Origin of the sequence: Streptomyces sp. NBC_01450 (genome assembly GCF_036227505.1) — a bacterium.
GTDB lineage: Bacteria > Actinomycetota > Actinomycetes > Streptomycetales > Streptomycetaceae > Streptomyces.
Genome location: NZ_CP109482.1, coordinates 1 through 57,671 on the forward strand (window position 1 = coordinate 1; position 57,671 = coordinate 57,671).

At 66.7% G+C, this 57,671-nt stretch carries 36 protein-coding genes and 11 pseudogenes (1 of these 47 running past the window's edge); 24 read left to right on the forward strand and 23 right to left on the reverse strand.

The features are described 5' to 3' along the window. The 4 genes from OG568_RS59420 to OG568_RS59435 all read left to right on the forward strand — a co-directional run. The coding region (locus OG568_RS59420) for an ISAs1 family transposase (RefSeq protein ID WP_443077997.1) at positions 1 to 988 on the forward strand (988 nt) is incomplete at its 5' end. 235 nt (positions 989 to 1,223) lie between these two features. After that, positions 1,224 to 2,443, forward strand: a protein-coding gene (locus OG568_RS59425) for an IS3 family transposase (protein WP_329530430.1) whose coding sequence is annotated in 2 segments (ribosomal slippage) — positions 1,224 to 1,479 and positions 1,479 to 2,443 — 1,221 coding nt in all. Because the reading frame shifts where the segments join, the coding sequence is not laid out codon by codon here. Positions 2,444 to 2,538: 95 nt separating this feature from the next. Further along, entirely contained in the window at positions 2,539 to 3,009 is a 471-nt protein-coding gene (locus OG568_RS59430; RefSeq protein WP_266420290.1) for a helix-turn-helix domain-containing protein, read from the forward strand. Further along, a complete protein-coding gene (locus OG568_RS59435; protein WP_266420292.1) occupies positions 2,898 to 3,680 on the forward strand; it encodes an IS630 family transposase in 783 nt (260 codons plus the stop codon). Before OG568_RS59430 ends, OG568_RS59435 begins: the two co-directional genes overlap by 112 nt. 100 nt (positions 3,681 to 3,780) lie before the next feature. Here OG568_RS59435 and OG568_RS62040 read toward each other — a convergent pair whose 3' ends face one another. After that, positions 3,781 to 4,425 carry a peptidase inhibitor family I36 protein gene (locus tag OG568_RS62040; RefSeq protein ID WP_443078017.1) on the reverse strand — a complete coding sequence of 215 codons (645 nt, stop codon included), beginning with the start codon at positions 4,423 to 4,425 and terminating at the stop codon, positions 3,781 to 3,783. Positions 4,426 to 4,676: 251 nt separating this feature from the next. Here OG568_RS62040 and OG568_RS59440 point away from each other — a divergent pair, with 251 nt between their 5' ends. Together OG568_RS59440 and OG568_RS59445 are read left to right on the forward strand one after the other, a co-directional pair. Beyond that, the gene (locus OG568_RS59440) at positions 4,677 to 5,942 is read left to right on the forward strand and encodes an IS701 family transposase (RefSeq protein WP_443077998.1); all 1,266 of its coding nucleotides are present in this window, start codon (positions 4,677 to 4,679) and stop codon (positions 5,940 to 5,942) included. 434 nt (positions 5,943 to 6,376) lie between these two features. Next, entirely contained in the window at positions 6,377 to 6,574 is a 198-nt protein-coding gene (locus OG568_RS59445) for a hypothetical protein (protein ID WP_329538347.1), read from the forward strand. Positions 6,575 to 6,845: 271 nt separating this feature from the next. Here OG568_RS59445 and OG568_RS59450 read toward each other — a convergent pair whose 3' ends face one another. Further along, positions 6,846 to 8,309, reverse strand: coding sequence for a ketol-acid reductoisomerase (locus tag OG568_RS59450; protein ID WP_329538554.1), 1,464 nt, complete (start codon positions 8,307 to 8,309; stop codon positions 6,846 to 6,848). 130 nt (positions 8,310 to 8,439) lie between these two features. Further along, positions 8,440 to 9,666 (reverse strand): MFS transporter, encoded by a 1,227-nt coding sequence (locus OG568_RS59455; RefSeq protein ID WP_329538348.1) that lies wholly within the window; start codon positions 9,664 to 9,666, stop codon positions 8,440 to 8,442. 1,215 nt (positions 9,667 to 10,881) lie between these two features. Here OG568_RS59455 and OG568_RS59460 point away from each other — a divergent pair. After that, positions 10,882 to 13,224: an IS1380 family transposase gene (locus OG568_RS59460; RefSeq protein WP_329538349.1), complete on the forward strand. Its 2,343-nt coding sequence runs from the start codon at positions 10,882 to 10,884 to the stop codon at positions 13,222 to 13,224. Positions 13,225 to 13,541: 317 nt separating this feature from the next. Here the strand turns inward: OG568_RS59460 and OG568_RS59465 are convergent. Then, positions 13,542 to 13,832: pseudogene (locus OG568_RS59465) on the reverse strand (transposase); the annotation flags it as partial. 147 nt (positions 13,833 to 13,979) lie between these two features. Between OG568_RS59465 and OG568_RS59470 the strand changes: the two are divergent. Then, positions 13,980 to 14,447, forward strand: a pseudogene (locus tag OG568_RS59470) (transposase); the annotation flags it as partial. A gap of 265 nt (positions 14,448 to 14,712) precedes the next feature. On the opposite strand, the gene OG568_RS59475 reads toward OG568_RS59470, so the two are convergent. The 5 genes and pseudogenes from OG568_RS59475 to OG568_RS59495 form a co-directional block, all read right to left on the reverse strand. Then, a complete protein-coding gene (locus tag OG568_RS59475; RefSeq protein ID WP_329538350.1) occupies positions 14,713 to 16,476 on the reverse strand; it encodes a reverse transcriptase/maturase family protein in 1,764 nt (587 codons plus the stop codon). A gap of 454 nt (positions 16,477 to 16,930) precedes the next feature. Further along, positions 16,931 to 18,715 (reverse strand): reverse transcriptase/maturase family protein, encoded by a 1,785-nt coding sequence (locus tag OG568_RS59480; RefSeq protein WP_329536215.1) that lies wholly within the window; start codon positions 18,713 to 18,715, stop codon positions 16,931 to 16,933. Positions 18,716 to 19,475: 760 nt separating this feature from the next. Continuing rightward, positions 19,476 to 19,763, reverse strand: a pseudogene (locus OG568_RS59485) (group II intron maturase-specific domain-containing protein); the annotation flags it as partial. 18 nt (positions 19,764 to 19,781) lie between these two features. Continuing rightward, on the reverse strand, positions 19,782 to 21,101 hold the full coding sequence (locus OG568_RS59490; protein WP_329538351.1) for an ISL3 family transposase: 1,320 nt from the start codon (positions 21,099 to 21,101) through the stop codon (positions 19,782 to 19,784). 116 nt (positions 21,102 to 21,217) lie between these two features. Then, positions 21,218 to 21,646, reverse strand: a complete 429-nt coding sequence (locus OG568_RS59495) for a transposase family protein (RefSeq protein ID WP_329538352.1) — start codon at positions 21,644 to 21,646, stop codon at positions 21,218 to 21,220. A gap of 661 nt (positions 21,647 to 22,307) precedes the next feature. Between OG568_RS59495 and OG568_RS59500 the strand changes: the two are divergent. Further along, positions 22,308 to 23,027: pseudogene (locus OG568_RS59500) on the forward strand (ISAs1 family transposase); the annotation flags it as partial. 87 nt (positions 23,028 to 23,114) lie between these two features. Continuing rightward, positions 23,115 to 23,357, forward strand: a complete 243-nt coding sequence (locus OG568_RS62045) for an integrase core domain-containing protein (RefSeq protein ID WP_443078018.1) — start codon at positions 23,115 to 23,117, stop codon at positions 23,355 to 23,357. Between the two features lie 559 nt (positions 23,358 to 23,916). Here OG568_RS62045 and OG568_RS59505 read toward each other — a convergent pair. Genes OG568_RS59505 through OG568_RS59520 form a run of 4 tightly spaced genes read right to left on the reverse strand, consistent with a single transcriptional unit; the run spans position 23,917 to position 32,303 of the window. Further along, positions 23,917 to 25,221: a TIGR02679 family protein gene (locus OG568_RS59505; protein WP_329538354.1), complete on the reverse strand. Its 1,305-nt coding sequence runs from the start codon at positions 25,219 to 25,221 to the stop codon at positions 23,917 to 23,919. Next, complete coding sequence (locus OG568_RS59510; protein WP_329538355.1) at positions 25,211 to 29,317, reverse strand: TIGR02680 family protein; 4,107 nt, start codon at positions 29,315 to 29,317, stop codon at positions 25,211 to 25,213. Before OG568_RS59510 ends, OG568_RS59505 begins: the two co-directional genes overlap by 11 nt. After that, the gene (locus tag OG568_RS59515) at positions 29,314 to 30,738 is read right to left on the reverse strand and encodes a TIGR02678 family protein (protein ID WP_329538356.1); all 1,425 of its coding nucleotides are present in this window, start codon (positions 30,736 to 30,738) and stop codon (positions 29,314 to 29,316) included. The genes OG568_RS59510 and OG568_RS59515 overlap by 4 nt, the downstream gene beginning before the upstream one ends. Beyond that, positions 30,735 to 32,303, reverse strand: a complete 1,569-nt coding sequence (locus OG568_RS59520) for a TIGR02677 family protein (RefSeq protein WP_329538357.1) — start codon at positions 32,301 to 32,303, stop codon at positions 30,735 to 30,737. Before OG568_RS59520 ends, OG568_RS59515 begins: the two co-directional genes overlap by 4 nt. 723 nt (positions 32,304 to 33,026) lie before the next feature. Between OG568_RS59520 and OG568_RS59525 the strand changes: the two genes are divergently transcribed. The 3 genes from OG568_RS59525 (at position 33,027) to OG568_RS59535 (ending at position 36,879) form a co-directional block, all read left to right on the forward strand. Next, the gene (locus tag OG568_RS59525; RefSeq protein WP_329538358.1) at positions 33,027 to 33,878 is read left to right on the forward strand and encodes an IS5 family transposase; all 852 of its coding nucleotides are present in this window, start codon (positions 33,027 to 33,029) and stop codon (positions 33,876 to 33,878) included. A 283-nt stretch (positions 33,879 to 34,161) separates the two neighbouring features. Continuing rightward, entirely contained in the window at positions 34,162 to 35,217 is a 1,056-nt protein-coding gene (locus OG568_RS59530) for an IS4 family transposase (protein WP_329538359.1), read from the forward strand. Between the two features lie 93 nt (positions 35,218 to 35,310). Continuing rightward, positions 35,311 to 36,879: an ISL3 family transposase gene (locus OG568_RS59535; RefSeq protein WP_329538360.1), complete on the forward strand. Its 1,569-nt coding sequence runs from the start codon at positions 35,311 to 35,313 to the stop codon at positions 36,877 to 36,879. A gap of 49 nt (positions 36,880 to 36,928) precedes the next feature. Here OG568_RS59535 and OG568_RS59540 read toward each other — a convergent pair whose 3' ends face one another. Next, positions 36,929 to 37,273, reverse strand: a complete 345-nt coding sequence (locus tag OG568_RS59540; RefSeq protein WP_443078000.1) for a sigma factor — start codon at positions 37,271 to 37,273, stop codon at positions 36,929 to 36,931. A 499-nt stretch (positions 37,274 to 37,772) separates the two neighbouring features. On the opposite strand from OG568_RS59540, the gene OG568_RS59545 reads away from it, so the two are divergent. Next, entirely contained in the window at positions 37,773 to 39,161 is a 1,389-nt protein-coding gene (locus tag OG568_RS59545) for an IS1380 family transposase (protein ID WP_329538361.1), read from the forward strand. Between the two features lie 230 nt (positions 39,162 to 39,391). Here OG568_RS59545 and OG568_RS59550 read toward each other — a convergent pair whose 3' ends face one another. After that, entirely contained in the window at positions 39,392 to 40,243 is an 852-nt protein-coding gene (locus tag OG568_RS59550; protein WP_329538358.1) for an IS5 family transposase, read from the reverse strand. Positions 40,244 to 40,406: 163 nt separating this feature from the next. On the opposite strand from OG568_RS59550, the pseudogene OG568_RS59555 reads away from it, so the two are divergent. Beyond that, positions 40,407 to 41,372: pseudogene (locus OG568_RS59555) on the forward strand (ISAzo13 family transposase); the annotation flags it as partial. A gap of 86 nt (positions 41,373 to 41,458) precedes the next feature. Here OG568_RS59555 and ltrA read toward each other — a convergent pair. Next, positions 41,459 to 42,721, reverse strand: coding sequence for a group II intron reverse transcriptase/maturase (ltrA, locus tag OG568_RS59560; protein ID WP_329537798.1), 1,263 nt, complete (start codon positions 42,719 to 42,721; stop codon positions 41,459 to 41,461). A 584-nt stretch (positions 42,722 to 43,305) separates the two neighbouring features. Here ltrA and OG568_RS59565 point away from each other — a divergent pair. From OG568_RS59565 to OG568_RS59580, 4 genes and pseudogenes are all read left to right on the forward strand, one after another. Next, a pseudogene (locus OG568_RS59565) lies at positions 43,306 to 44,021 on the forward strand (ISAzo13-like element transposase-related protein); the annotation flags it as partial. Positions 44,022 to 44,322: 301 nt separating this feature from the next. Continuing rightward, positions 44,323 to 45,542 (forward strand): IS3 family transposase gene (locus OG568_RS59570; RefSeq protein ID WP_329530430.1). Its coding sequence is split into 2 segments (ribosomal slippage): positions 44,323 to 44,578 and positions 44,578 to 45,542, totalling 1,221 coding nucleotides; the frame shifts between segments, so codons are not numbered across the junction. A gap of 32 nt (positions 45,543 to 45,574) precedes the next feature. Next, positions 45,575 to 46,417, forward strand: a pseudogene (locus tag OG568_RS59575) (IS1380 family transposase); the annotation flags it as partial. Between the two features lie 281 nt (positions 46,418 to 46,698). Beyond that, positions 46,699 to 47,646 (forward strand): hypothetical protein, encoded by a 948-nt coding sequence (locus tag OG568_RS59580; RefSeq protein WP_329538362.1) that lies wholly within the window; start codon positions 46,699 to 46,701, stop codon positions 47,644 to 47,646. Positions 47,647 to 47,885: 239 nt separating this feature from the next. On the opposite strand, the pseudogene OG568_RS59585 reads toward OG568_RS59580, so the two are convergent. Then, positions 47,886 to 48,176 (reverse strand): annotated as a pseudogene (locus tag OG568_RS59585) (transposase family protein); the annotation flags it as partial. Positions 48,177 to 48,269: 93 nt separating this feature from the next. Here OG568_RS59585 and OG568_RS59590 point away from each other — a divergent pair. Beyond that, positions 48,270 to 49,599, forward strand: a pseudogene (locus tag OG568_RS59590) (IS1380 family transposase); the annotation flags it as partial. Between the two features lie 158 nt (positions 49,600 to 49,757). On the opposite strand, the gene OG568_RS59595 reads toward OG568_RS59590, so the two are convergent. From OG568_RS59595 to OG568_RS59610, 4 genes are all read right to left on the reverse strand, one after another. Beyond that, positions 49,758 to 50,657, reverse strand: a complete 900-nt coding sequence (locus OG568_RS59595) for a D-alanyl-D-alanine carboxypeptidase family protein (RefSeq protein WP_443078001.1) — start codon at positions 50,655 to 50,657, stop codon at positions 49,758 to 49,760. 199 nt (positions 50,658 to 50,856) lie between these two features. Further along, a protein-coding gene (locus tag OG568_RS59600) for an IS3 family transposase (protein WP_329530430.1) occupies positions 50,857 to 52,076 on the reverse strand; the annotation gives its coding sequence in 2 pieces (ribosomal slippage) (positions 50,857 to 51,821 and positions 51,821 to 52,076; 1,221 coding nt in all). Between the two features lie 180 nt (positions 52,077 to 52,256). After that, on the reverse strand, positions 52,257 to 52,967 hold the full coding sequence (locus OG568_RS59605) for an anti-sigma factor (protein WP_329538363.1): 711 nt from the start codon (positions 52,965 to 52,967) through the stop codon (positions 52,257 to 52,259). Then, a complete protein-coding gene (locus OG568_RS59610) occupies positions 52,964 to 53,524 on the reverse strand; it encodes a sigma-70 family RNA polymerase sigma factor (protein ID WP_329538364.1) in 561 nt (186 codons plus the stop codon). The genes OG568_RS59605 and OG568_RS59610 overlap by 4 nt, the downstream gene beginning before the upstream one ends. Positions 53,525 to 54,190: 666 nt before the next feature. On the opposite strand from OG568_RS59610, the gene OG568_RS59615 reads away from it, so the two are divergent. Next, positions 54,191 to 55,042 carry an IS5 family transposase gene (locus OG568_RS59615; protein WP_329538358.1) on the forward strand — a complete coding sequence of 284 codons (852 nt, stop codon included), beginning with the start codon at positions 54,191 to 54,193 and terminating at the stop codon, positions 55,040 to 55,042. Positions 55,043 to 55,147: 105 nt separating this feature from the next. Beyond that, positions 55,148 to 55,956 (forward strand): IS5 family transposase gene (locus tag OG568_RS59620; RefSeq protein WP_329538556.1). Its coding sequence is split into 2 segments (ribosomal slippage): positions 55,148 to 55,481 and positions 55,481 to 55,956, totalling 810 coding nucleotides; the frame shifts between segments, so codons are not numbered across the junction. 8 nt (positions 55,957 to 55,964) lie between these two features. Here the strand turns inward: OG568_RS59620 and OG568_RS59625 are convergent. Continuing rightward, positions 55,965 to 56,126: pseudogene (locus OG568_RS59625) on the reverse strand (IS5/IS1182 family transposase); the annotation flags it as partial. A gap of 348 nt (positions 56,127 to 56,474) precedes the next feature. After that, a pseudogene (locus OG568_RS59630) lies at positions 56,475 to 56,756 on the reverse strand (transposase); the annotation flags it as partial. 69 nt (positions 56,757 to 56,825) lie between these two features. On the opposite strand from OG568_RS59630, the gene OG568_RS59635 reads away from it, so the two are divergent. Both OG568_RS59635 and OG568_RS59640 read left to right on the forward strand, forming a co-directional pair. Further along, positions 56,826 to 57,134: a transposase gene (locus OG568_RS59635; protein WP_329538365.1), complete on the forward strand. Its 309-nt coding sequence runs from the start codon at positions 56,826 to 56,828 to the stop codon at positions 57,132 to 57,134. Further along, positions 57,131 to 57,671, forward strand: the 5' portion of a protein-coding gene (locus OG568_RS59640; protein ID WP_060898472.1) for an IS3 family transposase. It continues 377 nt past the right edge of the window; the window shows 541 of its 918 coding nt (coding positions 1-541); it begins with the start codon at positions 57,131 to 57,133; its stop codon lies off the right edge, out of view. The genes OG568_RS59635 and OG568_RS59640 overlap by 4 nt, the downstream gene beginning before the upstream one ends.

Sequence of the window (57,671 nt, forward strand, 5' to 3'; positions counted from 1 at the left end):
GATCCGCCACCTGCTCAGATGGCGGCGCACTCCGTCACCGGCCACGATCGGCCGTGTGCTGGGGGCTGTTGACGGTGACGCCCTGGACCGGGCGGTCGGCGCCTACCTGGCCGACCGGCACCGCGCCGCCACCGAGCCCACCCAGGCACCGTCGCCCTCCGCGTCCGGGCGGCCGCGCGTGATCGCTGTCGACGGCAAAGCACTCAAGGGATCAGCCCGTCTCACTGCGACGCGCCGGCATCTGCTCTCAGCGGTCACGCACGGCACCGTCGTGACCCTCGCTCAGGTGGAGGTCGGCGCGAAGACGAACGAAACCACGCACTTCCAACCGCTCCTGGCACCGCTGGACCTGGCCGGCGCCGTTGTCACCTTCGACGCCCTGCATTCGGTCAAGGCGAACATCTCCTGGCTGGTCGAGACCAAGAAGGCCCACTACATCGCCGTGATCAAGACCAACCAGCCGACCGCCCACAGCCAGCTCGCGGCCCTGCCGTGGCGGGACATCGCCGTCCAGCACACCGCCTCCGGGGCTGGACACGGACGCCGCGAGTCCCGCTCAATCAAGACCTGCTCGATCGCCGACAAACTCGGCGGAATCGCCTTTCCCCACGCCCGCCTGGCCATCCGCATCCACCGCCGCCGCAAGCAGACCGGCCGGCGTGAGACCCGTGAGAGTGTCTACGCCGTCACAAATCTCGACGCCCACCAAGCCGGTCCCGCCGATCTGGCCGCCGCGATTCGCGGGCACTGGGGCGTGGAGAACTCCTCGCACCACATCAGGGATGTCACCTTCGCCGAGGACGCCTCCACCGTCCACGCCGGAACCGCACCACGGGCCATGGCGACCCTCCGCAACCTCGCCATCGGCGTGCTGAAAACCCTCGGAGCCGACAACATCGCCAAGACCACCCGGGCGATCCGCGACGAACCCCAACGAGCAATCCCCATCCTGGGCATCACCAACGATCCGGACGCCTACGGAACTTGATCAAGCCCTGGGTCAGTGATCGGTGGGATCGGTCGATGGTGGGCCCAGGCTTGTAGGTGGCGCGGGAGGGGGTCGCCGCGGCGGCGGTAGTGGCTGACCATGGCCCGGGTCTGGTGCAGGCGGCGCCAGAACTCGCAGGTCAGGATGGTCTCTACGGGGTGGTGGGGGTTGAGGCGACCCCTGTGGTGTGGACACTCTGACAATGGATCTTGCAGATCCGAGGGAAGGTGTCCTGGTGGGACGTAGGTCTCCGTATCCGGTGGAGTTCAGGAACGATGCCGTCGCGCTGTACCGCGCGGCGGGCGGGAAGCGCACGTACGCGGCGGTCGCGGCGGATGTCGGGGTGACCGGCGAGACCCTGCGGAGCTGGGTGCGCCAGGCCGACGAGCACGCGGGCCGTGATCACAGCAGCGGCGAGCAGAGCGCGGAGAGCCGGAACGAGGAACTGGCCCGGCTGCGCGCGGAGAACGGCCGGCTCCGCAAGGCAGAGAAGGAATGGGAACTCGAGCGGGAGATCCTGCGCCGGGCAGCCGCCTATTTCGCGAAGGAGATGAAGTGAAGACCCACCGCTGGGACTTCGTCTCCGCCCACGCGGAAGTCTTCGGCGTTCAGCGGATATGCCGGGTCCTGCAGGTCTCGCGCTCGGGCTACTACCGGTGGCTCGCCGGTGCGAAGGTCCGTCGAGAGCGGCAGGCCGCCGACGACGCCCTGCTCGTGGAGATCCGGGAGATCCATACCGAGCACAAGGGCACCTACGGAGTCCGGCGCATCCATGCCGAGCTGCGTGGCTTCGGGCACACCATCAACCGCAAGCGCGTCGAGCGCCTGATGCGCCGGCACGGTATCGAGGGCCGGCACCTGCGGCGCCGCAAGCGCACCACGGTCCCCGACCGGCTTGCACCACCGGCCCCGGATCTCGTCCAACGCAACTTCTCCGCCAGACAGTTGAACGAGAAGTGGTGCGGCGACATCACATACGTCCAGGTCGGCGGGACGTGGCTGTATCTCGCCTGCGTCATCGACATCTGTTCACGCCGGGTGCTCGGCTGGTCGATGGCCACGCACATGCGCACGGAACTGGTCATCGACGCCCTGGAGATGGCCGTGGCGACCCGCGGCGGCCACGTGGGCGGGGTGATCTTCCATGCGGACAGGGGCTCGCAGTACACGTCGGCCGCGTTCGCGCAGGTCTGCAACGGTTTCGGGATCCACAGGAGCATGGGCCGGGTCGGCTCGAGCTACGACAACGCCCTCGCCGAGTCGTTCTGGCAGGGACTCAAGAGGGAGACGATGTACCAGAGGCTGTTCTCCACGATGCCTCAGGCGAGGCTGGAGATCTTCCAGTGGCTCACCTACTACAACGCCCGCAGGCGCCACAGCGCCCTCAACTACCTCTCGCCAGTCGAATTCGAACAACAACAGCAGAGAGCACGTAAACTCACACTCGCAGCATGAACCCCCGTGTCCACACTCCGGGGGACACCTCAGTTTGATTGGGAGGCTTGCGTCTGGCAGATTCCTCTCCCGCTCTGCCGGACAGGACTGGTGCGATGGGTTCGCAGAAGAAGAGGCCGGTGGTGCTGACCGCGCAGGACCGCGAGGAGTTGGTCCGGGTGACCACGACGGGGGTTCGTCCGGCCTCGGTAATCAGGCGGGCGAGGGTGCTCCTCGCACTCGACACCTCTGCAGGCGGGATCGGCTCGCAGGAGGTGATCGCGGCCCGGCTCGGCGTCTCCGGTGAGACGTTGCGGCTGGTCGCCAAGCGTTTCACCGAAACCGGTGGCGATGTTCACGCCACCATCGCGCGGAAGAAGCGCGACCTCCCGCCGGTGCCCTCGCCGGTGACCGGTGAGGTCGAAGCCCGGCTGATCGCGATGGCGTGCTCACAGCCACCCCAGGGCTATACCCGGTGGTCGCTGCGGCTGCTGGAGAAGCACGTCGCACTGGTCGAGGACATCCCCGATCTGGACCATTCCACCATCGGCCGGGTCTTAAAAAAACGGAACTGCGTCCTCACCTGAAGAAGTGCTGGACCATCCCACCACGAGCGAACGCGGAGTTCGCGGCCCGGATGGAAGACGTACTGGCCGTCTATGCCCGGCCCTATGACCCGGCATGTCCGGTCGTGTGCATGGACGAGAAGCCCTACCAGCTCCTCGGCCATGTCCGCGACCCGCTCCCGGCCCGCCCCGGTCACGACGCCTGCCAGGACAGCGAGTACATCCGCTGCGGCACGTGCTCGATCTTCGTATGGGTCGAACCCCTGCGCGGGTGGCGTCGAGTTCAGGCACTGTCCCAGAGGACCCGGATCGACTGGGCCGGCCAGGTCAGGCAGCTGCTGAGCGTGGACTACCCCGATGCCGAGACGGTTGTGCTGGTGATGGACAACCTCAACACCCACGGCATCGCCTCACTGTACGAGGCATTCGAACCAGAAGAGGCCTTCGCCCTGGCTCAGCGCCTCGAGATCCACCACACGCCCAAGCACGGGTCATGGCTCAACATCGCCGAGATCGAACTCTCCGCGCTGACCAGGCAATGTCTCGACCGCCGGATCGGCGACCTCGACACCCTCAACACCGAACTCTCGGCCTGGCAGAACGCCACCAACACCGACCAACGTCAGGTGGACTGGCAGTTCACCACCCACGACGCACGCATCAAACTGCGCCACCTCTATCCCAGGAATTAGCTGCGACAGTCTACTAGGGCTCACATGATCACCAAACGGTCATCGGCAGACTTCGCCGAAGCCCTGGCACCGATGGTCCGTCGTAAAATCTGAGCCACCGTCACCCTGCTCTAAATGAAGAAATCACGTCATCAAACTTTATGTCGGACAATTTTGAGTTCCAATGGTGCGGCAGAAGTGAATAGGCTCGACTGGAGTATCCGGCATCGCTAAATAGATCCAGCCGTAGGTCGCTATTGTTGATTACTGACGATGTGCGATCATCGAAAGTGGCGCCGCCGATATGCACACTTCGGAGATCTGATTGCCTCGCTGGGGATTCAATTTTGTACACCCTGCCTGCAAAATTGAAGTTTTCGTACAAACAGACCGAACCTACTGGACATCTCTCTATCTCGGGGGATGGGCTTGGTGAAGGTTTGCTCGGGTTATCTGATGCAGGTTGCGATGCTTCCTTGCTCTTTGGTGGTCTAGCTGCAGGACTCTTCATCTTCTCGCGACCGGGGAGCGCGATCAGCGACCTTTCCGCGGACGCTTCCGCATTACTTCCGAAATCCCGAGAATTCTCCGGGAATATTTGAACTAGCGATGACCGACCGGGCGGCATGCCCGATGATGCAGGGTTTAGTATGCTTCCCGTTCCCGGAGGCATGCTAACGCCAATCCCTGGTTGCGCATAGCGCACACCGGAGGTTACCTGTTCGACGTGAGGCTTTTCACGCTGTGTACCGCAAGATGTGGCCATACAGCAACTAATCGTGGCGGCTGTAAATGCGAGAAGTCTTTGGGTGTTATGAATTGGGTACTCCAAGAGCCGAAAATTAAACCGTGGCCTCTTGTTCTGCGCCACATACTCTTCATCACGAAGCCACCCCCCGGAGAGGTCACCCAAGTAGCTATCGTTATCGCACCGTTACTGACCCTCGTTCATTCTGGGTTGCTTGTACTACAGCCGGAGATCTTGTGACGGGGTCCGTGGGCCGTCGTTGACCGGGCATGATGCTGGATGTGACGGCTGAGCTGATAGCCGAGTGGCATGACGAACTGGCCAGGCTGACCGGCTCGTTGGGGAACCTGTTCAACCGGCCGGAGCCGCGGGTGGTGTTCGCGCAGTTCATCGAGGGCCTGCTGGCGGAGCTGCCGAAGAAGAACGGCTGGACGCTCTCGGAGCGGGCCGGGCATGCGACCGCGGACCGGATGCAGTGGCTGCTGAACGGGTCGGTATGGGACGCCGACCAGCTGCGCGACGAGGTCCGCGACTACGTCGTGGAGCATCTGGGCGACGCGGACGCCTCGCTGGTGATCGATGACACCCAGGCCCAGAAGAAGGGCACCAAATCGGTCGGGGTGGCCTTCCAGCACTGCGGGCTGACCGGGGACGTGCGCAACTGCCAGACGATGGTGATGCTCACCTACGCCACCGCCGCCGGACACGCCTTTATCGATCGCCGCCTGTACCTGCCCGAGGAATGGACGTCCGACCGGGAGCGGCGCCGGGCTGCCGGTATCCCCGACGAGACTGCCTTCGCCACCAAGCCCGGGCTGGCCATCGCCATGCTCGACCGCGCCCTCGCCGCCCAAGTCCCCTTCACCTGGGTCCTGGCCGATTCCGGCTACGGACGCGATCCGCAGTTGCGCGCCTGGTGCCACACCCGGGCGGTGCCCTACGTACTGGGCGTCCCGGTCGATCTCCCGCTGGACGGCCCGCCCGGCAAACCCCGCCATCCCGCCGTCAAACGCGCCGACGACCTGCTCCACTACGCCCACGTCCGTGACCAGTGGGAACGCCGCTCGTGCGGCCACGGCGCCAAGGGCGAACGGCTCTACGACTGGACCGCCTTCGCCGTCGAGGTCAAGGACGAGAGGCCGGCCAGGGACTTCTCGCACTGGATGGTCCTGCGTAGATCGCTGCACCCCAACCGGCGCGGCAAGGACGGACAACTCCACCGGGAGATCGCCTACTTCCTGGTCCACGCGCCCGCCCGCGCCACCGTCGCCGAGATCATTTCCCGAGCGGGCGGCCGCTGGCAGATCGAGGAGGACAACGAGATCAACAAGCAGCTCGTCGGCCTCGCCCAGTACCAGGTCCGCAGGTGGACCCCCTGGCACCGGCACGTCACCGCCTGCATGCCCGCCACCGCCTTCCTCGCCGTCCAACGCGCCGCCGTCCCCGAACCAGAACCAGAACCAGAGAGCGACGTCGTACAGGAGCCCGATCCGGGAAAAGCCCGGACCACGGCCGAGAGCGAGGCCACCGGCTGATCCCCGGACCGCTGCTGCGGCCCTCCGCCCACACCATCCGGCACTGCCTGGCCGCCACCCGACTCAACCCCCACCACCCCGTAGAGACCATCCTGACCTGCGAGTTCTGGCGCCGCCTGCACCAGACCCGGGCCATGGTCAGCCACTACCGCCGCCGCGGCGACCCCCTCCCGCGCCACCTACAAGCCTGGGCCCACCATCGACCGATCCCACCGATCACTGACCCGCAAGATCTCCGGCTGAAGTACCTGAGTCCCATCAAGCTCGAGAACACGCACTACGCCGACCGGACAACGCCCGAACCAACGAACGAACCTGAAACCCCGTCAACCCTCCCTGACCAGCTAATCAGCACCTCCCGCACACCGGGAAACCGCACCAAGGAACTCCCCGCATTTGCCGAGGAGCATGAGGACTGGCTGCGGATCTTCCAGATGCCCTCGTACGCACCCGAGTTGAACCTCGCCGAAGGCGTGTGGTCACTCCTCAAACGCGCCATCGCCAACTTCGTCGCCAGCGACCTCAGGGGACTCGTCCGCATCGTCAAGCGCAAGCTCAAGAAGATCCAGTTCAGACCCCACCTGATCGACGGGTACCTCGCCGGGACCGGGCTGATCATCGAACCCTGGTGATCACAAGCCCAGACTTCACGAGTTCAACCTGAGTACTTGGGGATACGGGCGGAGAGTCTCGCCGGTTGCCGTACTCCTTCGAACCCGATCCCCCGTGAGGGCCGACGACGGACTCGGGACCGTTACGCCGACGGCGGCCGGGGGTGGACAGACCGGCCGCCGATGCCGTCTCGGGGGACGTCGAAATCTCCGGTCCGGGCCGTACGAGCCGAGCCGACCATGATCCTCAGCACAGCCCTGCTGGCCGCAAGACTCCCGGGAGCCCTCTGACCTACTCGACAAAGATGTCGACCGACGGACGCATCCGCGAACAGACCTCCAGCACCTGGTGGAGGACGTGCCCCTCGAACACCTCGAAGGGGGAGCGGTCCACGGTCTTGTCATCGACCGCCGGGTACGCCCGTTGAGTGAGGAGGTAGTCGAAGCGGGGAGCCCACTTCCGGGCTCCGAGTCGTGCCGTGGTTGAGCAGTTGTCCACCATGTAGGCCACGCCGCGGGCGTGCATGTACGGGTTGAGGGAGTCGACCGCCTCGATGACGGACTCGTTGGCGATCTCGGAGTAGGGGTGGCCGCGCTCCAGGAGCAGGTCCGCCTGGGCCATCATGACGCCGCAGAACACGCCGGCGGTGAAGGGGTCGAGCGGAACCTCGGCGTCTGTCTCGCGTGCCGCCCGGACGCTCCGACCAACACGCCACATGTCCGCCTGGTCGACGCGGCCCATCGGGAAACGGTCGAGACGCTTGCCGGCCAGGATCACACTACGGATCTCGTTGCCGGAACTCACCTCGTCGTAGATCTCCGCCGTCAGTTCGAGCCCGACGGGATACGCGGCGGAATACGCCTCCGCGAATGTTTCCTTGTCCTCATCCGCGAGACGCTCGTATACGCCTATGAGGCCGTCCTTCGAGATGATCCGCGAGAGGGGGCCGGTGACGGACTCCACCGAGTGACGAAAGGCGTCGTCCTCGCTCATCTCCTCGTCACGGTAGCGCCGGTAGAGGCTTTCCACGATTCCGTGCACACCGCCGAGCAGCATGGCGCGCTCACCGGTCAGGTCCGACAGGTACTCGGAGCGCAGCGTGGTCTGGAAGGTGAACGGTGCCCCGAGCGCCACCGACCACCCGAGAGCCCGCTCGACGGCGCGGCCGGTGACGTCCTGTTCGACGGCGAAACTGGCGTTGATGCCGGCGCCGTTCACGGTGGAACCCTGGACGTAGAGGGCGCGCACCGAGGGTCCCATGCCCTTGGGGCAGACGGCGATCACATCGACGTCCTGCGGGAACCGCTCACCGGTGTCCGTGAGATGCCCCAGCAGGAATCCGTGCGACAGGCCCAGCGTCGTGCCCGGACGCAGAGCGGTGAAGATGTCCGCGTAGTTCTCGGCCAGCGCGGCGTCGGATATGAGCAGCAGGACCATGTCGGAGGCCGCGACGACCTCGAGCATCTCCCCGAGAGAGCCTTCGTCCTCGCTGAAGCCCGCAGCACGGGCGGAGTCCCGCGACCGGGATCCTTCCCGGAGACCGACCACCACCTTGACGGCGTCGCCCAGGGAGTCGCGCAGATTCTGGGCCTGGGCAGGCCCCTGCGACCCCCAGCCGATCACTCCGATCTGCCGTACCCCCTCGAACGCGGCCGGAAGCCGGTCGAACAGATGCCGGCCGCCGCGTACGACCGCCTCGCGTCCGTCTCCGAGGTTGACGTACTCCTTGTCGAAGACGGAGGTGTCGAAGTCCAGTGCTTCCAAGGTTCTCAACCTGTTCTTTCTCACGACGACGGCTTCCGTCGTCCATGGACGGGTGCTGACTGGTACGAGGTCGGGTGCCGGACAGTGGACGCCCTGGGGCGTCACACCTGGCGAGGGTTGCTCACGTCCAGCTCACATCCTGCTTCGCAGGGGCGGACGCTGCCGGCCGTGTGCTCCTGAGCCACAGCAGAGCAGGCCCCAGCCCGGCCGGCGCGGACAGGGCCCCCATGAGGGACACGGCGACGACCGGGCCCTGCCACTCCGCGAGAAGTCCGGCAGCCGCGGTACCGATTCCCTGGGCGGTGAGATTCATGGCCGACGCCGTTCCCATGCCCTGAGCGCGGACATCGTCCGGCAGCAGCTCGATCAGGGTGGAGACGGAGACGACGACCTGGACGCACCACAGGGCGTTGCTGACGGCGAAGGCCACCATGGCCAGGTAGATGCTGACGCTCCGGACCGAGACGATCACAAGCGGAAGACCCGCCGTGATACACAGCAGAGGCAGGTGGGCGGCATGACGACGGACCGGCACGAACCGATGGAACGCCCACAGTCCGAGGACCGCGCCCACGCCCGTGCAGGCCATCAGGCCACCGGTCCAGGAGGGTCCGAGGCCGAGTCCGCTGACGTATGGCATCGCCAGGGCTTCGGGGGCGATGTAGAAGAATCCGAGAGCGGTACTCAGAAAGATCGCCCGCCGACGCGGCTCACCCCAGAGCAGACTCAGGCTGCCGACCGCGGGCCTGGATCTCATCGGTTCCCTGGACCGCGGTCTGACGAAGGCATGATAGAGCGCGTAGGCCGCCACGAATGTCATGGCGTCAAAAGCGAGACACACCTCAGGGGCGAGGAGCCAGGACAGTGCCCCGCCGAAGGCGAATCCGAAGATCTGCGCCGCCTGCGTGGTGACCTGGCGGACAGACATGCCGACCGGATACTGCTCGGCGCTGAGGATGTCCCGCAGCAAGGCGAGCTGCGCGGCCTTGTACGGCCCTCCGAGAAAGGACATGACAGACACGAGAAGGCAGAGAACAGCGAGCGGAACACCTGGAATCGCCATGGCTCCCACGACCGCGGCCCTTGAGATGTCCACGGCCATCATGACACTTCGGCGCGGGTGGCGATCCGCGACAGGGGAGAGAGCAAGCGCGCCGACGACACTCGGCACGTAGGTGAGAGCGTAGGTGAGCCCGGTCAGTGCCGCCGAGTTCGTGCGGTCGAAGACCAGGACGGCCAGCGCGATCCGAGCGAGCTGATCCCCGAAGTACGAGATCAGCTCGGCCGACCAGGCAGCCCGGAACTCGGTCGAGGAGAAGAGGGAACGGGGGGTGTGTTCGCTGTGCATGACGGCTACGGACAGCCTTTCGGCGTGCGTTCGCGCGAAGTCCGGCGAGAGGTCTTCGTAAGGCGGGAGGCTCTCGTACGGCGCGGATCCTGGACGGAGCTTCGGCGTGGCACGAAGGGTCAGGCTTCCCGGTGCATGTTCACGCCCGCGAGCATGCACCGGGTGCTGATACAACGCGACTTACCAGTCGGGCTGGGCCATGGCGAGCTTCCTTTCTGGATCCGGAACAGCGGTGTTCGTGGCCCGCAGCCATGCGGCTGAAGGCACGGACAATCATGCTTGCGGCGGTGTGACCCGAGCTCTTGGCGGATATCGGGCCACGCCGCCGCTCGGCCCCGTCCATGGGCGATGAGGCCGACGAGATGCCGCGTGAGCTACGTCCATCGACGGGGGGTCAGATGTCGGCCGCTCACGCTGTATCTGTTCCTAGCTACGTGGGGCCGCCCCGGATGGTTCTCACCTTTTCGAGATTCGGGGAGGATTTTTCTTCCGGGCCGGGCCGATAGCCACCACCCGGAGCCGGCTTGGCGACCCCGAACCCGTGTCGCGGCCTCGAACCCGCGGTGGCGCAGGGAGACGATCGACCGGACGGCGGTGCCCTGTTCCCCGCGCGCAGCTCCGGCCGGGAAGGGGCAGCTCGACAAGCATGGCAGCGACGGCCCGTTGCGGGCTTCAGAGCTGCGCGGGGACGCCATCCGGGTCTTCCGCGGGCCGTGACCCAGACTGCATGGGTGCCTGGGCCACGGCGTGCCGGCCTCGACCATGCATGATGAGGTCAGCGTGGATGCCGGGTGAGCTGCTGCCCTCCGTGACGAGGTGGCCCGGCAGGCAACGAGCGACTCAGGTGCGGCATCCACTGGGAGCTACGTGGTGATCCTGGCGCAGGGTTCGATCTTTGCTGAGGCTGGCTGAAAAGAGCAGCCCTGACCCTGGGTATTCAGCGGAATTGGGTGATCTGACGCCACGATAGCAGAAAGGCGCCGTTGACCTGCGAGGATGCGAGTGTCTAGGTCGTATCCGCTGCAGAGAGCAAGGCACCTTTCTGGTGGTCGAGAGTCAGGGCGGTTGCAAGTTCCGGGGGCGTGCGGCTGGTCGGGTTGTGACCGGTTGGGGTGCATAACAGGGCAGGCACGGGCTTCGTGATCATTGTGGTGTCTAAGCCCGATGATCATGAGGTGGCCCGTGCCTGCCGCTGTATCTTCTCCCATTCCCGCCGTGCTGGTGAAGCTGGGGCCGCTGGATGCCGGTCGGATCGCTGACCTGCGCCTCTACTTCGACTCGGTGCCCGACCCGCGCTCCCGGCGGGGCCGGTGGTACTCGCTGACCGCGATCCTGCTGGTGTGTGCCTGCGCGGTCGTCTCGGGAGCCAGGAGCATCGACGAACTCGCCGAGTGGGGCCAGCGTGCCCCGAACACACTCCTGGCAGTGATCGGGATCCGGCGCCACCTGCTCAGATGGCGGCGCACTCCGTCACCGGCCACGATCGGCCGTGTGCTGGGGGCTGTTGACGGTGACGCCCTGGACCGGGCGGTCGGCGCCTACCTGGCCGACCGGCACCGCGCCGCCACCGAGCCCACCCAGGCACCGTCGCCCTCCGCGTCCGGGCGGCCGCGCGTGATCGCTGTCGACGGCAAAGCACTCAAGGGATCAGCCCGTCTCACTGCGACGCGCCGGCATCTGCTCTCAGCGGTCACGCACGGCACCGTCGTGACCCTCGCTCAGGTGGAGGTCGGCGCGAAGACGAACGAAACCACGCACTTCCAACCGCTCCTGGCACCGCTGGACCTGGCCGGCGCCGTTGTCACCTTCGACGCCCTGCATTCGGTCAAGGCGAACATCTCCTGGCTGGTCGAGACCAAGAAGGCCCACTACATCGCCGTGATCAAGACCAACCAGCCGACCGCCCACAGCCAGCTCGCGGCCCTGCCGTGGCGGGACATCGCCGTCCAGCACACCGCCTCCGGGGCTGGACACGGACGCCGCGAGTCCCGCTCAATCAAGACCTGCTCGATCGCCGACAAACTCGGCGGAATCGCCTTTCCCCACGCCCGCCTGGCCATCCGCATCCACCGCCGCCGCAAGCAGACCGGCCGGCGTGAGATCCGGACGCCTACGGAACTTGATCAAGCCCTGGTCGAGAGTACAGGGTGGGACCGGCGGCTGTCCGTGGCCGCCGACGGCAAGGGGCTGATCGGACACGCCGGGGCGGTGCTGCTGCGCCGGCTGGCCGACCGTACGGGGTTGACGAGTACGCTGGCGGCTGTGCTGCCCGTCGGGACCGGAACCGGCTGGCGAGACCGTGCGGCCGTGGTCGTGCAGCTCGCCGTGGGGATCGTGCTGGGGGCGGTGAATCTCTCGGACGCCGAGCAGTTGCAGGCCCACCACCAGGGCCTGTTCGGGCCGGCGGTGTCCGACTCGACGACCCGCCGGACACTTCAGCTGATGGACGCCGAGGTCCTGGCGAAGATCGCCAAGGTGCGGGCGCGGGTACGCCGGCACGTGTGGTCGCTGCTGCATCTGCGGCCGAGCGGTTTCCCCTGGCTGACGGTCGCCGGGAAGCGGCTGCACGGCTGGATAGTGATCGACATGGATGCGACGATCATCACGGCGGCGTCGAAGAAGCAGGGTGCTGCGGCGACCTGGAAGAAATCGTTCGGGTTTCATCCGCTGGCCGCGTGGTGCGCGAACCCCTGTGAGTGTCTGGCGATGCTGCTGCGCGCAGGCAACGCCGGGAGTAACACGGTGGCCGACCACATCCGGGTGCTGCGCGAGGCGCTGGCCCAGGTGCCCGGCTCCTCGACGGCGAAGATCCTGGTGCGCGTGGACGGCGCGGGCGCCACCCATGGCCTGCACGAGCACCTGCGGGATCTGAACACGATGCGGCGCACGGTCCGCTTCACCACCGGCTGGACCATCACCGACGAGGACGAGAAGGCCATCGCCCGCCTGCCCGAGAGGGCCTGGGAGACCTCGCTCAAACAGGACGGCAGCCTCCAGGAGGGCTACTTCGTGACCGAGTTGACCGGCCTGAACCGCCGGGAGGGCTGGATCAAGGGGATGCGGCTCATCGTCCGCCGGGTCAAGCCGTCCGGCCGGCACACGAAGGACCTCACCGCCTTCGAGAAGAAGACCGGCTGGAAGTACTCGATCACCGCCACCAACATCAACAGGATGGCCCGGATCCCCGGCTCCCATCAGATCCAGTGGCTGGACGCCCTGGACCGCCACCACGCGGTGGTCGAGGACCATGTGCGCACGAACAAGGCGATGGGCCTGCACAACCTGCCCTCCAAGTCCTGGCAGATCAACGAGGCATGGATGCTGAGCGCGAACCTCGCCGCCGACCTGCACGCCTGGCTCCGCCTGCTCACCCTCCACGATCACCCCGACCTGACCGACGCCGAGCCGGACACCATGCGCTTCCGGCTCTACCACCTCCCGGCCCGCCTCGCGAAACACGCCCGCCGCCGATGGCTACGGATCGAACACACCTGGCCCTGGGCCGACGCGTTCACCACCGCCTGGCGGCGACTGACCGCCCTCCCAGCCATCACCTGACCACCGACACCCGCCCCAACGAGAACCGAAGAAGAGAGGACCGCACCACTCCGGGAGACGTGGAACCCCGGCGCACCCCGCAGCGTCACGCGACGGCCCACCCTCGAACGGCAGAGGACATTGCGGGCGAACCGCCGAGCCGATCAACGACCGGCCCCAGCTGACGGATCGAGGCTGACGCCAAAGAAGGCCGCCCGTCACGAAAGTCCCTATGAGGCAGGGTAATTGCATGATCGGAATCTGTCGAGGTTCGTCACGTGAGGCCGAGGGTTTGCAGAGGGGTGCCCCTATGGGTTTGGTCAAGCTGATCGGGCGGGTTAGGGCTCGTAGAAGGTGCCGTCGCGGAGCATGGCGAAGAGGACGTCGGTTCGTCGTCTCGCGAGGCAGAGGAGGGCTTGGGTGTGGTGCTTTCCCTGGACGATTTTCTTGTCGTAGTAGGCCCGGGATGCCGGGTCGCCGAGGACGGCGAACGTGGAGAGGAAGAAGACCCGTTTGAGCTGCTTGTTTCCTCGCCTGGAGGGCTGTTCGCCTCTGATCGAGGAGACCGAGTTGCGGGTCGCCGGGGCGAGTCCGTCCATGGCGGCGACGTGGGCTGCGGTCGGGAAGCTGAGGGAGTGTAAATCTAACGGCGGATCCGACGATCATGGGAGAGACGTCAAGTGACTGACTCCGCCGTGGAGCTGGAGACCGTGGAGCCTATCGAGAGTGCCCATTTGGGACAGCCTGCGCCCGTGTCCGACGAGCAACTGGTCGCGATGCTGGTGGAGCGGGCCCGGTCGGAGGGGCTGCAGCTGACCGGGCGGGGTGGGCTGCTGCAGCAGCTGACCAAGCGGGTCCTGGAATCGGCCCTGGAACGTGAGATCACCGATCACCTCGGCTATGAGAAGCATGACGCGGCCGGCCGTGGCAGCGGCAACTCCCACAACGGGGGCCGGGCCAAGACCGTACTGACCGATGTCGGGCCAGTGGAAGTGAAGGTGCCTCGCGACACCGCCGGCCGCTTCGAACCGCAGATCGTCAAGAAGCGGCAGCGGCGCCTGACCGGCGTCGACGAGATGGTGCTGTCGCTGTCCGCGAAGGGCCTCACCCACGGTGAGATATCGGCCCATCTCGCCGAGGTGTATGGCGCCGAGGTGTCCGAGCAGACCGTCTCCACCATCACCGATACAACTCAAGGCGTGTATCCGGTCCTGTTCGTGGACGCCATCAACGTCAAGATCAGGGTTCTGTCGACGATCTTGTGATCCGGACGGTTGAGCGGTTCGTGCCGACCGTTCGCAATCATTCATCGCGTGCTCTCGTGATGTGCTTTTGGAGCTGTTTCCTTAGTAGGGTCGGGGACTGGCGCGGTGCCTTCCGCTCCGTTTCCAGTCCCCGCCGCTTCAAGTGAAGTAGGCCGCCGACGAGGTGCCCGTGGTTCGGGTCCTTTTCCGACGGCCCCTTCCCGAACGGGACGGGCCAGTTTCCCGGCATCCCGCTCTCCAGTGATCACTTCCGTGGTGGCGCGGTGCCCCGCCCGGCATGGATGTCCTCGTGGCAGCGACGGCAGATCACCAGGGTCTTGCGCCGTCGTTTGGCCATGAGGTGCACCCAGTCGGGCTTGTCCCGACGTCCGGGCCGGTTGAGATCGGCGAGCTTGCGGACGTGATGGACCTCAAGATTCGTCCGGGCTTCGCAGATCTCGCAGCACTCGGCGATGAGCCGGTGGATCAGCTCGTTTCGCTTCGCACTGGCCATGACCGGCCGCCTGTCGGTGAGGACGGCCTTGCGCTGTCGTTTGAGCGGTATCCCGCCGAAGCGGGCTACCAGCGGTTTCCTCTCCCGGTCGCGTGGAACGGTGACGGTCAGACAGGTTCGCGGTCCCTCAGGTGTCTCGACGGTGCTCTTGTACTTCCGAGCCATCTTCGTGACCGTCGACCGGTGCTTCCCTGCCAGCGTCTTCAGTAGCGAGGTCTCCATGACCCACTGGAGCCTGCCCAGGCGGAACACATCCTGGGCAAGAAGGTAGTACTGGACCAAACCCCGGTACTCGGCCTGGTACTTCGCGACGATCGTGAAGTCCTCGTCGTGAAGCAGCATGCCGCGTTGCGCCGGTTGCCCGTTGCTCATGTAGAGCGCGCACTTCTGCCTGATCACCTGCCGTGGCACGAACAGGCCGATCGCTCCATTGACCGCCCGACGGTTCCGGGTGATCTTCGTGTCGGAGTGCTGGGCCCGGATCTCATAGCCGAGGAAGTGCGCCGTCTTGGACTCGGAAAGTTCCAGCCTGAGCTCGTCACGCAGGAACGCACCGATCTTCGACTTGATCTCCTCGGCTTCGTGCTTGAGGCCGGCGAACCCCAGAAGCCAGTCGTCGGCATAGCGGACATATCTCAGCCGGCGGTAGTCCGGATCGTTCGGGTCCTGGCTCGGCAGGGTGCGACGCTGGAGCCCAAGCGCCCGCACCGCCTCCCGGTCGCCACGCCGTCTGGCTCTCGCGATCGCGAACTCGACCGTCCTGTATGCCCGGTTGGGCCGCCGACGCAGACCCCGGTTGTACTCAGGCAGCAGAGACTGTTCGACGAACTGGTCCAGCCGGTCAAGGTAGATGTTCGAGAGGATCGGGGAGGCAACTCCGCCCTGCGGGGCGCCGCTGAGCGTGTCGTGCCACCTCCAGTCCTCCAGGTAACCGGCCTTGAGCATGTGGCTGATCAGCCGCAGGAACCGGCCATCGTGGATCTTCTCCGCCAGCGTCGACAGCATGACCTCGTGATCGAGGCTGCCGAAGCAGTCGGAGATGTCCCCCTCGATGAACCAGTGCGTCCCCTTCCAAAGGTCCACCACCTCGCTCAGTGCGGTGTGGCAGCCCCGTTGGGGGCGGAAACCGTGAGACCGGTCGGAGAACTGGACGTCGTAGTACGCCTCAAGCAGCAGACGCACCACCTCGGCGACCAGCTTGTCCGACCAGGTCGGCAGGCCCAGCGGGCGCTTCTTCGTCGATCCCTTCTTCTCGATGTAGACCCGCTTGACCGGAGACCACCGGTAGCGCTCGGCGCGCAAGGCGTCGATGATGCTGCCGATCTTCTCCAGCGACATGCCGTCCGCGGTCTCCCCGGTGACCCCGGGCGTCATCGCACCCGCGTTGGCGTAGATGCGCCCGTAAGCCACCAAATACAGCTGAGGGTTGAACAGTTGCCGGTACAGCCTCTCGACCGGCAGTCCTCTCTCACCGCGCTTTCGGATGACGTCCAGCACCGCTTTGGCGCTCTGCATTACGCATGCCTCCCTTCGCTGGACATCTCGGTCACCTGTGCCCCTTTGCCCTGTGAACGGCTTTCCCGTCCTCCCTGGCAGGTCGTCACTCCTGCGACTACTACGGGCACTCCGTCGCCGTAGGGCTCGCGCCCCGTAGGCGATCCCGTGGTACGTCTTCGTTGTACGTATCGAGCACGACGTAGGCCGCCCACTCATCTCCTTGACCGCTCTCGCTGGGCGATGCTCCACGTCACGGAGGTTGTCCGGTCTCACGGTTCATGCCCGGACATGACGTGGCGTCGGTTTCAGGTGTCGTTCCGACGGGTGCGCACTCTCACCGCTGGAGATTGGGCTTCAAGCAATCCAGCGCAGGGTAGGCCGCGCGGCGAGGTATCTGGAGTTCAGACCCTTTTCCACGCGACCCCCCACCGAACCGGACGTGCCCCGTTAAAGGCATCCGGCTCTCCAGTGACTACTCCGTGGGTTTCGCGACTTGCGAGTCAGTATGGATATCGTCGTGACAGTTCTGGCAGACCACAAGGGACTTGCGGCGCCGCTTCGCCATGATTGATGCCCACGCCGGCCTGTCCGGCTGACCGAGCTTGTCGAGATCCGAGAGTTTTCGGATGTGGTGAACTTGAACCTTCCCCGACCGCTCACAGATCTCGCACCTCCCCGCAAGGAGTCTGGTGACCAATTCCTTGGGACCAACTGCTCGATCTGGTTTACGGTCTTCGAGGACCGCTGTCTTCTGCCACCGAAGTGGTATGCCACCGTACCGTGCTACCAGTGGTTTCCTGCCACCACTGCGTTCAACGGTCGCTTCGAAGCACGTGCGCAACCCGTATGGAGTTTCGACCTTGGCCTTATACTTGGCCGCCGTCTTCGATACGGTCGAGCGGTGCTTGCCCGCAAGCGTCTTTAGCAGCGATGTCTCCATGACCCAGTTCAGCCGATTCAGCCGATAGACGTCACTGGCCAACAGGTAGTACTGTGCCAACCCGCGATATTCGGCCCCGAAGATAGAGACGATGGTGTAATCGTCCATGTTCATCAAAGGGGTCCTGCGTGCGGGTTTCCCGCGTTTCATATAGGAGGCACATTTAGCCTTGATCACCGCGACTGGCACCCGCAACTTGACGGTCGCGTTGCTTGACCGTTGGCCATTGCTGATCGCCTTGTCGTTCTGCTGAACGGTGATCTCGTAACCGAGGAATCTTGCCGCGCCGGTTCTGGCGTGAGTGATCAATGTTTTCTCCTCGGACAGCTCCAGTTTGAGTTCGTCACGCAGGAACTGCCCGAGGCGTTGCTTGATCTCCTCGGCTTCGGCTTTCGGTCCGGTGAAACCGAGCAAGGTGTCGTCGGCGTACCGCACATAGCGCAACCGCCGGTAGCGAGGATCGTTGAGATCCTTGCTCGGCATACTGCGTAGCTCTTTACGTAGCGATCGCGCCTCGGCACGGTCACCACGCACCCGAGCTAGCGTGAGTGCTTTCTGAACCTTACGATAGGCGGGATTCTTAACTCGTTCCGCCCCTCGGTCATATTCGGGTATCAGAACCTTTTCGACAAAGTTGTCCAACCGGTGCAGATAAATGTTGGAGAGCGTGGGAGAGAGAACACCGCCTTGTGGTGCCCCGGAGAGCGTGGCGTTCCATACCCAGTCCTCCAAGTATCCGGCCTGAAGCATGTTGCGCAATAGCCGCAGAAACCGGCGATCGTGGACTTTCTCAGATAACGTCGAGAGCATGACCTCATGGTCAAGCGACCCGAAGCAGTCGGAGATATCGCCCTCAATCAGCCAGGTCGTACCCGTCCAGGTATTAGCCACCTCGCGCAGCGCGGTGTGGCAGCCCCGACGGGCACGGAACCCATGGGACCGATCGGAAAACTGGGGGTCATAATATGCCTCCAATAGGAGACGCATCACCTCTCCAACCAGCTTATCCGTCCAGCCAGGCAATCCGAGGGGTCTGAGTTTCCCGTTTTTCTTCGGGATCATGACTCTCTTGACCGGACTGAATCGATAGCGCTCGTGGCGCATCGCATCGATAATGCGCTCGATCTTGTCCAGCGACATGCCGTCCACGGTATCTGCCGAGACTCCAGGCGTCATCGCTCCCTTGTTGGAGTAGATACGCCCGTAAGCCATGAGATACAGCTGCGGATTGAACATCTGTCGGTACAGTTCATTACATGGCAGGCCGTGCCTGCCGCGTTCACGGAGGACACCCAGCACTGTTTCGGCGCTCTGCAATTTCGCATACCTCCCAGGTCTTCGAGTGTCCGATCACCTGACCCCCTTCGCCCTCATTCCGGCTTTCCCGGACTTCATGACCGGTCGTTACTCCGGCGACTACTATGGGGTCTCCGTCACCATAGGATTCGCATCCCTTAGGTGATCCCGCGTTCATCTCTGTCGTACGTACTAACGCAACTTAGGTGCCCCACTCATCTCCTTGAATGCCCTCACTGGGCATCGCTCCACGTTCCGGAGGTTGCAACGGCCGCGAAAGAAATGCCGATGCAGGACGTGGCGCCGGTTCCAGACGTCTTTCCGGCGGATGGATATTTGCATCTCCTGGAGATTGGGATTCAGGCAGTCTAGCTTTCACCGTATTGCGTGAATCGCTCGGCGCACTGCTCCTAACGTCTGGACACAGTCGCCGATTTCCTGGCATGCTCTTGTCCCTCTCACCCTTTCAGGCTGAGGTAAGCCATTCGATTCAAGAACGTTCCTCCGAGTCCTTCCCGGCTGAGCCGGGGATACAACAGAGCGCCTCGCGGCGCAACTTCGGCCATATCGTGCGGGTCTCGCGGCACCCCGTCCCGGACACCTCCGGACGGCCACCGCTTCCCTGACATGCTCTTGTCCCCTCGCGCTTTCGCGTCCAGGTAAGTCAGGCGACCCAAGAACCTCCCTCCGAGTTCCTCCCGACTGCGTCGGGGATACAACGAAGCGCCTCACGGCGCACACCGTGCATGCAGTTCTCCCGCACACGGCTTTCCGACATCATTCACCGGCTGGCATGCGCCGTCGCTCTGTGCACGTTTCCGGTAAGACGGTAGACACCGAGCCGGGTGATCCACCCATAAGTAAAACGGGTGGTCCAGTTCCTGCCCGCAAGCCCGTGTTTCGCGCTGGCGAAGATCGCCAGCCGCTCGTGGACATAGCCGTCAACCACGTTGAACTTCCGTCCGGAGTTCCCGTTACGGAAGTACGCAGCCCAACCCCGCAGGACCGGGTTGAGCTCGGCTACCACGGCGGATACCGGCCGCTCAGTCTTCGAACGAGCGGTCGCCGCACGGACTTTGTCGGGTCTTCAATGTTGAGCGGTGCGGAGGTGCCCGCGGGCTCGACGAGTCGTGACGCAGCGTGTACGTAGCCGCTGGTTCGTAGCGTTGCGGAACCCGAAGGCGGCGCGGGCGACGAGCTTGATCACGCGTTGATGCCCTCGTTTTTGGCGTTTGCTGTGCCCGGTGGCGATGAACGCGGCGATCTCGGGCCACCAGCGGTCCACGGTGGTGGCGAGGGTACGCACTTCCGGGATGTCGGCGTCCGCGCACCAGGTGAGGAACTTGTAGCGGGCCTGGCCGGTGCGGTGGCGGTCGGCGCCGGTGCGGGCCAGAGCGAGGAGGGTGCGCAGGCTTTCCTTGGCGATCCAGGCGGTCAGCAGTGTCTGTCCGATCTTCCCCTCGTCCAGGAGCGGGTTCCACATGGTCGCGAATTGCTCGTCGGTGAGGTCCTCGCGGTTGCGCAGCAGGCGCCTGCGAGCCTTCCGTTCCGGGTCGGTGGCGCGTCCGCGTCGTCCGCGGATTTCGGTGGTGGTGCGGCGCCGGACCAGGGACAGCATCTTGTTCGCGAGCTGCACGATGTGGAAGTGGTCGACCACGGCGACGGCGTTCGGCAGGCCGGTGCGGATCGCGGCCCGGTAGGTGGCTGACATGTCGATGGCCACGTGCCGGATACTGTTGCGCCAGGTCAGGGGGGTGGTGGCGAGCCAGGCCAGCACGTCGGCGACGGTGCGGCCCTCGACCTGGCCGAGCAGGCCACCGACACCGAGCGCGTCGACGAACCCGGTGTGCCACCGGTCCCTGGTCAGCTGCCACTTGCCGCTGTCGGGATCCTGTTCCCAGCGGGGCCGTCCGCGCCGGGTCTCGTCAATGCCGAGCACCTCGACCTCGGGCAGCGGTGCTTCGACGACCTCGCGGGCAACGACCTTGAAGGCGTCCATCACGGTCGGCCAGGACAGATGCAGATCGCGGGCGGCCTGGATGACCGTGGAGCCTGCATCCCATATCCGGCGCCCGGCCGCACTGCGCAGCCTCCCGGTCAGCCGGGCGCCGGCCGGGATCTGCGGGATCTGCTCGGTGAACGACTTGCGGGGACAGGCCGGCTCGCGGCACCACCAGCGCCGTTTGTGCCACAAGAACTCCAGCCCGCGCTCGCCGTAAGGGAGATCCCGAGGACGGGTGGTCGCGGAGCCTTTCGCCCGGGACGAGAAGACCCCGCAGGCCGGGCAGGCCCGGGCCGAGGCATCCGCCGTGGCCAGGTGGACCCGGCGCCCACCGTCCTCGCACCGCTCGACCCGTATGACGGACACCCCGTCGAGGTCGAGCAGCAACGTCATATCGTTGACCAAGCCCGTGGCTCCCCAGCGATCCTTCTGCGTAGAGAACAGAAATGATCACCAGAACCACGGGCGTCCTACATCCAGGGCCGACAACCACCCCACCCATCACAGACCGTGACAGGCAGTCAGTGGCCGCCAACCCTGCACCGCTCAACTTTGAAGACCCCGTCGCTGGTCATGGCGGCGAGCAGGTGCGCGGCCGGGCTCTGCCCGTGGCGGGAACCGCGGGCGCTCTTGCCGTCCGCGGCCACCGACTCCGCCCCGACCGGAACCTCGCCGGTCAGGTCCGCCAGGCCGCCCGGGCAGACGGTGGAGACGATCCGTCGGATCGTCGATCTACTCGGCGCGATCCGCACGTTCAGCGAGGTCAGCAGGCGTGCGCCGAGCCGGGCCAACGTCTGCTGCGGGGCACTGCGGGCCCACTGCCCGATCGCCGCGTATGACCGCGCGCCCGCCACCACGGCGGACGCAGCGATCAGCAGCACCGCCACGAACGGGTGACGTACGCCCCGGCGATGGCGCGGGTCCGGGAGCCTGACCAGCCGCTCCGCCAACGACAGCTCCGAACACCCGCCAACGACGGCGACCTGACGAGACAGACGGTGGCAGACTGACGGCACATCGAGGCTCCGGTTCGAGACGGTGACTGGCAAGGTCATCCGTCCACAACAGGAGCCTCGATCTGTTCGTAGCGGCCCTCGCCGACATCGTCACCACGCCGTGACCAGCACCTTCACCCACCCGGCAGGACTTTGGAACAGCCCTGTCGCTGCACCGCCGACACCGGACCGAAGAGTTCAAGAAGTTCGTCCAGTGCGGCTAAACTATTGAACCTTTGCGATCGGCCTTCCGTAGGAAGAACGAAAGGTAAGCAGCAAACCGCCTGGGACAGAATTCGTGAATTTAATTCGGTATAGCCGTGAAGAAAAGATCCGCCACCTACTACAGTGGGCCGCCGAATGGAACAGTGATTCAAAAGGTGAAAGCGCATGGTCGTACTCGCTTAGATTAGGAGGCTCGCACGCCCTGCTTAATGGGTGGATGAATAACTCTAAACTAATCTACTCCCTCACTCGGAAAGAGCAAAATCTAATTAACAAGGCTCGCGAAAAATCAAAGCACAATAGAAATAGTAGAAATCAAACCTGATGCTGCTGTGCGGGGTGCACCACGACCTGATCGACAGCAGAGTCACCGGTCCCGGCCCCGCACCCGCACACCGTGCGGCGCTTGCTGTCCCACCTCGACGGCGACGCACTCGACACCGCGATCGGTGCCTTCCTCACCGCCCGCGCCGCCGAAGACGGGGGCACCGAAGGCCGATTGCGGGCGATCGCCGTGGACGGCAAGGTCCTGCGCGGATCCCGGGCCGGCGGCAAGAGCACCGTCACCCTGCCGGCCGCGATGGACCACAACGGAAGCGTCCTGGACCAGCGCCAGGTCGCAGACAAGAGCAACGAGATTCCCGCCTTCGCTCCGCTGCTGGACACCCTCGACCTGAACCACACGGTGATCACCGCCGACGCTCTGCACACCCAGCACGACCACGGCCGCTACCTCCGCCGGCACGGCGCCCATCACCTCGCCGTCGTCAAAGCCAACCACCCCGGACTGTTCGACCAGGTCAGGAAGCTTCCCTGGCGGGACATCGTGCTCGACCACCAGACCCGCGACCGAGCCCATCACCGCCTGGAGATACACCGGTTGAAGACCGTCGCCTTCGCCCACATCGACTACCCCGACGCGGCCCAGGTCCTCCAGATCGTGCGCTGGCGCCGCGATCAGCACACCGGGAAGCTGACCATCGAGCGTGTCCACCTCATCACCAGCCTGCCATTCGGAGCCGCCCCCGGCGCACAGCTCGCCGCATGGATCAAAGGCCACTGGCGCATCGAGAACCTCCTCCACCACGTCCGCGACCGGACCTTCCGCGAAGACGACTTGCAACGACTGATTGAACTCGCCCAATACACGAGCAGAGCCTTCACTGAAATCTGCAGGTCAGCAGGGGTCCGGCAGAGCATGGGCGCGGTCGGTTCCAGCGCCGACAACGCCGTCGCCGAGTCGTTCAACGCGGCCTTCAAGAGGGAGACGCTCAAGGGCCGCAAAGGCTGGTCGAACGAGCGCGAGGCGCGACTCGACGCCTTCCGCTGGCTGACCCGATACAACACCCGACGCCGGCACTCCCACCTCGGCCATCGATCTCCGATCGCCTACGAGAACGACCACCAAGCAGCAACAACTAGCCTGGCCAAAGCCGCATAGACGTGTTCAAACTCCGGGGTCAAGGCCCAGGCGCAACTCACCCCCGATCCCACTCCGGTGAAGGCCCAGTCCGCCCGGTCTCCGTCTCCCTCCACGAAGGCACCATCGCCGCTCTCCAGGCACGTACCGGCAAGCGCGGCATGTCCGCCTACGTCGAAGCCCTCGTCCCGCCCACCGAAACCATCGCCCGCCACGCAAGCGAACTCCTCGCCGCAGCGGGCCTACACTGCCGCAAGTACGCCCTCGTGGCCGCCACTGCACTCGCCTGGCCCTCCCCCACGACCGTCCTGACGTCAGACCGCGAGGACCTCCACATGCTGTGCGGCCCCGGCACCCGCGTCATCAAGATCTGGCTCTGCGAGGCAACGTCTCAACGGAACGCGGGTACCTCTGGTCACCCATCGGCTCCTTCTCTCCCCCGCACGCGGAGCCCGAGCGAACCGAGGAAGGCGCCTGACGCACCGGGACCTGATCCTCGACCTCAGGCACCAACTCGTGAATGACGTAGCGACCTACGCTCCCCGGCGGACAGATCAGGCCGGCCACCGGACCCGTCGGGTCAGGCAGGAGCGAGGTCGGACAGGAGCACCGGGAGGAGGCGCTCCTCCATGACCGTGCTGCCCGACTCCTCCATGGCACGGGCCAGTTCGGGGTCCCAGGGGCTGGCCGCGGGCGGTCCCGCGAGCGGTGTCGACTCGCCCTTGCCGAGCGCCGCCGTGTAGTCGGCGGCGCTCATCCGCCAGGGGCGGGCACCGTGGCGGGCCATGGCGTGCGCGGTGATACGCAGGCCGGTCCAGTCGAAGTCGGCGCGCCAGTGCAACCGTGCTCCCGCCTGTACGGCGTCGTCGAGCAGTTTGTGGCAGGCGGCGGACGGGACGCCCTCGGTGCAGACGAGGGCAGCGCCGGTGTCCTCAAGCTCGCCGGCCGCGGCGCGCAGTACAGCCGGGTTCTCGCAGACGAAGATGGTGCGGGTGGCGGGAACCACGGGGTCGGTGGTGAGCTGGTGGAGGGTGAGCCGGAAGGGGATGCCGAAGTCGGCGGCGTCGCGGAGCCAGTCGCAGACCACCGTGTTGCCCTCCGCGCCGATGTTGAGGACGAGTACCTGGCTGGCCAGGTCGTCGGCGATGGCTCCGGCGCTCTCCCACAGGGCGCGCCGCCCGGCCCGCTCGCGCGGTACGACCGAACTGTCGCCGGTGCGCTGGGCGAGGGCGCGCAGGACGAGCTGTTCAAGCGGGGCACCGGGAACAAGGGCCTTGGTGTCGCCGGTGGCCCATTCGGCGAGGACCGCAAGCGGCAGGAGTCCGCCCGGGTGCGCGGGGAACCGGTCCGGGTCACCGGGGAGGCGATCCCGGTCACCGGGGAGCTTTTCCAGGACGCGTACCGCCGCGTCCAGGAGCGGTACGTCCCCACGGCGTACGAGGCGCGTCAGCGTGCCGTCGGCGGCGATCCGTTCCAGCCAGGCGACGAACCATCCCTGCCCGGCGAGCCGGCTCAAGTGCGCCGCCTCCAGGGCCTGTTCGCGGCGCTCGTCCTCGTCGGCCCGTTCGGCCGCCCGGTCGCGCAGCGGGCCGTGGAGCCGACCGAGGATCGTCAGGAGGCCGCTGCCGTACCGGTCGTGCAGATACCCGTCCAGGTCGCGCAGGGGTACGGCGAGGCGCTGGGCGGTCTCGGGCCGGTAGCGGCCGGTGATGCCGATGACAGCGCGGCGTTCGGCCTCGCTGGGGCCCGCGAGCCCGATGTCGCCGTCGAGCACGCCGCCGGTGCGCTCCAGTCTGCGGCGGGCGGCGGCAAGCAGCCGGGTCCAGCCCTCGCCCCGCAACTCGTCGTGCTCGTACTCATGCTGTTCACGTCGCTCAGCCGGCAACCGCGGCCTCCTCCGGTGTCGGGACGCGCCGGGTGCCGGGCGAGCCGAGGGCGGTGGTGAGATGGCCGGTGCCGTCCGCGAGGAGCCCCTCGCCGTCCCAGACCAGCAGGAGTGCGGAGACGGTGTGGTCGACCGCGGTGTGCGCGAGGTCGTAGTGGGCCGCGGCGGACACGGAGGCGTGGGCGGCCCACAGGTCGTAGCCGGTCATGAACAGGTCGAGGTCGAACTGGGCGGCCAGCGACATGAGCTCGCCGCGCCCGGTGTCGTCCACGCCCGCGAATGCCTCGTCGAGGGCGAGCAGGCGCGGGGCGTGCGGGTCGGCGGAGTTGAGCATGGCGTGCGCGGCGGCGAACAGCGGCAGATGCAGCGACACGGACTGCTCACCGCCCGACAAGCGGCTGTGCCGGGCGCGGGTGAGCCGCTCCTCGGTCGTTCCGGACTCGCCGGGCCGTACCAGCTGGAACGCGAACTGCCGCCAGCGCCGGTAGTCGAGCACCTCGGCGAGCAACTCACGGTAGGGCTGGTCGCGGTGACGGGCGCGGGCGGCCTTGATCTGCGCGGCGAAGTGTATGCGCACCCGGGCGAGACCGTCCGGGCCGAGACGGGCGGCGTCGGCGTCGAGGAGGGCGCAGACGGCGCGCTGTTCGTCGTCCAGATGGTCGGCGAGCAGCCAGCTCACACCGACTGTCGTCCCTGAGGACATCGTACGGGCCCGCATGTCGGTGTTCATCCGCCGGATGAGGTCACGGGCGTCGACGGTGCGGTCGTGGATCTGCTGGGCGAGCCGGGTGAGCAGGGCGTCCTCCAGGATGCGCTGCTCGGAATCGGAGAGCAGTTCAGCCTGGTCACGGCGGTGGGAGGAGATCTTCTGGGCGAAGGCAGCGACGGGCAGCGGGCCTTCCTCGTCGGCCACACGGACGACGATGACCCCGTCGGAGCCGTCCCACTCGGGCCGGTAGTCCTGTCCGGCTGCGGCGAGCTGCGCCTGCAGGTCGTCCAGGGCCTTGGTGAGACGGGTGACGGACTGCTTGAGGCTGGTCTCGGTGGGGGTGAGGTCTCGGGTCGCGGAGAGGATCGCCTCATGCACGGCGACCACAGCAGACGGGAGTGCGTCCCCGGCCCAGTCGGCCTCCTGGGCGGGCCAGGCGAAGCCGGGCGGGCAGCGCAGGATGTCGAGGAGTTCCCGGACAGCGTACGGGCGCAGGCTGCGCGCGGTGTCCTTCTCCTCCGCTGCGGCGACCGACCCGGCCTCGGTGGCGGCCGTACGGCGGGCCTCGGCCGCAGCGGCGTACGCGATCGCGGCGTGCTGGGCCGTGCGAGCCGCCTCAGCTTCCCTCACCAGGGCGTCCATCGCGTCCTCGGCCGTCTGCACCTGGCGCATCACCTCCTGCGCCTCGGCCCCGACGGCCTCCTGGAGGGCCTCAAGTCCCGCGGCCTCCTCGGTGTGCCGGCGGCGCGCGGCGCGCTCAGTTTCCAGCGCCGCCTCCTCGTCCTCGGCGGCGGCGGTGAGCCGGTCGGCGCCCGCCTGGGCGGCCTCGGTCTGGCGGGCGTGTTCGCGACGGCGGGCGGTGAGTTCGCGTACCGCCGTCTCGAAGGCGCGGGTCGCGGTCTCGACGGCGTCGACGTGCTCGATCTCGATGGCGTGCTCGGCCGCGGTGCGGCGCAGGGCGCGCTCGGCGACCGAGCAGGCGGCCACCGACTCGTCGTACGACGCCTGGGCGGCGTCGGCGGCGTCGCGGGTGGCGCGCAGCCTCGCCGCGGCCCGGTCGAGTTCGCGCAGGGCCTGCGTGATGCCGCTGGTGCGGGGCAGAGCGGCGCGGGCGGCGACGTAGGCGTCGAGGGCGGTGTCCATACGGGCCTGTTCGCGCGCCAACTCATCCAGCCGGTCGGCCAGTTCGGCCAGCAACGTCTCGTAGGCGGCGATTCGGGCGGCGCGCCGGCGGGCGCGGGCGGTGGCGCCGACGTACTCGGCGTGCTCCTTGGTGTGGGCACCGACCAGGACACCAGCCTGGTACCGGCCGTCGGGGCTGATCTGCGGGGTTCCGGTGTCGAGGTCGCCGGTGACGGCGACGGAGCGCAGTACGGCGGTGATACGCGCGGCCGGGATCGCGACGTAGCCGTCAAGGTCCTCGGGCGCCTCGGGCTTCAGGAGCTCCGCGAGGCTCGGTCCCCTCACCGGGGCACCGGCACGGAGGTAGCCCTCGCTGTCCCCGGCCGCCACAGGGGTGTCCTCGGCGGTGACAAGGGCGTCCAGGAGGCCCGACGCCTCCAGGGCCGCTTCGAGGCACGCTCGTTGACGATCTGTCAATTCGCTCTCGAAGTCGACCAGTTGCCACAACGGCACGCCGTCACCAGGTGCCCGGTCGGCGGTTCGGCCGCGAGCCGGGGGCGGGGCGTCGTCGCGTTCGGCGGCGATCTGGTCGCGTTCGGCCTCCGTCTCGGCGCGGCGGCGCTCGACGTCGGCGCGCCCGGTGCGTAGGGCGGCGAGGGTGTCGCGCAGTTCCTGCACGGCGTAAGCGGCGGCCTCGGTGAAGGTGTCGGTGAGAGTCAACGCGTCTGGCTCACAGGTGAGTTCGAGAGCTTCGGCGAGTCGCTCAGCACCCGGTTCCGGGAGGAGGGCGCCGTGGGCATCCGTCCACTGGCCGAGTGCCGTACGGGCCTGTTCACGGGCGGATTCGACGGCCGACTCGACGGCCGACTCGACGGTCTCGGCCGCGGCGACGGCCTCCTGCGCGCGGTCGAACGAGACCCGGGCGAGGTCACGGGTCTGCTCGGCGCCTCGTGCCACCTGCTGAGCGTCGCGCACCGACCGCACGCCCTCGTGGCGGGCCGCTGCCAGCGCGGCGGAGCGGTCTGCGATGCGGGCGGGCTCGGCGTCCGCCGGGGTCCAGGGAAGGCCGGCGGTGTGGGCGTGATCGGCGACGGCTGCGGCGCCCCGGGAGACGGCGGCGTCAAGTTCGGCGGCTAGCCGGGCGGCGTGTTCGGCCTCGGCGCGGGCACGGCCGGTGGCGGCCGTGCGGCGTTCGCGTTCGTCGGCCGCCTGCCGAGCGGTCTGCTCGCAGGTGCGCACCAGACGTTCCAGGTCGGCCAGTTGCTCGATGGCCTGGTAGGCGGCGGAGGATCGCAGCTGGTCGAGACGGGCACGCTGGGCGGCGAGCAAGGCGTCGGCAGACTCGGCGCGTGTCTCGGCAGCGGCCTGCTGCTCTCGGGCCGCCGCCAGGTCCACGGCGGCGGCGCGCAGTGCGCCCGCACGTTCGGCGCTCTCGGCGCGACGGGCGGTGAGCCGGTCCGCGGCGGTGCGGGCGTGGACCCGCAGATAGGTGGAGTAGCTGGCGAGGAAGGCACGGGTGGCGTCGTCGGCTGCGGTGAGCCCCTCCAGGGTGCGCTGCACGGACTCCATGTCGTCGAAGGAGCGGGCCGCCTCGGCGATCAGGTCGTCGTCGAGCGGGCGCAGACCGGCGGTGAGGGTGTCGGAGAGCTTGGCCGGGTCGAGGTTCTTGGCGAGCTGCGGGCGGCGCAACGTGAGGATCAGGGTGAGTAGTTGCTCGTATCGCTCCCGGCCGAGGCCGAACAGGCGCTGGTCGACGGCGGCACGGTAGTCGGCCGTGGAGGCGATCGGTTCGCGTCCGAGTTCGGCGGTGAGCTGCTTCCGCGTCATCGGCCGGTCGTCGTCGGTGAGGAGCGAGAAGTCCTCGCCCACGCGGCCTTCGGCGACGAAGTGCCAACGAGCAGGCGTGTCGCGGTGCCGTTGGGCGTGCAACCCGATGCCACAGGTGACGGACTCGCCGGTCTCCCGGTGGGTGAACTCGATCCAGACGTAGCCAAGCGCGCTGTCCTGCCCGCGGAAGAGCAGGTTGGACTTCATCGTGCGGTCCTCGGCGGCGAACGGGTTGAGCCGCTTGGGGTCGATACGGCCGTCGAGGACGAACGGGAAAAGGACTTCCAGTGCCTTGGTCTTGCCGGATCCGTTGGGGCCGCGCAAAACCAGCCAGCCGCCGGCGAAGGAGAACTCCTCGTCCCGGTAGTCCCACAGGTTGATGATCCCGGCACGGGTGGGGACGTAACGGGGGGCCGGGGCAAGGGTGGGGGTGCTCACGGGGTCGAGTCCTCGGCGGTGTCTTCGGCGAACAGGACGGTCTGGGCCGGCGGTTGGGGGGACTTACGGGGCTTCACCCGGGCGGTGACCCCGCGGTAACGGGCGATGAGAGGGAGCGCCAGAGCCCCGCCGTCGACCCGGGTGATCAGCGACATGGCGGCCAGCAGGTCGAGGGCCCGGTCGAGCAGCCGGTCCGGATCGCCACGCAGATCGGCGGCGAAGCCCGCACCGTACTCGCCGGTGATCTCCTTGAGCCGGCCCCGGAGCCAGGAGTCCGTCACGAAGGGATACCGGGTCTCCCCCGGCTCCTGAACCGCATCGCCGGACACCCCGTACATCTCGTACGCCAACTCATCACCCGGATCGGCGAGTTCGGCGATCAGCCCCCGCGACGGCAGGGCGCCGTCGATCCGCCGGGCGCGGGCCGCGAGGCGTTCGGCGGCGGTCGGCGCAGGCAACAGGTCGAGGGCATGCCGTCCTGAACGCTGTACGGCGGCGCTGATCCGGGCGGCGAGAAGCAGGGCGGCCTGCGCGACCGTACCGCCGCCGGGGAAACGGATGTCAGACAGCCTGCCGGAGGTGTCGATGAGCGCCATGCCCTCGGCCCGCCGCTCCACCGTCAGCCCGGTCAGGCGCTCCAGGTCCTCGGCGAGGGCGGGGGCGCGAAGCTGGCCCAGGAGTTCGGTGTCGGCGTCGGCGTAGTACGCGACCGGGTTCTCCAGCACCAAACGGCGCGCGCGGCGGGCCTGGTCACGGCGCCGACCGGCACGGCCGACGGACATGCCGAGCGCGCTGCCGGAGTCGAGGAGCGCGGTGACGGAGGTCAGGTGTTGCAGAATCCGGGTCGGGTGGTGGACGGCGAGGAGGATCTCGCGGTCGATGTCGTAGAGGGCTTCGGCGCGCTCGGGATCGCCGGCCCAGGCGGTGGCGGAGCCGTCGGCGAGGGTGAGCGCGCCGCGTTCGGTGAGCCAGCTGACGGCATCGACGAAGGCGTCCCGGTCGGGCTTGCGCGCGGTGTCCAGCCCGAGACCGTCGATGCGCACGGCGTCGGCGGCGACCGCGTCGGCCAGTTCGCCCAGCGCCGCCTGCGCGCCGTGGCGGCCCAGGACGGCAAGGGTGAGGACGAGGTAGGCGTACCGGCGACGGTCGAAGGGGCGTCCCGCGCGGGTCAGGGCCGGGCGGGTGGTGTCCAGGCCGTCCTGAGCACGCTGCAGCCGGGCGGTGTCGGCGGTGGTGACAAGGCGGTAGCCGAACACCTCCATCAGATCCGTGCGCAGCTGTCCGGCCCAGCGGCGCACGGTCGCCAGCGCCGTCCTGTCCGGATAACCGGGCGTGACCAGCGGATGCCGCAGGACGAGCCGTACGGCCTTCTGGTAGTCGGCAAGTTCGAGCGGAGAGACGTCCTCGGCGACGTGGCTCATGCGGTCCCGCCCTCCAGTCGGTGGGTGACTTCCAGGCGCAGCCCGTCGAGATGGAGGCGACCACGCACGGTGTCGACCGTAGTGAGGCCCTCGGCGGGGCTGAGGGTGAGCCGTACCCCGTGGGCGGAGCCTGAGGCGGCGGTGACCAGGCGGCTGGCGGGAGCACGAGCGGCGAGCGCCACGTCCAGCAGGGCGAGCAGCGCCCGCGTCTCGGGCTCGTCGAGGGTCCGGCCGTACACGCCGTCCGAGGCGAGGGCGTTCGCGGCACTGCAGCGCTCGTACTGCTCCTTCACCTGCTCCGCGCGGAGCAGGGCCCGCCGGTCGTCGTTGCGTTCGATGCGGCCGGGGCCGTGCAGGGCGGGGGTGCGGCCGGACTGGACCAGGGTGCGAGCGAGTTCGACCGGTTCTGCATCCCACCAGGACGTACGCCCCGGGATCTGCTCCGGATCGGCGTACGGGACGGCGATGTGCCGGGGTGCGCCGAGCCCGAAGACCACCTGGAACAGGGTGTGCGCGTCCTCGTCACTCTCGCAGGAGGTGAACCACTGGGCAAGGTGGCGCAGTTGGCTTTCGCGGCTGACCCCTCCCCGGCGGGCCTCGGTGACGCGGCGCAGCAGGGCGAGGACGGAGCGGATCGCGGTGACGGTGGCGTCCTGCAATCGCTCGGTCTCGCTGCGCTCGCGCTCCGCGAACCAGTGGACGATGCCGTCCCACCGGCGCCGCCAGTCCGCCAGACGCTCGGCGGGGCTGCGGAAGAGCCGCTCGTCGGCCTCGGCCGCGTACTCGATCATGCGGTCCACACCGGTGGCCGCGGCCTTCTCGACCGCTTCGGCCAACAGCGGGGCGTAGCGTCCGAGTTCGGCAGTGAACTCCCGCATGTGCGCGAGGAGGGTGTCCTTGTGGGCGAGGAACACCTCGGGCCGGGTGTCGTTGGTGCGCGCCAGGTCGCCCAGCATGAGGTAGAAACGGGCGGCGCGCTGCGCCATCTCGTTCAGCACGGAGTCGAGCCGGCCGAGCTTGCGGTACACCTCCTCCCCGTCGCCCGCGACATTGGCATTGGCCAGCGCGTGCAGGTCGCCGAGGATGTCGGGGAAGACGAGGCGGGAGAGCTGAGCGTCCTCAAGACTCGCCCCGAGCACGTCCTCCACAGCCCGGTAGGCCCGGTATCCGGCCTGGGTGAACTGGTACACGTAGTGCCGGTTGCGGTACTCGGCGAGATTCGCGGCCCGTGTCCCGTCGTAGGACCGGTCCAGGACCTGCCACTCCGCGAGCGCGTCGAGCAACGGCTGAACACCGGCCAACCCGCCAACGACGCCCGCTGCCGGATGGCCGGCCGCAATCTGCTCCAGCAGCGCCACCGCGTCCGAAGCGTGCAACAGTACCTTGTAGTTGGCGCGCCCGCGGTCGAACGCCCGCAGCAGCCAAAGGTATTCGTGCCGCTTCTCGGCGGCAGCGAAGTGGAACAGCCGCAGCCGGTCGTCGAGGGAGAACGCGTCGATACCGAACGCGCCCTCGTCGACGGGCTCCGGGGCGTGGGACCCCGGGGCTTGGGGCTCGTCACTCACGGAACTCACGGAACTGTCGGTTTCCCCTGTATGGTCTCGAAAGCCTTTCGTCCGGCCGGGCAGGCGGGACTCCGCACCAGTCTGCCGCACCCGAAGCGGTGCGAAAACCTCGCTCTCCGGCCCACACTCCCTGTGCTACTTTGCGCCCTCCTCACACCCGCAGCGCGCGGTGGGCTGGCTCCCAACTACTGGATCGATCACCGCCCGCCGCAACGGGGACGACGACTTGCGCGCCCGGCGCCCGATCCCAGCCGCCGTCCGTCGCGATCGGACATCCGCCCACCAGCAAACCGGCGGCCGACGAGTGACACAAAAGGGAGCGGTCAGCCCTCACACGGGCATGATCTGCACGTCGTACTGCGGGATCCACTTGTCCCTCGTTATCAGGGTCGTCTCTTCGATCTGTGCCTGAGCGACCAGTATCCGGTTGAAGGGGTCCCCGTGAACTGGTTGTCGCGTACCCGCTCGGCGAGACCTTCCGGGCCCTCCGGGCCCCCGAGGGACTGTCGGCAACTCCCCTTGTACGCAACCTCGCGCTTTCATGAAGCTTGGTGTCCGACGGGTGGTCAGATACACGAAAAGTGCCTCTGCCCAGCAATGCCGGTGATTTAGACCGACCGGCAATTGGTGATGCCTGCCGGTGGCTGGTCGCTCTGGGCACGAGACAGGCACGGGCCTGAGTGATCATGGAGTTCTCTACGCTCAGTGATCACCGGAGGGCCCGTGCCTGCTGTGCCATCTTGCCTGCTCGAACCCCTGTGGGACCAGTTCGCCGCCCTGCTGCCCGCGCGCGATGACTATGCGCCGACTCACCCGCTGGGCTGTCACCGTCGCCGGGTCCCGGACCGGATCGTCTTCGAGCACATCGTGCGGGCCCTGGTCCACGGCACCGGATACGAGCGGATCGCCAGTCAGGGCTGCTCGGACCGCACCATCCGACGCCGCGTCAAACTCTGGTCACAGATGGGCATATCAGAGCAGGTCCACGCCCTGGCGCTCCAGGCGTACGACCGGATGATCGGCCTCGGACTGGCCGAGATCTCCGTGGACGGCTGCATCACGAAAGCTCCCTCGGGTGGCGAGAAAGCCGGACGCTCCCCGGTCGACCGGGGCAAGCAGGGGCTGAAGCGATCGGTGGCCTCCGACGCGGCCGGGGTCCCTCTCGGGATCGTCTCCGCAGGCGCCAACCGGCACGACTCACCGCTCCTCGGCCCCACCCTCGGAGCAACGAAAGCCCAGGTAGGAGCGCTCCCAGAGCAAGTGAACATCAATCTCGACCGCGGCTACGACAGCGCCAGGACCCGTGCCTTGCTCGACGAGTTCGGCTTCACCGGCGAGATCGCCCGCAAGGGCGTGCCCGCACCGATCCAGGCCGGCAAGCGGTGGGTGGTCGAGCGTTCACACTCGTGGATGAACGGCTACGGCAAGCTGCGGCGCTGCACCGAGAAGGACGGCAGCGCCGTGGACTTCTACCTCTACCTCGCCGCCGCTTTCGTCACGCTCCGCATGCTCATCCGACGCTCGACGAGCCGCTATCGCTGGGACGGCCGCCCCACCACCCGACGCCTCAAGTGATCCATTTGCCGGTCGGTCTTAGTGCATCGGTGCAGGTGGGACGCCATGCTGGTGGCGGTTTTGGGTGGGTAGGCTCCTGGGGTGCATGAGGGGATTCGCCCCGATCTGATGATGCGCCAGATGATCTCGGGACATGGCAACGGGGCTCCCGGTAGGACAGAAGATCGACCAAGATCCGACTGTCTGCAAGGGAGCCCCGTTGGGCGCTCAGTCTGCCATCGATGCTGCTTCAATCGTCATGTCGACGCCCCGGCCGACGTCTCCTCGAAGACCGCGAAGGAGGGTGGAGCCGCAGTTCGGCGACCGGATCCGGCTCGGCGTACTCACCGGGGAGATCACCCCCGAAGTGGTCGACGAGGTACTGGAGTTGACCGGAAGGGCCGAGCGCCGCCGCAGGCTCCTGCCGGCCCGCGCGGTGGTCTACTTCGTCCTGGCTCTGTGCTTGTTCAGCAGCTCCGACAGCACTGGGCCGCCGGGTTACCGGGTGGTCCGGCGGACCCTGACCGAGAAACTGCGGCACCTGCCGGGCGGCCTCGTCCAGCGCCTGCCCACCAGTTCGGCCCTCACCAGAGCCCGCCAGCGCCTGGGCGACAAGCCGTTCCAGGCGCTCTTCGAACGCCGGTGCGGCGCTCAGGCGACACCCACGACCCCGGGAGCGTTCGCCTTCGGCCTGCGGCTGGTTGCCTGGGACGGCACCGCGCTGGACGTGCCGGACACCCCCGAGAACGCTGCCGCGTTCGGATTCACCGGCCGCGACGGCACGAACAAGAGCGGAAACCCGCAGGTCAGACTGATGGCCCTGATCGAGTGCGGCACCCACGCCATCATCGACGCAGCCTTCGACTCGATCGCTAGATTCAGCGAGCACAAGCTCGCCCGCCGCCTGCTCGCCTCCCTGCGGCCCGGCATGCTGCTGCTGGCCGACCGCAACTTCGCCGGCCATGAACTGTGGGGCCTGGTCGAGGCGACCGGCTGCCACCTCGCCTGGCGGATCAAGAAGAACCTCGTCCTGCCACCCCTGTGGGTTCTGCCCGACGGCTCGTACGTGTCCGTCATGCCCACCCCCGCCGAGGGCCAGCGTCTGGGCAATGCCCGCTTCCACGGCCGCACCCCGGCAAGGCTGCCCCATGGACACCTCGTGCGCATCATCGACTACACCGTGACCGTCCGGTCCCAGGACGAGTCGGCCCAGGTGGAGAAGTTCCGGCTGGCGACCAGCCTGCTCGACCACCGGCAGGCGCCCGCACGGCAGTTGTCCCAGCTCTACCACCAACGCTGGGGTGCGACACGAAGTCGCACGAGACTGAGTGAACTACCGGCTCTGTCGCTGATCTTGTGATCGGGCGATCTCCGGGCGGCGCGGCTGTGATCATGATTCGCGTGTACTTCGCGGAGCTTCGAGGCGCTTCTTCCTCATCTGACGGGTGTCGTGGTGGAGTTGGTGGAGCGGTCGGTCGGCGGGATCACCCTGCATGCCCGCGCGCGTGCGGCCGATGGGCTGTGCCCGCACTGCGGCAGTTCCTCGGGACGAGTGCACGGCCGGTATCTGCGACGGTTGTCGGATGCGGCGATCAGCGGCGCCCGGGTGGTGATCGAGCTGCTGGTTCGCCGGTTCCGGTGCCTCAACGCCGCTTGCGCGGCAGTGACGTTCGTCGAACAGGTTGCCGGGCTGACCAGCCCGCATGCCCGCTTCACCCCGCTGCTGCGCGGGATGCTGACCAGCATCGCGGTGGCGCTGGCCGGGCGGCCGGGGAGCCGGCTCGCGGCGGCTCTCGGAGTTCCGGTGGCGAAGGACACGCTGTTACGCCTCTTGCGGGCCCTTCCAGAGCAACCTGTCGGGCAGGTTAGGGTGCTGGGGGTTGATGATTTCGCGCTGTGCAAGGGCGATTCGTACTCGACAATCTTGGTGGACTTGGAACAACGGCGCCCGGTCGACGTACTGCCGGGACGTGAGGCTGAACCGCTGGCCGCCTGGCTCGCCGGCCACCCCGAGGTAGAGATCATCTGCAGGGACCGTGGCGGAGCCTATGCCGAAGGCGCCCGCACCGGCGCCCCGCAGGCGGCGCAGATTGCCGACGGCTGGCATTTGTGGAAGAACCTCGGCGATGCGGTGGAGAAGACCGTCGGCGCGCATCATGCCTGCGTCCGGACGGTGTTCGCGAAGACCATACCGGTCAACCGGCCGCTCGAAGACGACATCTGGCAGACTCCGCCGCCCGCGGCCGACGCGACGCTCGACGTCTGCGGGCGTGAACGCCGCCTGGTGACGCGGACGAAGGAGCGGTACGCCGCCGTGCAGCAGCTCCTGACCGATGGCGATTCGCTGGAAGCGATCTGCCGGACACTCAGGCTGGACCGGTCCACCGTGCGCCGCTTCGCCCGCGCTACCAGCATCGACGAACTGCTGGTCAACGCGACGAACAGAGTCAGCATTCTCGACCCGTACACGGCTCACCTCCATCAGCGGTGGAACGACGGCTGCCGCGACAGCGCACAACTCCACGAGGAGATCCGGGCCTTGGGCTTCCGGGGCAGCATCCAGACCACCCGGCGCTACCTTCGCCCCTTCAAATCCTTTACCGCTGCACCGGCAGAACCGCGTCCGGCTCCTCGGCCCCGCCGCGTCGTCAGATGGATCACGACGAACCCCGGCAATCTCCCGGACGAGGACGCCCTCGCACTCAAAGAGATCCGTGCCAGCTGTCCCGAACTGGACGCGGTCACCCAGCACGTCCGCGACTTCGCAATGATGATGCGGGACCTGACCGGCAGCGAACTCCCCGCCTGGATGGAGCGCGTCGAACACGACGACCTGCCCGCACTGCACTCCCTGGTCAACGGCCTACGCAGGGACCAGGACGCCGTCATCGCCGGCCTGTCCAGCTCCTGGAGCTCCGGCCAGGTCGAGGGCCAGAACACGAGGGTGAAACGGATCAAAAGGGATGGATACGGCCGGGCCAACTTCGACCTCCTCCGCATCCGGATCCTGCACCGATCCTGACCCACCCGATCACAAGATCAGCGACAGATGCCGAATTACGTGACGCTGATCATGCAGATCGTGGGGAATTCTTTGACCGCTGACAGGCGTCGGTTCCGGACAATTGTCCCTCACCGCCCAGCGTGTCCCGCGTCGTGGACCGGGACCCGTCGGTGGCAACGCTCCGAGCCACCATCAGCAGCCGACCACGCCGGGAAACCCGCGGTCCGTCGGTCACCTCCGGATGTTTCCACGCCCGGATCAACGTCTCCTGCACCACGTCCTCCGCGGCGGCCCGGTCGCCGGTCAGTCGCGTCGCGTACGCCAACAGAGCCTTGCCGTGCTCCGCGTACAGCGCCCGGATCAGGACCTCGTCGCTCGTGGCCTTTGAGGCACGAGACCGAAGAATCGCCATCTAAGTCACTCCATCCCCCGTCGGTTCACCCGCTCATACGAGGCTTCGCCCGTCCCTTGCCCGATGAGCAGTCCTCGTCGGCGGGGGTCGCCACCGACGTGGATCTGGATGAATTCCCTTGATCACTTGTAGGCGCCTCGTACAGAAAGAGAAGCCGGTAAACACGGACAACGCGAGCACAACGCCATTGATGAGTGACGCGGTCTGTCCGAAAAAATCCCCGTTACGGATCTCGGAACGATGTTCGGTTTTACGGTGTGCCACAAGGGGAACGAACGATACGACCCGCTGCCTGAGTAAGAGAACACGCCGCGTGTCTACAACTCGTTTACGACCACTTCACGGATCGTCGACGTCTGCCCCCACGCACGCCTGAGCCTGGATCCACCGGCTTGATGCCTGTGGATAGTTTCTCCGGAAACGAAGAAGTGCCTTGTGACCTGCGATGATGGGGTTTCTCTAGGACCACATCAGGCACGATCGGCAAGGCACTTCCGAGATGCAATCCTCCCATGCCGCGGCGGCGGTCTCTTCCACGTTCGATGATCCGAACCTGGTCGCGTACGGCGGGCTGGAGCCGGTGGTGCGGCTGGCCGAGCGGTGCGGTCTGCCGACGTTGGCCGGGGAGCACATCAGGCTGCCGGTCTCGAAGGACGGCACCGGCTCCTTCCCCGCCGCGAAGCTGATGTCGCTGGTGGGCGGTATGGCCGCGGGCGCCGACAGCATCGCGGACATGGACCGGCTACGGCATGGCGCGATGGGCCGCCTGTTCTCCGGGGTGCGGGCCCCGTCCACGCCGAGGTCGTTCCTGCGCTCCTTCACGCACGGGCATGTGAAGCAACTGCATGCCGTGGCACGCCGGTTCCTGCCCGAACTGGCCCGTCACACCCCGTTGCTGCCCGGCGCGGACCAGGTCGCCTACGCGGACATCGACGACACCATCCGCCGCACCTACGGCTACGCCAAACAGGGTGCAGGCTACGGATACAGCAAGGTCAAGGGCCTGAACGCGTTGCTCGGCATCGTTTCCACACCCCTGTCCGCCCCCGTGATCGCCGCCACCAGGCTGCGCAAAGGGCCCTCGAACTCAGCGCGCGGGGCGGCAGCGTTCGCGGCCGAGACCATCCGCACCGCCCGCGCCTGCGGCGCGAGCGGCCTGCTGGTGGTGCGGGCGGACTCCGCGTTCTACGGCGCCGACGTCGTGAACTCCTGCCGGGCGCTGGGCGCGCGCTTCTCCGTCACCATGCGGATGAACGCTTCCGTCAAGGCCGCCATCGCCCACATCGATGAGACCGCCTGGACGCCGATCAAGTACCCCAAGGCTGTTTGGGACGAGGAGGGCCAGTGCTGGATCTCCGACGCCGAGATAGCCGAGGTCCCCTACACCGCGTTCACTTCCAAGCCGAAGAAACAACAGGTCACCGCCCGTCCGATCGTGCGCCGCGTCAAACGCCTGAACCCTGACGCCGTCCCCGCCGGGCAGGGCAGCCTGTTCGACACCTGGCGCTACCACGCCGCGTTCACCGACTCCCCGCTCGCCTTGAGGGATGCCGAGCGTGATCACCGCCGGCACGCTGTCGTCGAGCAGGTGATCGCCGATGTCAAGAACAGCGCCTTCGCCCACGCACCGTCCGGCCGCTTCCAGGCCAATGCTGCATGGCTCGCCCTGGCGGCCCTGGCACACAACCTGACCCGCGCCGCCGGCGCCCTGGCCGGAACATTCCATGCCAGAGCGACCACCGCCACCATCCGTGACCACCTGATCAACGTGCCCGCCCGCCTGGCCCGATCCGCCCGCCGCCTCACCCTGCACCTGCCCGAACGCTGGCCCTGGAGCGAGGACTTCACCCAACTCTTCAGCACGGTGCATGCGCCACCAGCCTTCTGACGCTCCCTGACCAACCCGCCCGAAAGGGCCCGAGACCTGTGGACAAGTGGAAGAGCTGGGCAGACCAGCGGCCACCCCATATCCGAATCCGCAGCCCAGCCCAGACACGGCCTGCACGACCCCGAAACGATCACACCGGAATCACGCCGGTGGATCCGGGCTGAGACGACGACAACGACACGTCGGACGGCGACGAACCGCGGCGCGGCTAAGACCGACCGGCAAATGGATCACTTGAGGCGTCGGGTGGTGGGGCGGCCGTCCCAGCGATAGCGGCTCGTCGAGCGTCGGATGAGCATGCGGAGCGTGACGAAAGCGGCGGCGAGGTAGAGGTAGAAGTCCACGGCGCTGCCGTCCTTCTCGGTGCAGCGCCGCAGCTTGCCGTAGCCGTTCATCCACGAGTGTGAACGCTCGACCACCCACCGCTTGCCGGCCTGGATCGGTGCGGGCACGCCCTTGCGGGCGATCTCGCCGGTGAAGCCGAACTCGTCGAGCAAGGCACGGGTCCTGGCGCTGTCGTAGCCGCGGTCGAGATTGATGTTCACTTGCTCTGGGAGCGCTCCTACCTGGGCTTTCGTTGCTCCGAGGGTGGGGCCGAGGAGCGGTGAGTCGTGCCGGTTGGCGCCTGCGGAGACGATCCCGAGAGGGACCCCGGCCGCGTCGGAGGCCACCGATCGCTTCAGCCCCTGCTTGCCCCGGTCGACCGGGGAGCGTCCGGCTTTCTCGCCACCCGAGGGAGCTTTCGTGATGCAGCCGTCCACGGAGATCTCGGCCAGTCCGAGGCCGATCATCCGGTCGTACGCCTGGAGCGCCAGGGCGTGGACCTGCTCTGATATGCCCATCTGTGACCAGAGTTTGACGCGGCGTCGGATGGTGCGGTCCGAGCAGCCCTGACTGGCGATCCGCTCGTATCCGGTGCCGTGGACCAGGGCCCGCACGATGTGCTCGAAGACGATCCGGTCCGGGACCCGGCGACGGTGACAGCCCAGCGGGTGAGTCGGCGCATAGTCATCGCGCGCGGGCAGCAGGGCGGCGAACTGGTCCCACAGGGGTTCGAGCAGGCAAGATGGCACAGCAGGCACGGGCCCTCCGGTGATCACTGAGCGTAGAGAACTCCATGATCACTCAGGCCCGTGCCTGTCTCGTGCCCAGAGCGACCAGCCACCGGCAGGCATCACCAATTGCCGGTCGGGGCCCGTATTTCAATAAGTGCTCGGCAGAGGGGTGTTGGTGGGAGTCTGAGATATGACCCCGTGTCTGTCAGGCCGCGCTGCCACCCGTGCTCTGCGGACTAAGTTCGAGCAAATCCTGCCGCACTTCGATGAGCGCCGCCGTCGGTTGTACCTGGCCAGTGAGGCGACGGCCCTCGGCCGCGGCGGGATCGTCCGGGTCGCCGCCGCCTCCGGCACCAGCACTGCCACCATCGCGCGAGGTATCGCCGAGTTGGCCGGTTGCTCCTCACCGACCCGACGGGTTCGGGCTCCAGGCGCCGGCCGCAAGCGGCTGACAGACACCGACTCCGGTCTGCTGCCCGCGCTGGAGTCGCTGATCGAGCCGCACACCCGAGGCGACCCCGTCTCCCCGCTGCGGTGGACCACGCTGTCGTTACGGGCCCTGGCCTCGGCCCTCACCACACAGGGCCACCCGATCAGCGCTTCAACCGTCGGACACCTGCTGCACACCCTGGGCTACAGCCTGCAGGGAACCGCGAAGACAACAGAGGGCATCAGCCATCCGGACCGCGATGCCCAGTTCACCCACCTCAATGCCACCGCTACCGAGTTCCTCAACGACGCCCAGCCGGTGATCAGCGTCGACACCAAGGCCAAGGAATGGCTCGGCAACCGGGACCGGCCCGGTCGCACCTGGCGGCCGGGCAAGAACGCGATCAAGGTGGACTGCCACACGTTCACCACCAACGACCAGCCCATGGCGATCCCCTACGGGATCTACGACATTGCCAACAACAGCGGATGGGTCAACGTCGGCACCGACCACGACACCGCCCAGTTCGCGGTGGAGTCCATCCGACGCTGGTGGCAGCACCGCGGACGGACGGACCACCCGAATGCCGGCAGGCTCCTGATCACCGCCGACTCCGGCGGCTCCAACGACCCCCGCCGCTGGACCTGGAAAAGCAACCTTGCCACCTTCGCACGAGAGAGCGGCCTGGAGATCACGGTCTGTCACCTACCTCCCGGAACTTCGAAAGTCGGGTAGCCGGAGGGAGTCACACCCTCCGGCTCCCACAGATCCGTACGTGACGATCTCTCGTCATACGGCTCTTGTCGTCCTGATCACCAGGCCAAGGAGGGGGAACTGATCCATCTCCACTGCGCGAACATCCCCGGGCGGCGCTTGGCTGCCCTCTGGAAGGCCGCGATGGCCTTCCTCATCGCGCGAAACCGTCTGTACTTGTTGCGTAGCCAGCGCACCAGGTAGGCGTTGATGCGCATCAGAATTGGATACAAGGCCGATCGATAGAACCGGCCGTAGTACTGCATCCAGCCCGCGACGATCGGATTGATCCGCTGCGCGAGTTCTTCCACGGTGAGGTTGACCCGCCGGTGAAGCCGCCAGGAGCGGACCTCCTCGCCGAGTCGTTTGAGGGCGTCCCTGCTGACCGCGGGACGGAACGACCATCTGATGCGGCCGTTCTTGTCCCGCATCTGGCGCTGTTGGAGCGTGAACCCCAGGAACGTGAAAGACGTGTGCTCGTACGAGCCGCGCCGCAATCCGTCCCGGCAGTACACGATCCGGGTCTTGGCCGGGTGCAGACACAGCCCGACCTCGGCCATCCTGTCCGAGAGCGCGGCCAGCACTTGGTGGGCCTGGCGCTCGGTGACGCAGTGCACGACCGCATCGTCCGCATAGCGTTCGAACGAGACAGCAGGGAACTCCCGGGCCATCCAGACGTCGAACGCGTAGTGCAGGAACAGGTTCGCCAAAACGGGAGAAACCGGGGCTCCTTGTGGCGTCCCGCACTTCCGTTCCAGCAGGGTGCCGTCGGGCATCTTGAGCGGGGCAGCAAGCCACCTCCGCACATACAGCTTCACCCAAACGGCGTCGGTGTGCGCTACCACCGCCTTGACCAGGAGGTCCCAGGGCACACTGTCGAAGAACTGGGAGATGTCGAACTCGACAACCCAGTCCCGTTTCCAGCTGCGTTCCCGACACTTCTCCACGGCGTCCAAGGCGGACCGTCCGGGCCGGTATCCGAAGCTGTCCGGATGGAAAATAGGATCCACCCTCCGCACCAGATGCCGGGCCACGACGGCCTGAGCCACACGATCAGCGACGGCGGGAATCCCGAGGGTTCTCTCGCCGCCTCCATGTGGCTTGGGAATGGCCACCGCACGCACCGGCGGAGGAAAGTAGGAGCCCGACGACATCCGGTTCCAGACCTTGTAGAGGTTGTTCTTCAGGTCTTTCTCGAAGTCGGCGATGCTCTGTCCGTCCACTCCCGGTGCCCCCTTGTTAGCCCTGACTTCCTCCCATGCTTCCTTGACTTCCCACTTAGAAATCTCAAACGGCTTGGCCTGCGACTTCAACTGGCTCACCGAACTCCTCCCGGACACCGTCCGGTTGATGCGATCAACTCAGTCACGGACGACCCGGCCCCTTCGCTCCACCCCCGTTATAGGGGCTTCTCCACTACTACGAGCCGGTCCGCCGGCGCGTCCCGCATCGGTACTCGGCCCCTTCACGGCACAACCGCTCGGGGTGCTCCCTCTCGCGCGCCCCTACCAGGACGGGCTGTATCGGTACGCGCCTTCTCCAGTTCCACATGACCGCAGCAGATCAGGTTCACGTCGTCTCCATGCCGGACACCGCCTGGCCAGTCGACGGGCTCCCGCCAGGCTTATCCCGGGACGGTTCCAAGCTCCCCGGTTTTGATGTCGTCGGAATCTTTTCGACACGTCAGCAACGATTCACTTGCGTTCGTCTCCCTGATCCCCACCTGACGCCTCTTGGACGCCTTTTCCTCATCGCTCACCACGACAGTCTTCGGCTAACGCGGCATGAGGCGGTTTGAAGTCTCCCCCCGCAGGGCGACTTCGAAGGGCCAATCCTTCATCGGTCACGCAGCACTGCTTCGAGTAACTCGTCCTACATCGAATTCCCCTCTGCATTCAGGACACACTGGAACAAAATAGAGCATCGTATGTTCTGCCACATCACCGCGAACTGGCGGGGGCGACCGCTGACCAGCTACCAGGTCGTCCTCGAGACCATCGCCGCCACAACAACCAAGACCGGCCTAACCATCGGGGCCGAACTGGACACCGGCAGCTACGACCTCGGCATCAGCGTCACACCCGCCGAGTTCCACACCCTTCCGATCACACCCAACGCCTTCCACGGCGACTGGAACTACACACTGTCTCCCGAGCCACCGCGAACGCCCGACGCGCCGGCAACCACTCACCGGACCGACCCGGCCCTGACCATGATGCTCACCGATCCAGCCCTGACCGGCATGTCACGAACCGCCTTTGAGCATTTGGTGGCGGTCTCGGAACCCTTCTGGGACGCCATGGCCGAGGCGGCATTCCAGCGACGCTTCCACCGCCCACGCAGCTACCGACACCCGCAGACCAGCAGCGTGGACCACACCCACCGGCTCCTGGCAGCCATCCTGCGCCGCCGCAGAGCGGTGACCATGACCTTCCTGGCCCAACTACTGGGCGTCAACCGCACCAACCTGTCCATCCAGTACCAGGACGCAAAACGGCTCCTGGACCTGCACCGGATCCTCGTCACGCCGATACCCGGATCACCCGCCCGCACATTGGAACAGCTACACGCCCGAACAACCCCCGCGGAAACCCGTCGCTGACAGTTATTGAAATACGGGCCCTCGGTCTAAGCGAAAATTGCCTACGAGCCGACGGTTTCCGGGCACAACGCCGGAGAACCGCTCGTCGCATCGAGCCCACACACTTCCATGCAAGGACCTCGGCGTCGGCGTACCCCCCCCCAGAGACTGCCTGCATCCGCCGTCGACGCCCCGGCCCGTCAGCACCTGGCTGCTAGGAGTTGTCTTCAAAACTCACGCCCACATCAGCAGGGATGCGAGGGTGACGGCTGCCTGTGAGGCGACCCCTGTGGTGTGGACACTCTGACAATGGATCTTGCAGATCCGAGGGAAGGTGTCCTGGTGGGACGTAGGTCTCCGTATCCGGTGGAGTTCAGGAACGATGCCGTCGCGCTGTACCGCGCGGCGGGCGGGAAGCGCACGTACGCGGCGGTCGCGGCGGATGTCGGGGTGACCGGCGAGACCCTGCGGAGCTGGGTGCGCCAGGCCGACGAGCACGCGGGCCGTGATCACAGCAGCGGCGAGCAGAGCGCGGAGAGCCGGAACGAGGAACTGGCCCGGCTGCGCGCGGAGAACGGCCGGCTCCGCAAGGCAGAGAAGGAATGGGAACTCGAGCGGGAGATCCTGCGCCGGGCAGCCGCCTATTTCGCGAAGGAGATGAAGTGAAGACCCACCGCTGGGACTTCGTCTCCGCCCACGCGGAAGTCTTCGGCGTTCAGCGGATATGCCGGGTCCTGCAGGTCTCGCGCTCGGGCTACTACCGGTGGCTCGCCGGTGCGAAGGTCCGTCGAGAGCGGCAGGCCGCCGACGACGCCCTGCTCGTGGAGATCCGGGAGATCCATACCGAGCACAAGGGCACCTACGGAGTCCGGCGCATCCATGCCGAGCTGCGTGGCTTCGGGCACACCATCAACCGCAAGCGCGTCGAGCGCCTGATGCGCCGGCACGGTATCGAGGGCCGGCACCTGCGGCGCCGCAAGCGCACCACGGTCCCCGACCGGCTTGCACCACCGGCCCCGGATCTCGTCCAACGCAACTTCTCCGCCAGACAGTTGAACGAGAAGTGGTGCGGCGACATCACATACGTCCAGGTCGGCGGGACGTGGCTGTATCTCGCCTGCGTCATCGACATCTGTTCACGCCGGGTGCTCGGCTGGTCGATGGCCACGCACATGCGCACGGAACTGGTCATCGACGCCCTGGAGATGGCCGTGGCGACCCGCGGCGGCCACGTGGGCGGGGTGATCTTCCATGCGGACAGGGGCTCGCAGTACACGTCGGCCGCGTTCGCGCAGGTCTGCAACGGTTTCGGGATCCACAGGAGCATGGGCCGGGTCGGCTCGAGCTACGACAACGCCCTCGCCGAGTCGTTCTGGCAGGGACTCAAGAGGGAGACGATGTACCAGAGGCTGTTCTCCACGATGCCTCAGGCGAGGCTGGAGATCTTCCAGTGGCTCACCTACTACAACGCCCGCAGGCGCCACAGCGCCCTCAACTACCTCTCGCCAGTCGAATTCGAACAACAACAGCAGAGAGCACGTAAACTCACACTCGCAGCATGAACCCCCGTGTCCACACTCCGGGGGACACCTCACACGGCCCGGGCGGAACCGGAGAGCCCGTAGCCGCCCTCCTCAGGCCGGGAAACGCGGGCTCCAACACGGCCGCCGACCACATCACCATCGCCCAACTTGCCCTGGCACAGCTGCCGAAGCATTATCGGCGGGGGCGCCAGACGCTGATCCGCACGGATTCCGCGGGCGGCACCCACGACTTCGTGTCCTGGCTCGCCCAGCGGGGGCGCTGGCTGTCCTACTCGGTCGGCATGGTGATCACGGAAGCGATCCACGAACACGTGCTGAAGGTCCCCGCCTCGGCCTGGACCCCGGCCGTCGAGAGCGACGGTGAGGCCCGTGATGGGGCCTGGGTCGCCGAGCTCACCGGCAAGCTCCTGGACGGCTGGCCGAAGGGCATGCGACTGATCGTGCGAAAGTAACGGCCCCATCCTGGCGCCCAGTTGAGGATCACGGACGCGGACGGCCTGCGAATCACATGCTTCGCGACCAACACCCCCCACCGGCCGATCTCCGCCCTCGAGCTCCGTCACCGGCTGCGGGCCCGGGCCGAGGACCGCATCCGGGCCGCCCGGGCCACCGGCCTGCGCAACCTGCCGCTCCACACCTCAGCCCAGAACAAGGTCTGGCTCGAGATCGTCCAGATCGCCCTCGACCTGCTGGCCTGGATGCCCATGCTCGCTCTCACCGGCAAGGCCCGACTCTGGGAACCCCGCCGCCTGCGATTCCGTCTGTTCTCCGCAGCCGCCCAGCTCGTCACCACCGGCCGACGCAAGATTCTCCGCCTCGCCCGACACTGGCCCTGGACCAGCGAGATCACCGCCGCCCTCGAACGGCTCGCGCTCCTACCCACACCCGCTTGACCAGCAACTTCCCACCACCCCGACGACAACACCACCCGCCCCGGGCAGTGGAACCCGGCGCCCACCCGACGCGACAACCGGGCCGCTGGCCTGCCCACCACCAGCTTCGGAAAGCAAAGGGCCCACCGACTCCGTCGGCGGACCCTCACGAAAGATCGAGGCTAGGAATCGGTGGCCAACTCGACGAAGCTCGTTGAACCCGGTTATCCCCGCGCTCGTAGTATGCATGAGAGTAGGACTCTATCCTATTTGTTTACATAGAGACACGAAGGGTGCCTAAAATGCCATCAAAGGAAATCGAAGAGTTGGCTGATGATGTCATGCGCTGGTGGCAGAATAGGGAAACAGCGAGGGCAGGGGACGGCAAAGAGATCCCTGTCAGTCAAGTATCCGAAGTGGCCAAAGCGATTTACGAGAAAAATGCAACTTTCACCCAGCGCCTGACGGATCGCAAGACAACAAAAATGGCGGCGACTAAGTTGGTTGAGAACTATAGAGCTCAACAAAATCACGAGGCCCGAGAGAGGGAGAGTCGAGAGCGGCAAGAGTACCTGCGTCTCGATCTAAGGACCGACGAAATCCGCCAAAGATCCCAGAACACCCTTGATCAGTATGATGCAAAAACCTACACGAGCACAATGAAGTGGCAGCAGGCCCGCGAACAGCAGAAAGGCATCATTCGAGCAACTAAAAGCGAAATAGAGGAGCGAATAAGGAAATCAGATGCATCCTTGGGTGGCCTGAGGAAAAATCCACAGATCAAGAGCCTGGCAGATGCCGCAGCGGCAGACTATAGAAGCAGTCAAAGTCAAATGGAGGCCGAGATGTCTGATGAGATAAAAAAGCTGGAGTTGCGCGTAGAGGCCGTTGAACGCTTCTGTGAAATAGGCCGAGATCAACAGCGACCCCGCCTAGAGAATGATACTACTTTTACTGCAGCAGAGAACGCTTTGATGCAGCACCTGAAGACGCATGAGGATAGCATCTCGCAAATTGTTACCCATTTGCAGGTGCGCAACCAAATGTATGAGGACAACAAAGAACGCTGGCGGGGCGCTTATATAGCGCGGATCGGAGATATCAAGACGCAGCATACTGAGTCGGTGGCAATTTCGGCATCTCGCCATCCTGCTCCTGGCGCTGGCAGCCCGGGAAGTGCAGGAGCCGGTGCGGCGTCGGTATCGAACAACGTGCCGAATATGAGGCGCCCTCGTGCTCAAGGCCTCTAGATTATCATTGCTTGAGGGGTCGTCGACGTTCCGATGCGGACAGTGCCATTGCAAATTCAGGCGAGGCGATCGGTGCGGAGTCAGGCATTTCTGATAGACACTGAGCTGTTTCAGAGTGGCCACTGATTCCTACCGGTAGTTCGTTAATTCCGGCTGTAGAGGTAAATACCGTGTCCGCAGGTGACCGCGTTGATCAGGGCCTGGAGCTCGGAGGGTGGGTCCTTGAGCTTTTTCCAACCTCACGTTGACGCGTGATGAAGGACGAGGACGGCCTTCACCATGTCGGTGATCCGGTTGGTGCTGCAGCGGAGCTTCCGCAGAAGACGCCAGTCCTTGAGCGTGGCCATAGCTCGTTCGCCGACGCATCGGATCTTGGCGTGACTGGTGTTGTGGCGGCGCTTCCACCCCTTCAGACGGCGACCGCGGAACGGGACTCGAACAGGCCCGCCGGCGCCTTGATACGCCTTGTCCGCCCAGCACTTCAGGCCCGCCTCGGTGAGCGCGTCGATGATTCCGTGGAAGGCGGACGCACCGTCAGCCGGCTGCGGGTGCCGGACAAGACCACCGAGGTCACCGGCTTCACGAAGCTGCTTGCAACACCACCCGACCACCAGGACTAGGACGGTGGCCGCGGAGCGGTCTCGCAGGCCGGGGCCGTGCTGTTGGTGGAAACGGTCCGCAAGAGCGGCTTGGATACGGCAATATCGGCGGCCTTGGCGCCGTGGCGCAGGGCACGGGCGGTGCACGATCCGGGCAAGATCCTGCTCGATGTGGCGCTCGCGGGGCTTTGGGCGGCGACTGTCTGTCCGATATCGCCATGCTGCGGGCCGGGTCGGCCGTGTTCGGGCCGGTGGCCTCCGACCCGACGGTCTCCCGCCTGGCCGGCACACTCGCCACGAGCGGGAAGCGCGCGCTGACCGCGATCCGCCGGACCTGCGCCGACGTCCGCGGCATGTCTGGGCGTTGGCCGGGGACACCGCCCCTGACCAGGGCGGGCAGGTGACCGTGGGCCTGGACGGGGTGCTGGTGATCGCGCACTCGGACAAGCAGGACGCCGCGGCGACCTGGAAGCGGACGTTCGGCCATCATCCGATCATGGGGTTCGTCGACCACGGGGCGGGCGGCGCTGGCGAGCCGGTGGCGGGCCTGCTCAGAGCGGGGAACACGGGCAGTAACACCGCCGCCGACCACATCACCGCCACCCGACTGGCCCTGGCTCAGCTCCCGAAGAGGTTCCGGCGCGGGCGCCGCACACTGATCCGCACCGACTCCGGCGGCGGCACCCACGAGTTCGTCAACTGGCTCGCGGCGCGCGGGGCCGGTGGCTGTCGTACTCGGCCGGCATGACCATCACCGGCACCGTCCACCAGGCTGTGCTGAAGGTCCCAGTCACCGCCTGGACACCGGCGGCCGAGCCCGGCGGCGAGGTCCGCGACGGCGCCTGGGCGGCAGAGACCGGCGGGGACCGCCTGAAGGGATGGCCGAAGGGCATGCGGCTGACCGTCCGCAGGGAACGCCCGCACCCCGGAGCCCGGTTGCGTTTCACCGACGCCGACGGCATGCGCCTGACCTGCTTCGCCACCAACACTCCCGGCGAGGCCATCGCCGGGCTCGACCGCGCCACCGCCAGCGCGCCCGCTGCGAGGACCGCATCCGGGACGCCCGCTCCACCGGCCTGCGCAATCTTCCCCTGCACAGCTTCGCGCAGAACCAGATCTGGCTGGAGACCGTCCAGCTCGCCCTGGACCTGCCGGCCTGGACGCCGATGCTGGCCCTGACCGGCAAGACCCGCCACTGGGAACCGAAGAAGCCCCGCTTCCGCCTGCTCTCAGCCGCCGCACAACTCGTCACCACCGGCCGCCGCCGCTACCTCCGCCTCGCGGCGCACTGGCCCTGGCCGACGCGATTACCGCAGCGGCCGACCGACTCCAAGCTCTGCCGAACCCCGGCTGAGCAGCATCCTCAAGCCCCTGCGGACAGCATCACCCACCGAAACAGTGGAACCCGGCGCCCACCCGACGCGACAACCGGGCCACCACCATTCCCACAACCAGCCCGCAACAGAGAAACGGCCCGCCGGAGAACCGACGGACCGTCATGCAAGATCGAGGTCAGCTGATGCGGGCGTAGCCGTAGTTGACCAATTTTTTGACGTCCGCGGTGCGTGCGGCCGCGGAGGGGGCGGTCAGGACCGCGCCCATGACCGACTCACCGTTCTTCGTTGCGGCGAAGACGAGGCAGTACTTGGCCGAGGTGCCTGAGCCGGTCTTCACGCCCAGTGTGCCGTTCCATCCGAGCAGTGTGTTGGTGTTCGACCAGGTGCTCATCGTGCGTGTGGAGCCGGTCTTGGTGACTGTCCTGGGCCGGTACGACGTGGACTTTACGACGGACTTGAACGTGGACGACTTCATCGCACTGCGGGCAAGGAGCGTCAGATCCTTCGGCGTCGAGTAGTTCGAGCCCTTGCTTATGCCGTCGAACGAGTCGAAGTGCGTTTTCGTCATACCGAGTTGCTTCGCCTTGGCGTTCATCTTGGTGATGAAGTTCTTGGTGCGTGCCGACACCGTCGAGCCTGTGCCGAACTTGTCCGCGAGGGCCATCGCGGCATCGCAGCCGGACGGCAGCAGCATCCCGTAGAGCAGCTGGCGGACAGTGGCCTTGTCACCGACGATCAGGTGGGCCGACGAGGCCCCCTGGGAGACGATGTAGTCGCTGTATGCCTTCTTGATCGTGACCTTGGAGTTCAGATCCAGGTTCGATTGGGTCAGTACGACCTTCGCGGTCATGATCTTCGTGGTGGAGGCGGTGAGCCGCTTCGTGCCGGCGGCCTTGCTGAACAGCGTCATGCCCGTGGTGCTGTTCATCAAGTATCCGCCCTTGGCGGTGATGGTGGGCGTCGCGACAGCCTGCGCCGGTGCCGCGGCGAGGGCACCGGTGGCAAAAACTGTACCCGCCGTGAAGGCGACGGCCGCGGCCCTGCGCACGCGCATGTGCTTGATGCCGGTATTCAAGTCAATTGCCTCGACTTCCTTCAATTGCGTTGCTGTGCAGCTGAGTTGCATGAGTCCGAAAGAATCGACTCCATGTGTGACACGCGTACGGCATCAGTGACCGTTCGATTTGGAAAAGCGATGTACGTCACGTCCCGCCGCGGCGGAGGCGGGGGGTGCCTGTTGAGTGAGGTGTCCCCCGGAGTGTGGACACGGGGGTTCATGCTGCGAGTGTGAGTTTACGTGCTCTCTGCTGTTGTTGTTCGAATTCGACTGGCGAGAGGTAGTTGAGGGCGCTGTGGCGCCTGCGGGCGTTGTAGTAGGTGAGCCACTGGAAGATCTCCAGCCTCGCCTGAGGCATCGTGGAGAACAGCCTCTGGTACATCGTCTCCCTCTTGAGTCCCTGCCAGAACGACTCGGCGAGGGCGTTGTCGTAGCTCGAGCCGACCCGGCCCATGCTCCTGTGGATCCCGAAACCGTTGCAGACCTGCGCGAACGCGGCCGACGTGTACTGCGAGCCCCTGTCCGCATGGAAGATCACCCCGCCCACGTGGCCGCCGCGGGTCGCCACGGCCATCTCCAGGGCGTCGATGACCAGTTCCGTGCGCATGTGCGTGGCCATCGACCAGCCGAGCACCCGGCGTGAACAGATGTCGATGACGCAGGCGAGATACAGCCATGTCCCGCCGACCTGGACGTATGTGATGTCGCCGCACCACTTCTCGTTCAACTGTCTGGCGGAGAAGTTGCGTTGGACGAGATCCGGGGCCGGTGGTGCAAGCCGGTCGGGGACCGTGGTGCGCTTGCGGCGCCGCAGGTGCCGGCCCTCGATACCGTGCCGGCGCATCAGGCGCTCGACGCGCTTGCGGTTGATGGTGTGCCCGAAGCCACGCAGCTCGGCATGGATGCGCCGGACTCCGTAGGTGCCCTTGTGCTCGGTATGGATCTCCCGGATCTCCACGAGCAGGGCGTCGTCGGCGGCCTGCCGCTCTCGACGGACCTTCGCACCGGCGAGCCACCGGTAGTAGCCCGAGCGCGAGACCTGCAGGACCCGGCATATCCGCTGAACGCCGAAGACTTCCGCGTGGGCGGAGACGAAGTCCCAGCGGTGGGTCTTCACTTCATCTCCTTCGCGAAATAGGCGGCTGCCCGGCGCAGGATCTCCCGCTCGAGTTCCCATTCCTTCTCTGCCTTGCGGAGCCGGCCGTTCTCCGCGCGCAGCCGGGCCAGTTCCTCGTTCCGGCTCTCCGCGCTCTGCTCGCCGCTGCTGTGATCACGGCCCGCGTGCTCGTCGGCCTGGCGCACCCAGCTCCGCAGGGTCTCGCCGGTCACCCCGACATCCGCCGCGACCGCCGCGTACGTGCGCTTCCCGCCCGCCGCGCGGTACAGCGCGACGGCATCGTTCCTGAACTCCACCGGATACGGAGACCTACGTCCCACCAGGACACCTTCCCTCGGATCTGCAAGATCCATTGTCAGAGTGTCCACACCACAGGGGTCGCCTCACCTGACGGCGACCTGGCCCCGACAACACAGGCCAGGCTCGAAAAGGTTGACCCAGAGGTCAGGGACGCGGACCTCCCGCTGTCAGTCGACCGACGTTCGACCTGTGTTCATGTGTCAGATCGCCACTTCCACATACCGCTTGCCCTGATCGTTCTCCACGACCACGGACTTCACCTGGTCCATGGGCACGGCCGCGAAGCCCGCGAGGTCCACGCCCTGTCCCTGGACTCCCTGTTTCTGTTCCCCCACCACCCAGCTGCCCGCGGTCTCTCGTTCTCCGGACTTGGAGAGCACGATCAGCCGGCACTTCTCGCCGGTCTGAAGACCGCCGACCGCGGCATTGACCCGGACCCATCCCGCGGCGGGTGTCAGGCTGACCGTCATGGTCGCCTTCGTGGTCGCGTTCGTCGCGGAGCCGGTCTCCACTCCATCCGAGACGGCTGGAGCAGAACGGGAGGCACTCGCCTCGGATGTGGTCTGCGCCTGGCCTGCGACAAAGCCGCCGCCGAGCAGCACACCGGTCAGGACGGCGGCGGCGAGGCCGACCACGAGGTTTCTGCGCCGCTGGGTGACCTTGTCCTCCTCCCGGGCCTGCCGCAACGTGCGTTGGAGGAGCAGTTCACCACCGTCTGGGGGGCCCTCTAGGAAGAACTCCGGTGGTACCTCTCCTAGTTCGGCCTCAAGCGCCCTCAGATCAGCCAACCCCACTTGGCATACCTCGCACCCCTCGATCTGTCCCTCAAGCCGGGCTCGCTCGTCGGTGTCGAGAAGGCCCAGCGCGTGGGCACCAAGGAGTTCGTCATGGGAGTGCTCCTGAACGGTCACACTGCCACCTTTCGAAGCTGAACGTCGCTGCCGGGCTTGCCTACGTACACCTTACGGAGGGCCTTCAGAGCGTGATGGGCACGTGATTTGACGGTACCTTCCGGGATGCCGAGGCGTACCGCCGCCTCGGCCGCACTGCGCCCGTGATAATAGACTTCCATCAGGACATCCCTGTGGTCGGTCTTGAGTTGCGCAAGAGCCTCCATCAGGACGACCGACTCGACGACGTTCTCCGCGTGGTCCTGCTGGACCGGAACCGTCGCCTCGCTCTCGCCCACCTCCGTCGGACGGGCGGTCTTCGCCCGATAGCGGTCCGCCACGAGGTTGCGCGTCACCGTGATCAGCCAACCGCGCAGTGACCCCTGAGGGTTGGAGACGACTTCCGGATGACGCCAGGCACGGATCAGCGTCTCCTGGACCACGTCCTCCGCGATCAGCCGATCACCGGTCAGACGTGTCGCGTACGCCAAGAGGGCTTTGCCGTGTTCTGCGTAGAGGGCCCTGATGACCGCTTCGGTACTTGTGGCTTTTGTGGCACGTGGCCGCAGGATCGCCATTCAGTGTCTCCCATGTGTCCCCGCTGGTTTGATAGACACATCGAGCTGAGCCCCTCGCGGGTTCAACGGGTGGCCGTGACGTGAGTCACTGGCCAACTCTCTTTCGGGAGAGGCCAGTTACGTCGCTTCGATGTGCGTGCAGAGCTGCCGGACTCGTCGGTCCCGGCCCTTGAGGACATCGAGGACCGACGGTTCGGAACGACACCGTGGCCCGCTCCGTCGACGATGAACGGAGTCGGGCCACGGCCTTCCCGTCCGGACCGCAGAGTCCGGTTCGGGGTGGGGATGCCGGGATGCGTACCACTGTCCGCTGCGGGGGAACAGGTCAGTGGTCCACCTCGGGGAGCCAGCATCCATGGGCTACTACGGCGACACGGGCGACGACAGTTCGATTCTGACCGGAGGCGGCCGGAAAACATCGCCTGGCTGAATCCCGCTTACGCTCACGCGTCGCGCCGCCTCCGCCACGCCTCACCCCGCTCCGCCGCCTCCGCCTCGCTCCGCCGAAGAAGAGTGAACTCACCTTCCGAGCCGCGCCGTAGGTGTCGGTATAAGACAAACCGGCAATTGGTGATGCCTGCCGGTGGCTGGTCGCTCTGGGCACGAGACAGGCACGGGCCTGAGTGATCATGGAGTTCTCTACGCTCAGTGATCACCGGAGGGCCCGTGCCTGCTGTGCCATCTTGCCTGCTCGAACCCCTGTGGGACCAGTTCGCCGCCCTGCTGCCCGCGCGCGATGACTATGCGCCGACCCACCCGCTGGGCTGTCACCGTCGCCGGGTCCCGGACCGGATCGTCTTCGAGCACATCGTGCGGGCCCTGGTCCACGGCACCGGATACGAGCGGATCGCCAGTCAGGGCTGCTCGGACCGCACCATCCGACGCCGCGTCAAACTCTGGTCACAGATGGGCATATCAGAGCAGGTCCACGCCCTGGCGCTCCAGGCGTACGACCGGATGATCGGCCTCGGACTGGCCGAGATCTCCGTGGACGGCTGCATCACGAAAGCTCCCTCGGGTGGCGAGAAAGCCGGACGCTCCCCGGTCGACCGGGGCAAGCAGGGGCTGAAGCGATCGGTGGCCTCCGACGCGGCCGGGGTCCCTCTCGGGATCGTCTCCGCAGGCGCCAACCGGCACGACTCACCGCTCCTCGGCCCCACCCTCGGAGCAACGAAAGCCCAGGTAGGAGCGCTCCCAGAGCAAGTGAACATCAATCTCGACCGCGGCTACGACAGCGCCAGGACCCGTGCCTTGCTCGACGAGTTCGGCTTCACCGGCGAGATCGCCCGCAAGGGCGTGCCCGCACCGATCCAGGCCGGCAAGCGGTGGGTGGTCGAGCGTTCACACTCGTGGATGAACGGCTACGGCAAGCTGCGGCGCTGCACCGAGAAGGACGGCAGCGCCGTGGACTTCTACCTCTACCTCGCCGCCGCTTTCGTCACGCTCCGCATGCTCATCCGACGCTCGACGAGCCGCTATCGCTGGGACGGCCGCCCCACCACCCGACGCCTCAAGTGATCCATTTGCCGGTCGGTCTAAGAACTCCTAACAAAAAGACGCTTCCGCCCTCGGAATGTAGGTATCTGACGGAGTGTTTGCCTTCATGTGAGAAGTGGTGAGCAGCTGCCGTGGATCGTGTCCGATGAACTGTGGGCGCGGATCGAGCCGTTGCTGCCGGTTGTGCCGCGCCGCACCGATCACCCGGGGCGCAAGCGTCTGGACGACCGCAAGGTGCTGTCGGGCATCCTGTTCGTGCTGTACACCGGCATTCCGTGGGAGTTCCTGCCCCAGGAACTGGGCTTCGGCTCCGGCATGACCTGCTGGCGGCGTCTGCGTGACTGGAACGACGCGGGTGTCTGGCAGCGTCTACACGAATCGCTGCTGGCCGAGCTGAATGCCGCAGGCGCCCTGGACTGGTCGACGGCGGTGATCGACGGCTCCCACGTGCGGGCTATGAAGGGGGGCCCAAAACCGGACCGAGCCCGGTCGACCGTGCCCGAACTGGCTCCAAGCATCATCTGATCACCGAAGCGCACGGTATCCCGCTGGCCGCGTCGCTGACCGGCGGCAACCGCAACGACGTCACCCAGCTCATGCCGCTGATCGAGGCCATTCCGCCAGTGCGCGGGCGACGCGGACGGCCCCGCCGGCGCCCCGTCCGGCTCTACGCCGACCGGGCATACGACCATGACAAGTACCGTCGGCAGGTCCGGGCGGTCGGGATCACCCCGGTCATCGCCCGCCGCGGCACCGAACACGGCTCAGGACTGGGCATCCACCGATGGGTGGTCGAGCAGAGCTTCGCGCTGCTGCACTGGTTCCGTCGGTTACGTATCCGCTGGGAGATACGCGACGACATCCACGAAGCCTTCCTCCGCCTGGCCTGCAGCATCATCTGCTGGCGACGACTGAGGAACCTCTCACTTTGTTAGGAGTTCTAAGTGTCACCGCACCGCAGGTGGGCCAGGGCGAGCAGGGCCTGACGTCCGGCAGGAAGGCGCCGCCACCGCGTTCCGATCTCCTGCTGCCGGGCTGTCAGTTGCCCGGTCGGGAACCGCAAGGTGCGGCTGGACAGATCAATCGAGGACGGGTAGACAAGCACACGAAGCTCCTGGCGGACACGGGTGATCTTGGTCGAGAACCCGTCTACCAGGAGCTTCGTCGTTGTGCAGGACAGTCCAACTCGCCGTCAGCACCGCCAGCTTGAAAAGGACTCATGCAAGGGACCCTGACCGTACGGCAACGATGGAAACGCCTTCACTCTTCTGGGGTGTGGATGAAGAGGCTCAGCCCGGATCCACCGGCGTGATTCCGGTGTGATCGTTTCGGGGTCGTGCAGGCCGTGTCTGGGCTGGGCTGCGGATTCGGACATGGGGTGGCCGCTGGTCTGCCCAGCTCTTCCACTTGTCCACAGGTCTCGGGCCCTTTCGGGCGGGTTGGTCAGGGAGCGTCAGAAGGCTGGTGGCGCATGCACCGTGCTGAAGAGTTGGGTGAAGTCCTCGCTCCAGGGCCAGCGTTCGGGCAGGTGCAGGGTGAGGCGGCGGGCGGATCGGGCCAGGCGGGCGGGCACGTTGATCAGGTGGTCACGGATGGTGGCGGTGGTCGCTCTGGCATGGAATGTTCCGGCCAGGGCGCCGGCGGCGCGGGTCAGGTTGTGTGCCAGGGCCGCCAGGGCGAGCCATGCAGCATTGGCCTGGAAGCGGCCGGACGGTGCGTGGGCGAAGGCGCTGTTTGAGGTTCCCCCGAGATGCGGAGTGTGTTGACAGAGGGTCAGATGGGACTCATGAGAGGAACATCGACCATGGCTGCCCCCAGGAAGTACTCGCTGGAGTTGCGTGAGCGTGCGGTGCGGATGTACCGCACCGCCGAACCGAAGCCCCAAATCAAGAAGCTCGCCGTCGACCTCGGCGTGCATCCGGAGGCGCTGCGCGGCTGGATCCGCCAGGCCGAGGCGGACGCCGACGAGCGGGATGATCGGCTGACCACCGATGAACGCGCCGAACTTGCCGCGCTGCGCAAGGAGAACATCCAGCTCAAGCGGGCAAACGAGGTCCTGCGGACGGCCTCGGCGTTTTTCGCGGCGCAGCTCGACCCGACCCGGCCCAGGTGACGGCGCTCGTTGACGAGCACCCGCACCTGGGGGTCGAGTGCGTACTCCGGGAACTCTCCATCGCCTCCTCGACGTACTACCGCTGGCGTCGTGCCGAGCGCGAGCCGTGCGAACGCCGGCGCCGGGACGTGGAACTCACCGGGCAGATCAAGGAGATCCACGCCGACTCGGGCGGGATCTACGGCTCGCCGCGCGTGCACGCCGTGCTCAAGCGCGAGGGCGTCCGCGTGGGCCGCAAACGGGTCGAGCGCCTGATGCGCGAGGCCGACATCGCGGGCATCAGCCCCCGCCGAAGCGGCTTCACACGCCGCGATCCCAAGGCCACACTCGCCCCGGACCTGGTCGAGCGGGACTTCACCGCATCCGCGCCGAACCGGCTGTGGGTCACCGACCTCACCATGATCACCACCGGTGAGGGGCCCTTGTGGCTGTCCGCGATCCGGGACGCGTTCTCCCGCCGGGTGGTCGCCTGGGAAACCTCCGCCCGCGCGGACGCCGACCTGGTCCTGACCACCCTCGAGTACGCCCTCGCGAGCC

Bases quoted from the DNA above. Each gene is read 5' to 3' on its own strand.
- OG568_RS59540 (WP_443078000.1), bottom strand. From the start codon at position 37,273: ATGGCGATTCTTCGGTCTCGTGCCTCAAAGGCCACGAGCGACGAGGTC.
- OG568_RS59635 (WP_329538365.1), top strand. From the start codon at position 56,826: ATGGCTGCCCCCAGGAAGTACTCGCTGGAGTTGCGTGAGCGTGCGGTG.
- OG568_RS62045 (WP_443078018.1), top strand. From the start codon at position 23,115: ATGGGCGCGGTCGGTTCCAGCGCCGACAACGCCGTCGCCGAGTCGTTC.
- OG568_RS59440 (WP_443077998.1), top strand. From the start codon at position 4,677: ATGATGCTGGATGTGACGGCTGAGCTGATAGCCGAGTGGCATGACGAA.
- OG568_RS62040 (WP_443078017.1), bottom strand. From the start codon at position 4,425: ATGGCCACATCTTGCGGTACACAGCGTGAAAAGCCTCACGTCGAACAG.
- OG568_RS59455 (WP_329538348.1), bottom strand. From the start codon at position 9,666: ATGCACAGCGAACACACCCCCCGTTCCCTCTTCTCCTCGACCGAGTTC.
- OG568_RS59475 (WP_329538350.1), bottom strand. From the start codon at position 16,476: ATGCAGAGCGCCAAAGCGGTGCTGGACGTCATCCGAAAGCGCGGTGAG.
- OG568_RS59445 (WP_329538347.1), top strand. From the start codon at position 6,377: ATGCCCTCGTACGCACCCGAGTTGAACCTCGCCGAAGGCGTGTGGTCA.
- OG568_RS59580 (WP_329538362.1), top strand. From the start codon at position 46,699: ATGCCATCAAAGGAAATCGAAGAGTTGGCTGATGATGTCATGCGCTGG.
- OG568_RS59545 (WP_329538361.1), top strand. From the start codon at position 37,773: ATGCAATCCTCCCATGCCGCGGCGGCGGTCTCTTCCACGTTCGATGAT.
- OG568_RS59610 (WP_329538364.1), bottom strand. From the start codon at position 53,524: ATGGCGATCCTGCGGCCACGTGCCACAAAAGCCACAAGTACCGAAGCG.
- OG568_RS59515 (WP_329538356.1), bottom strand. From the start codon at position 30,738: ATGAGCCACGTCGCCGAGGACGTCTCTCCGCTCGAACTTGCCGACTAC.
- OG568_RS59430 (WP_266420290.1), top strand. From the start codon at position 2,539: ATGGGTTCGCAGAAGAAGAGGCCGGTGGTGCTGACCGCGCAGGACCGC.